Source organism: Rhizobium sp. 01L410, from assembly GCF_056400165.1.
Map to the genome: position 1 here is coordinate 7,501 of NZ_JBFTST010000014.1, position 55,810 is coordinate 63,310.

The window sequence follows — 55,810 nt, forward strand, 5'->3', positions numbered from 1 at the left end:
GGCTGAAATCAACAAGACCTGAGACTCATTCGAACAGGTCAGGATGATCGGCTTCGATCTGTGGCAGGTCTGACAGGATGCCGTTCAGATGCGCTCTCATCGCTGAGGCCGCCGCCTCGGCGTCACGCGTATCGATGGCTTCAATAATGGCCTGGTGTTCGGCAATCAGCCGCATCATCGAATCCGGATGGCGGAGCTGCAGATTGCAGACACGGTCCATATGGGCCTTGATGTCCGAAATCGCGTTCCATGCAAGGCTGCAGCCGGCACCTTCGGCGATCGCGATATGGAACTGTTCATCTTCCCGGCGAAACGCGTTGTGATCCTCGGCTTGCATGGCCGACGTCTGCCTGGCGATAATCGTGTCGATACGCCGCCGCGTCCATGTGTCGAAGCTCTCGCTGGCCCTGCGGGCGACGGCAGTCTCGAGTGCCTCGCGGACAAAGCGCGCTTCCATCATCTGGCGCGCGGAGATGCGCACGACGACGGTGCCGCGGTTCGGACGGATCTCGACAAGCTTTGATTTCCCGAGCGCGATGAGCGCCTCGCGCACCGGCTGGCGCGACACGCCCATGCGGGTGGCGAGATCCTGTTCGGACAGCCGCGTGCCTGGCGCCAATTCCAGCTGGATAATCAATTCGCGTAGGTCGCGCTCGACCTGGGCAGCGGCTGTCTCACCCGTTTCGACTTTCAGGGATTCCACGTTCATATTCTTGGCCGCCGTCATGCGTTGACATCCATCTAAAACCACCATACAGTACCATACAATTCAAACGCAACATAAATCCGGCAATCTCGAAGCCGGGCAAACAGGGAGGGGCCGGCGCCGCGTGTCCGGCCTTTGAAAAGCAGTGCTATCCAATCTGTCCAACTTCATCGCGCCCGACTCCAGCGACCCGCGTCTTCGCATTAAATCCCGCTATCAGATGCTTGTCGATGGCAAGTCGATCGAGGCCTCTTCCGGCAAGACGATAGACCGCGTCAGCCCTGGCCATTCCGGCGTGGTGGTGGGCACCTGGCCGGATGCATCGGCCGATGACGTGAAGGCCGCGATCGCGGCGGCGCGGCGGGCCTTCGATACCGGGCCGTGGCCCCGCATGTCGGGCGCCGAGCGTTCGCGGCTCATGTTCAAGGTCGCCGATCTCATCCTGCAGAAGCAGGAGGAGCTGGCGCTGATCGAAAGCCTCGAGGTCGGCAAGCCGATCGCTCAGGCGCGTGGCGAAATCGGGTTCTGCGCCGATCTCTGGTCCTATGCAGCGGGGCAGGCTCGTGCGCTCGAGGGGCAGTCCCACAACAACATCGGCGACGATCGGCTTGGGCTGGTGCTGCGGGAGCCGGTCGGCGTCGTCGGTATCATCACGCCGTGGAATTTCCCCTTCATCATTGCCTCGGAGCGCGTTCCCTGGGCGATCGGCGCGGGCTGCACCGTGGTGCTCAAGCCTTCGGAATTTACATCGGGCACCTCCATCCGCATGGCCGAACTCGCACGCGAGGCAGGCATCCCGGACGGCGTTTTCAATGTCGTCACCGGTTACGGCGATCCGGCCGGCCAGGTTCTCGCTGAAGACCCCGGTACGGATATGGTCGCATTCACCGGCTCGGTGCGCGTTGGCACGAAGCTCGGAGAAATCGCGGCGCGGAGCGTCAAGCGGGTCGGTCTAGAGCTCGGCGGCAAGGGGCCGCAGATCGTCTTTGCCGATGCCGATCTGGAAGCGGCTGCCGATGGTATCGCCTATGGTGTCTACCACAATGCCGGCCAATGCTGCATTTCCGGCAGCCGCCTGCTTGTGCAGGAGGGTATCCGCGATGCGCTGATGGAGCGGCTCCTCGACATCTCGCGCAAGGTTACGTTTGGCGATCCCTTGAATGAGCGCACCAAGATCGGGGCGATGATCTCCGAGGCTCATGCGCAGAAGGTTCACTCCTATGTCGAAGCGGGCGTCGAGGCGGGTGCAGAACTGCTGCTCGGCGGAACGCGGGCGGGCGAGGGGGCGGGCCTCTACTACGCGCCGACCGTCTTTGCAGGCGTCACGCCCGACATGTCGATCGCTCGCGAGGAGATATTCGGTCCTGTGCTGTCGACGCTGACGTTCAAGACAGCGGATGAGGCGGTGTCGATCGCCAATGCCAGCGAATACGGGCTCTCGGCTTCCGTGTGGTCCACCAATCTGGAGACCGCGCTGCAGAGTATCCGCCGCATTCGCGCCGGACGCTGCTGGATCAATAGCGTCATCGACGGAACACCGGAAATGCCGATCGGCGGCTACAAGAAGAGCGGCCTGGGGCGCGAACTTGGCCGCTACGGCTTCGACGAATATTCGCAATTCAAGGGAATTCACGTGACGCTGGGTCGCCCGGCGCCATGGTTCAGCTAGGCACGTGAACGAAGCCTGACACAGGAGGAGGGCTGCAACACTTGGGGGAAATCCCGGCTGGCGCGATCTTTGGTCGGAGCTCGCCAGCCGGGAATTGGGTCTTTCGACCCGCATTGCACATCCAAAGGGAGGATACGCAAATGAAATTGACCAGACTGAAATCCGCGGCACTTGCCGCGGCATGGGTAGCCTTGTGCTCGACGACTGCACTTGCAGCCGACGTCAAGGCGACGATGATCATCTACCTCGATCCGAGCGTCCAGTTCTTTAACCCGGTGGTGAAGGGTGCACAAGACGCGGCGGCTCAGTTCGGTGTCGATCTCGACGTCCAATATGCCAACAACGACCCGGTACGCCAGAACGATCTGATCGAGAGCGCGACGGCAAGCGGTGTCGATGGGATCGCAGTTGCGATTTCATCGTCGGATGCATTCGACAGCAGCATTTGCTCGGCGGTCAAGGCAGGCATCATCGTCATAGGTTTCAACAACGATGACCTCGAAGGCGCCAAGGGAAATTGCCGCCAGGCCTATGTCGGCATGGATGAATTTGCGTCCGGCTATGAACTCGGCAACCGCATGATCAAGGAGTTTGGTCTGAAGTCGGGCGATGTGGTCTTCAACCCGCGGGAAATCCCGGAAGCCAGCTTTGCGGTGGCCCGTGGGGGCGGCATCGAAAAGGCGATGACCGAGGCAGGCATCAAGGTCGAAACGGTTCGCGCCGGCCTCGACCCGGCCGAAGCCCAGAATATCATCGCCCAGTTCCTGATCGCCAACCCGAACGTCAAGGCATTGTTCGGCACGGGTTCGGTGACCTCCACGGTCGGTGCAGGCGCCATCAAGGATGCAGGGGTCAAGATACCCTTTGGCGGGTTCGACCTTGCGGTTGAGATCGTCAATGCGGTCGAAAGCGGCGCGATGTTCGCCACCATGGATCAGCAGCCCTATCTGCAGGGCTATCACCCGATCGCCCAGATTGCTCTGGCGAAGAAATATGGTCTGACGCCGACGGACATCGACACCGGGCAGGGCGCCTTCCTCGACAAGTCGCGGATTGGATCCGTCAAGCCTCTGATCGGAACCTACCGGTAATCCGATCCGACGAGCCTGCCGGCAGACCGGCAGGCTCCAGCTTTACCAAAAGATCGAGTCAAAAACCGTGACACCTATTATCGCAGACAGTGCCGCGCCACGCTCGCGGACCCAAAAGCAATCCGTTCTCAAGCAGATCATGGCGATGCCGGCGGGAGCGATCCTTCTCGTTTTCGTCGCACTGCAGATCGCCTGCATTCTCGGAGCGCTGCTCTATCCGGATGACTTTCGCTATCTCTCGCCACAGAACCTGACCATCCTGATGAAGGCGGTGCCCGTTCTCGGCTGCCTGGCGCTCGGCGCCGGCGTGCTGATGATCGCCGGGGAATTCGACCTCTCGATCGGTTCGGTCTACACGTTCACCGCAATCCTGATGGCGACATTGGTCGGCGCCGGCGTCAGCGCCTTCATCGCCGCCCCGGCCGGCATTGCCGCCGGCATGATGATCGGGCTCCTCAATGGCCACATCACCTTACGCTTCGGCCTTCCGTCTTTCATCGTCACCCTTGGTGGCCTGCTGTTCTGGCGCGGCGCGGTACTGCTCTACAATGGTGCCGTGCAGGTTCGTTTCGACCCTGACGCGGTCTTTTCCGCACTCTTCTCGGGAACGTTTCTCGGGATCAATGCGGCGTTCATCTGGATCGTGCTGTTCGTTATCGGCTTTCATTTCCTGACGCACCGCCACCGCTTCGGCAACCATGTCTTCGCAACGGGCGGCAATCGTGCAGCAGCCGAGGCCATCGGCATCAACACCAGCCGCGTCAAGCTCATCGCGTTCGCGATTGCCGGCGCCATGGCTGCGATGGCGGGCATCCTAGCCACCGCCCGTGTTGGCAGCGTGCAGCCGGGGCAGGGCGCCGGGCTCGAACTGCAGGCGATTGCCGCCTGCGTCATTGGCGGGCTCTCGTTGCGGGGCGGGCGCGGCTCGATCGCCGGCATTTTCCTCGGCGTCCTGCTGATCCACACGATGACCGACGTGCTGCTGCTTCTGAGAGCCCCGGGTTTCTATCTCGACATGTTCATCGCCACGCTCATCGTACTGGCGGCGATCTTCAATCAACTCATCGAGCGGCGGGCGGGCGTCTGATGTCGAAAGAAAATCTTCTTGAACTCCACAATATCTCGAAAAGCTTCGGTGCGCTGACGGCCTTGAGCAACCTGAGCTTCCATATCGGCGAAGGGGAGGTGGTGGGTCTGCTCGGCGACAACGGCGCCGGAAAATCGACCGCCGTCAATCTGATCTCCGGCATCCACAAGCCGACGGATGGCTATATCAGCGTCGACGGAAAGCGCACGCTGTTCACATGCCGGTCCGATTCTGCGGAGGCGGGTATCGAGACTATCTACCAGCATACGGCACTGGTCGATTCCCTCTCCATCACCCGCAACATCTTCATGGGCCGCGAACTGACCGATCGGTTCGGCTTCCTGCGGCAAGCAGAGATGCGCGACATCGCGATGGAGGTTCTTACGAACGCCGTTCATATTTCGGGTATCGATTCACCCGACACCCTCGTCGGTAATCTTTCCGGTGGACAGAAGCAGGCGGTGGCCATTGCCCGCGCGGTCCATTTCAAGAAGCGCGTCCTGCTGCTCGACGAGCCGACCTCCGCACTTTCAGTGCGGGAAACGGAAGCGCTCCTTAATCAGGTCTTGAAGCTCAAGGCCGAGAACGTTTCCAGCGTGCTCGTCACCCATAATCTCTATCACGCCTTCCAGGTCTGCGACCGGTTCGTGATCATGAGCCATGGCACGAAGGTCTTCGATGTCCCGAAGTCGGAAACAACCGTCGGGCAACTCACCGAATATGTCGTGCTCAATTGAGCGGCGATTGCAACCGAAAGGCAGAAACGTGACCCTAAATGCCAGAGTACGTCAGGTCGTTGGCCCGCAGGATACGGCGCGGCGCAACACGCAGGAGCTCCGGGACGGTTTCGTCATCGATGATCTCTTCCAACCAGGCGCCATCAGCCTCACTTACAGCCACCTCGACAGGATGATCGTCGGCGGAATATCTCCGGTCGCAGGTTCGCTGGTTATCGATCAGGTCGCGGAAACCGGGACCGCCACGTTCCTCGAGCGCCGCGAGGCAGCCATCGTCAATATAGGCGGGCGCGGGACGGTCACCGTTGGCGGCACGCCATATCCGCTGGAGTTTCAGGAAGCGCTTTACGTCGGGATGGGCGAGGGGCCGTTGTCCTTCACGAGCGAGGACGCGGCTCATCCCGCGCTCTTCTACCTCCTGAGCGCGCCTGCCCATCGTGCCTGCGCGACCACACACATTACCCGGGATCTCGCACGCAAGGTGGCAGTCGGCTCGGCCGAGGAATCCAACGCGCGCACGATCAATCAATATGTACATCCGGACGTCTGCGAGAGCTGCCAGCTTCTTGTCGGGCTGACGATGTTCGAGCCGGGATCGGTGTGGAACACCATGCCGGCCCACGTGCACGACAGACGGATGGAAGTCTATCTCTACTTCGGCATGGCCGAACAGACGCGGGTCTTTCACTTCATGGGAGAGCCCGATGAGACGCGGCACGTCGTCCTGAAGAACCACGAGGCGGTCCTGTCCCCTGGATGGTCGATCCATTCCGGCGCCGGCACCGGCCGCTATGCCTTCATCTGGGCGATGGCCGGTGACAACATGAGCTTCACCGACATGGACAAGGTTCCGATGGAAGCGCTGCGGTGACGGCCTTCGATCTCAGCGGCCGTTGTGCCATCATAACCGGCGCGAACACAGGCATTGGCCAGGCGATTGCCGTGGGACTGGCAAGGGCCGGCGCCGATATCGTCGCGGTTGGACGATCATCCATGGCCGAGACCGAGGGAGTTGTCCGCTCGGCGGGACGCGACTGCCTCACAGTCCATGCCGATCTGTCGGCAGCGGGCGCGGCCGCTGAAGTCATGGAAAAATCGGTCGCGCTTGGCGCCAGACCGGATATCCTCGTCAACAATGCCGGCATCATCCGCCGGGCAGACGCTCTCGACTTCTCGGAGGCCGATTGGGACAACGTGCTGGACACGAACCTGAAGTCTGTGTTTTTCCTCTGCCAGTCATTCGCCCGCTCTGCGATCGCCGCAAGCCGCAAGGCAAAGATCATCAACATCGCGTCTCTGCTGTCCTTCCAGGGCGGCATCCGCGTCTCATCCTACACGGCCGCCAAGAGTGGCCTTGCGGGTCTGACGCGGCTGATGGCAAACGAGTGGGCCGCAAAGGGTATCAACGTCAACGCCATTGCGCCGGGCTATGTGGAGACGAACAACACGGAAGCTCTGCGGGCCGACCCCGAACGGAGCGCCGAGCTTCTGAAACGCATTCCGGCTGGCCGCTGGGCCAAGCCGGATGATATGGTCGGGGCGGCGATTTTCCTCGCCGCTTCGGCTTCCGATTACGTGCATGGCACAATCCTGCCGGTGGACGGTGGATGGCTGGCCAGATGAGAGGAACCATGAAGTATTATACGACGCCTGATGACGTATCCTGGACCGAGGTCGCGCCCGGCAACCGCCGCGCCGTTCTCAGCACTCGTCCCGAACTGATGCTGGTTGCCTTCAGCTTCGATGAAGGCGCGGTTGGCGCCTTGCATTCACATCCGCATACCCAGGTAAGCTACATCGCCGAAGGAACCTTCGACGTCACGATTGATGGCGTGACAAACCGATTGGGACAGGGAAGCAGCTTTATCGTCGCGCCCAATCTGGTCCATGGCGTGGTGGCACGCAGCAAGGGCCTGCTGATCGACACATTCACGCCGTGCCGCGAGGACTTTCTATGACCATCGCCGAGCAGTCGTTGCGCGAAATCGCCGATCGCGGTGTCAGGCCGTCTGCACCTTGAGATCGGCCTTGCTGCCTCCGGGCGAAGATACAGACGAACGTTTGACAAGGGAGCATTCGAGCTTCGTGATCTCATGACGCCGCTCGCGCGGCGGGACCGCTGTATCGAGATGCTCGATCGCCCATTCACCCATAGCCATATGGGGGAGAACCGATGTGGTCAGCGGCGGTATGAGGTGGCGGCAGATGTCCTCGTCGTCATAGCCGATGACGGATATGTCCTCGGGAATGCGCAGACGCTTCTCCTTGAGGGCCTCGTAGCAACCGACCGCCGTTCGATCGTTCTGGCAGAAGATTGCTGTCGGGGGCTCGGGAAGGGACAGAAGCCGCATCGTCCCGGAATAACCGGCGCTCGCAGACCAGTCGCCCTCGATGACAAGGTCCGGATCGAACGGAATGTCGGCCGTGGCGAGCGCGCGGCGATAGCCCGTCAGGCGATCCTGGGCCGCTTGCATCCAGGGCTCCCCGGTGATCGTCGCGATGCGATGGTGACCATGCGCGATCAAATGCTTGGTCGCTGTCTGGCCACCGGCGATTTCGCTCGGCACGACGGCGGGAAAAGCATAGTCGGACGTATAGCAGTTGAGCAGGACGATAGGGATGTCGAGGCCGTAGTAATAGGCCGGCATCTCCACTTCCCGCGTGAAGATCGTCATGTAGATAAGGGCTGAAATGCCGCTATCCGTCAGAGCCTTGATCGCTCGCGGCTCCATGGCCGGATCGCCGAGCGTCTGGGCGACGAGAAGCACATTGCCTGCGTTCCAGGATGCCTGACGCGCTCCTTCAATCGCAACGACGGCCTCCGGACTGGTTCCCAGCTGGTCAACGACGAAGCCGATAACGCCATCCAGTTTGGAGAGGGATGCGGATCCCGAAGATACGGAAAATGTCGGCGCCACGTAGCCAAGTTCACGGGCCGCTTCGATCACCCGGTCGCGGGTCTGCTGAGACAGCCGCGTCCCGGCCGTGTTGTTGAGGACGAGAGAGACGGTCGCCTGGGAACATCCCGCCGCTTTGGCTATGTCGGTCATCGTGACCCTGGCACCTTGGCGCCGGCCCCTGCGTTTCGCCGCCTTGTCCGCGGCGGATCGGAGCTGACCATCTGCCGCGCCTGTCCTCTTCATAGCGATGCCTCGATCCCGTTTGCGCAATGTATCGGCACGAGCTTTGAAAATGCAGCTCGCCCACACGCTAATTTTTATTAGCATCAAGCAACGCAACTCGGCAACTGGCGCTTAGAGAATTAGCCCGATTGTGCGATGCAATATAAAATCAGGCTTATTTTGGCTAAAATCGACTGTATCAGTCATGATTGGAAACGCGCATTGCTAATAATTAATGATAATACTATTTACGAACTGGCATTACTCATATACCTTCGCGTCTGTGGTTGGACGGAGCGTTTTCTCACATGCGAGAGGCCCTGGAGGGGGTTGCGCGATGGACTGCTGCGGGTTGGAACCAGGCTCGGAGGTGGGCCAATGGGAGGATTATCATGACATACCTGACACGTGGTGCGGCAGCTTTTGCAGCCGGGCTCATGCTGAGCTCCGTCTTGACGACAGCGGCCTTTGCCGCCGACAAGCCGACACTCGCTTTCGTCGTCAACGGCGCCTCTGACTTCTGGAAGGCTGCCGAAGCGGGCGTCAAGAAGGCGCAGGCCGAGCTTCCCGACTTCAACATGGAGCTGAAATATCCGGAGCAATCCTCCGTCGCAATTCAGCAGCGCCTGATGGAAGATCTGGTGACCGCCGGGGTCAAGGGGATCATGGTCTCCGCCGTCGATCCCAAGACATCGACAGACGGTCTGAACAAGATCGGATCGCAGACGGCCCTCTTTACCACGGACAGTGACGCGCCGAATACAAATCGCGTTGCCTATATCGGCTCATCAAATATCGATGCCGGCAAGCAGGCCGCCGAAATCGCCAAGAAAGCGATGCCGGATGGCGGCAAGTGCATCGGCTTCGTCGGTCTGCTGGGTGCCGATAACGCCAAGGAACGTATCCAGGGCATGAAGGACGGCCTTGCCGGCACGAAGATCGAGCTGACCGACGTGCGTGGTGACGATATCGATCAGACCCGTGCCAAGAAGAACGTCGAGGATGCCCTCGTCGCGAGCCCCGACGTGACCTGCATGGTCGGTTTCTACTCCTACAACACGCCGAGAATTTACGAGGCACTCCGCGAGGCGGGCAAGCTTGGCCAGATCACCGTTGTCGGCTTCGATGATGACCCGATCACGCTCGGCGGTGTGAAGGAAGGAACGATTGCCGGCACGGTCGTGCAGCAACCTTACATCTGGGCCTATCAGGGCATGAAGCTGATGGCCGCCTACGTCAACGGTGACAAGTCGGGCGTTCCCGACAACAAGCTCATCATCGTCCCGACAAAGGTGATCGGCAAGGACGACGTTGACGCCTATGCCGCGAACCTCAAGGCGATGGCCGGTAACTGATGACGATCTGACAGCGGCGCCGGCGCAAGCCGGTGCCGCTGCGTGCCCATTGCCCGCAGCCGGAAAAGGGTAGCGGGCAGTACTGAAGAGCACACAGCCTGTGGATCGACATGAACGATTTGACTGAGACCGCGCCGTCACGCGAAGCGCCGCCATTTTTGAGCTTGCTGGGGATCGGCAAAACCTATCCGGGCGTCGTCGCCCTGGACGGTTTCTCGATGCATGTGAGCCCCGGCGAAGTGATCGGTCTCGTTGGCGAAAACGGTGCCGGCAAATCGACGCTGATGAAAATTCTCGGTGGTGTCGTGAAGCCGGATCGCGGCACGATCCTGATCGACGCGGAGGAAAGGTCTGCCCTTTCTGTCGATAGCAGCCTCGGATCAGGCATCGCCTTCGTTCATCAGGAGCTCAACCTCTTCGATAATCTTGACGTTGCAGCCAATATCTTTCTCGGCCGGGAGCCGCTGCGGGGAGGGCCATTGAAGCTGGTCGACCGGCGGCGTCTGAGAGCAATGGTTGCGCCGCTTTTGAAGCGCGTAGGAGCGAATTTTTCCGCCGATACGCCCGTCGCCTCTCTTTCACTCGCCCAGCAGCAGATGGTGGAGATCGCCAAGGCGCTGTCGATCAACGCACGGCTGGTGATCCTCGACGAGCCAACCTCCAGCCTGCCGCTGGCTGAAACCGAGAAGCTGCTTTCCGTGATATCGGCGCTGAAGGCTGACGGAATCAGCGTCATTTTCATTTCCCATCGCCTGCACGAGGTCGAGCGCGTTGCAGACCGGGTGGTCGTTCTCAGGGATGGGACGCTGGCCGGCACACTCGCCAAAGGCGAGATCAACCACGATCAGATGGTCAAGCTGATGATCGGGCGCGCGCTCACGGCGAGGGACGCCGAACCGCAACGGGCGCCAGGTAAGGTCGCCCTGAAGACTACAGACATTCGTTCTGCCGCCTATCCTGCCAGAACCGTCAATCTCGACATCCGTTATGGCGAGATCCTAGGCCTTGCCGGCCTTGTTGGCTCCGGCCGCACCGAGCTTGCCCGCATTCTCTTCGGGATTGACCGCAGCTACGGCGGCACCACCGAAATGGATGGCCGCGAGATCAGGCTGACCTCAGCCACGAAAGCCGTCGAGGCCGGCATCTTCCTGGTTCCCGAGGATCGCAAGCTGAGCGGGATCCTTCTGGATCTGCCCATTGCGCAGAACATATCGCTGCCTAACCTTCCCGCGTACTCGCAAAACTTCATGGTCTCCTCGAGGCGGGAGACAACGGGCGCGGAAGTCCAGCGCAAGCGTCTCGGAATTAAGGCGCCATCGGTCTCGACCCGGACGGGCACATTGTCTGGAGGCAACCAGCAGAAGGTTGTCCTTGCAAAGTGGCTGGCAATGAATCCCAAGGTGATGATCTTCGACGAGCCGACCCGCGGTATCGACATCGGCGCCAAGAACGAGATTTATATGCTGATGCGCAAGCTGGCCGACGCCGGCGTCGCGATCCTGATGATATCAAGCGACATGGAGGAGGTGATCGGCGTGTCCGATCGCATCGCTGTCATGCATGAGGGCCAGATTTCGGGCATTCTCGAAAAACAAGACTTCACGCAGGAAAATGTCCTTCTGCTGGCTGTCGGCAAAGCGATACACTGATGGCCGCGGCTATCGCCAATAGGGAAACGCGATGATGAGTAAGAAAGATCTGGGGCTGCTTCTGTTGATCGTCGTTGTCGGCATCGTCGTGACGCTGATCAACCCGCGCTTCCTGCTGCCGATCAACCTTGCCAACACGTCGAACCTCATCGGTCTTTTCGGAATCCTGTCGATCGGGCAGGCCTTTGTCATCATCACGGGCGGCATCGAGCTCTCGGTCGGATCGCTGGTTGCGCTGCTTGGCGTGCTGTTTATCGATTTCGTCGCCGTGCAGAACATGCCATGGACGATTGCGCTGCCGCTTATCCTCGTTCTGGGCGGTGTTCTTGGCGCCATCCACGGCTGGCTGATCACCAAGCTTAACCTTCAGCCCTTCGTCGTGACGCTGTGCGGGTTGCTGATCTATCGTGGTGCGGCCCGCTTCTATACCGGAGACGGCACTGCGGGTTTCGGCTTCGGCCAGAACTTCCCGACCCTTGAGTTCCTGACAGCCGGCCGGTTCTACGGCGTTCCGAACACATTCATCGCCCTTGTCGTCATCGCTGTTATCATGTGGGTGGTCCTGCACCGCTCGGTCTTTGGCCGGTATCTCTACGCCATCGGCAAGAACGAGGAAGCCGCCAGATATTCCGGCATCCACACCGGCAGGATGGTGATGATCGCCTATGTCATCTGCGGCGTGCTGACAGCGCTTTCGGCGATCTATTTCGCGATGTACACCCGCTCGATATCGCCGGCGAGCCACGGCCAGTTCTATGAGCTCTATGCGATTGCTGCCGCGGTGCTTGGCGGATTTTCCCTGCGGGGCGGCGAGGGCTCTCTGATCGGGGTCATCCTTGGCACTATTCTGCTCCAGGAGCTGCAGAACCTCGTCAACCTGCTTGGAATACCGTCGTCGCTGAATTTCGCGGTCATGGGCGGCGTCATTCTGATCGGGGTGCTGATCGATCAGCAATGGAGTGCGATCCGCGCGCAAAGACGGCTCGTTTCCGCCGCCCGCCAGGCGGAGACGCGCCAATCGGCACCTGTGACGTGAGTTCCTTTCTGGCGCTGCTTGGTACGGAGCTGGAACACGCTTTGTACCGGCGCCGTTAGGCGAAAGGGTAGGTACGGTATCGCTCAGGGACCTCACCGGCGCACCAGATTTCTGGCCGCCGGGTAGGCGTAAGGCGTAAAGCGTAAGGCTTCAGCTACCCGCTGCCCCGGGAACTGGACAGTCTGCTCAGCTTCCAAGTTTCCTTGCCCAGACCTCAATCTCGTCCCCGCTGCCGAGATCTGGCTGTACCAGGCCGTTGACCATAAAAGTCGGCGAGACATGGATGCCGTTCTGGCGGGCATATTTGGCGTGCCATTTGACCTCGCGGTCGAGATCGGGGATGGCGAATGCTTCCGAAACCCGGATGCCGCTATAGTCTTCGATCCGCCTGATAATGCCGTTCGGCGTGGCGTCCATGTTGGGCCCGCCGGCATGATGTGCGAATTCGAACTCCTCGCGATGATCGCCCACTGCTGCAAGCACCTTTCTCGCGCTTTCCTTTCCGCCCTCAAGTGTCGAGGCAGCCAGGATAGCTCTGACAATGACGCCCGAAAACATATGCCAGGGTTGCGACTGGAGCCGGATCTTGACAGTCAACCGGTCGTGTCCGGCATGCGAAAGAAGCCCGTCCAGTTTACGGAACGCCTTGACGGAATAGGGGCAGGTCGGCTCCAGGAAGACCTCGAAGGTCTGCGGGCCACTGCCCCATTCCAGCGGGTCGGCTTTCCAGTTCGTTATGCTCATGCCCTGAAGTCCTTCGGTTTGAAGTCTGATGATGGGTGGACGGCTGCGATGTCATCGCCGCGGTGTTGCGCCGAGGCGCGCGAGAACGTTGTCCGGAATACCGTAGCGCTGGATAACCTCGCGCGTGTTGCGCAAACCGCAGATATCCCGTTGCACGAAAAGCGCCCAGACCGCCTGCGCAGCCGCATCGACCAACCGCTCGCGCTCAACCGGCTGCACGCCGCCCTCTTCTGCCGTCTTCAAGGCGGAAAGCGCCTGCTCGACCGATCGGCCTTGCCGGCCAAGTGAACTTGCGCGCTCGGCCGCCAGTTCATATTCAAGGGCGCCAAAACCGGTTTCGACCAGGTTCGACGCATTCAAGCTGCGGGGTGGGCGCATAGTCAGCCGGTTCGATAAAACATCATGTTCGTGATCCTACACGATCTGTGGCCAGGTCCGGAACCCCTTCTCGGGGGTGACGGACGCGCGCCGGCGAATTGCTTCAACGGCGCGCCTGATGCAGTTTTGCCGAGCGGTCAGGGCTTCATCTTGCGCAACATGTCGGCGATTGGCCCGCCATGCGGGGGAGGTCCAGGCGGCGGGCGAAGGGCGTCGGTCTTGCCATCCTGATGAACGACGTAGCTCGCATGCAGGAACCCGTCGTCGAAGCGGCCCTGGACACTGATGGGTTCGCCGACAGCAACGAGCTTGCCGTCATCGCCGGCCGGACCGGTCTCGATCAAGGCCTTGCCGGTTTCGTCTTGAACGATGAACTTGTTGCCGTAGATCTCCGTGACCTTGCCTTTGAGCGTCACCATGCCCCAATCGTCCTTAAGGCTGGAGATCGAGGTGGGCGTCAAGGGCGCAAGCTCGATGCCGGGCCGGGTGAATTTCATTGCCGCGGCACCGCCGGCCGCACCGATTGCAAGAACCGCAAAGGCCGCAATTCCGAAAGCCGCCAGATGCGTTGCCGGTCGGCGCGAGCCGCCCCTGCGGGCCGGTCGCTCAGGCGAGGTGTCGGGAGCGTCGTTTTCCATGGACATGATGCTGTCTCCAGTTCGTTGTGACTGGAGGATGATAGGCGTGTCCGGATCGACGCAGGCTGAACGTCGCGGTTCAGTTTCAGTTAAGCAAACGCGCCCTAGTTCTCACGAAGACATCAGAGAAACTGGGTTCACGATGCGCGTATTGCTGGTCGAAGACGACGACGATCTTTCCAGGCGGATTGCCGCCAGCCTGCGGACGGAAAACTTCGTGGTGGATGTCGCCAGGAACGGAGAGGATGCCGAGCACGCTGGCCTGACGGAGATCTTCGACGTCGCCGTTCTTGACCTTGGCCTCCCGAAGATCGACGGCGTTGCGGTTCTCAAATCCTGGCGAAGTGCGGGCAGGTCGCTTCCTGTCCTCGTGCTGACGGCCCGCGACGGCTGGCCCGACAAGGTGGCGGCTTTCAAAGCGGGGGCGGACGATTACCTGACCAAACCCTTCAGGGTGGAGGAGCTCATCCTGCGTCTTCGGGCGCTGGTCCGGCGCTCGACGGGCCATGCTTCGTCGCAGATATCGTGCGGCGATCTTACATTCGACGCGCAGCTCGGTACATTTGATCTGGCTGGTCTTCCGCTGAAGCTGACCGCATTCGAATGGCGGGTCCTGTCCTGCCTGATCCTTCGCAAGGACGCGATCGTCGACAGGCGAGAACTCATCGAACGGGTCTACGAGGGCGATGCCGACGTGGATTCGAATTCCATCGAGGTGATCATCGCCAGGCTCCGGCGCAAAATCGGCAGCGACAGGATCGAAACGGAGAGGGGGCGCGGCTACAGGCTGACGGATATTCGATGAGAGTACCGTTGCTGTCTTCGCGCCGCACGATCGCAGGCCGCCTGATCGCCTTCTCCGTCCTCTACGCCGCCGCAGCACTGCTCATCGCCTCGCTGGTCTTGTGGTTCATCGTTGCCGCCGTGGTCCGGGAGCAGGTTGATCAGCGGCTCGACATGCAGATCGACGCGGTCAAAAGCGCATTATCAGTAAACGCGGATGGAAGTCTTGCTCTGGCAGGTAATCTCGACGGGCCGCCGTTCGATCGCCTGGGTTCGGGATGGTACTGGCAGGCGCGCGTGGGCGAGCACCGCATTGCTTCAAGATCTCTGGCCGATGGCAGCGTCTCGGACCCGCCGCGCCCGTTCGATTGGCGCCGGATCCTGACGGGGGATCCGCAGCCTGCCGAAGGCTCCAGTGACCGGGGTCAGGCTCTGCATTTTCGCGTCGGCCAGGTGTTCGTTGGAGGTGTTTCGGTTGAAGTCCTGGCGGCCGCGCCGCGCCATGCCCTGACCGCGCCCGCGTTGCGCGCGCTGTCCTACCTGATCCCTGCCATGGTGGTTCTCGGCTGTTGCCTGGTCGTGGGGATAGTTCTGCAGGTTCGCTACGGTCTTGCACCCTTGCGCACGTTGTCTGGGCAGCTCTCTGAGATTTCGGCAGGGCGCCGCCGAGACCTTTCGCCTGCAGAAGTCGAGGATCTTGATCCTGTCGTCAACGACATCAATCGATTGCTCGACGACAACAGGGCGCGGTTGCAGGAAACAAGGCTGCAGTTCGCGAACCTGGCACACGGACTGAAGACACCTGTGGCCAGCCTTTACCTCGCACTTGATGACAAGAACGATCCAGGCCGAGAGGCGCGTCAGCTTGTCGAGCGTATCGACCGGAAGATTCGGCATCATCTCGGAAGTGCCAGAGCCGTTGCCGCCGGAGGTGGTTTGGGCTTTGAAACCGAGGTGCGGCCCAGGGTGAATGACCTGCTTCAGGTCATGTCGGCGATCTACGTCGATCGCAAACTCGCGGTCGCCAATGGCGTCATCGACGACGTTGTCGTCAACTGCTCGCCAGAGGACGTCGACGAGGTGATGGGTGCCATCATCGACAATGCCTTCAAATGGGCGGCGACATCCATCGTTGTGAAGGGCGTGCGCGAAGGGAAAATGCTGCTCTTGACTGTCGAGGATGATGGGCCGGGCATCGACGCTGGCCGTCTGGCCGAGGCGGTCTCACCTGGCGTGCGGCTGGATGAGACTGTGCCCGGACACGGTTTCGGCCTCTCGATAGCACAGGAGCTCGTCGGGCTCTTCGGCGGCAAGCTTCATCTCAAGCAGAGAGAAGGTGGAGGACTGGCAGCAACCGTTGCATTCCCGCTGTCGATTACCCTGCCCTAGGCGACCGCTGGCTATGTCGCGCAGACGTTTTAGGATGCATTGGCGCCCCTCCCGGGAGCCATCGGGGCCTGATCAGCCCTTCTGTTCGAAGTGCTCTTCCAAATCTTCCCAGCTGACGTCCATTGGCCAGGCCGCCGAGATCAACGGAATGGCGACGTGACCGTAATAAAATGAAAGTTGGCCCTCGGCCTTGCTTTCGCCTTCGCCAGCGATCCGGCTCGTATAGATCGCGGAGATCAATCCGGTTCGATCGGATCCCGATTGGCAGTGAATCAGGATCGGTTTCGGCGCGGCAGCCATAATTGCCACGATCTCGTCGGCGCGTGTCGGCGCAAGTTTTTTCGAAGCCGACATTCCGAATCGACATGTTCGACGCCGAGTTCCTGGGCTGTTTGGATTTCCGCCTGATACCAGGCCGCGTTCTGCTTCTCTCCACGCAAATTGATAATGGTCTTGATGCCGTGTTCCTTCACATAGGTATCAAGCTGCGAAGGCGTCGGCTGTGCAGAGCGGTAGAGCTGCCCCTCGATGACAGTGTGAAAGTTGCCGACGACCTGGAGGTAGACCGCGTAGCCGCCCAGAGCTCCCGCGACCGAGAAAGCCATCCCGAATGCAATGGAGAGTTTGGTCCGGTTCTTCATTTTTGCCTCGCAAATCGCTCGCTACGAGGCAGATGGAGTGATTTCCTGACGGACACCTGAATGTCGGTTTCATGACTATTTGCAGAAGAACGCAGCGCAATCAGGCTGCCCATGCCGCGGCATCAAAGCAGACGTTGACCGCCAATCCAGGTGCGTCATCTGCGAGGTCTATATGGGCAGAATGCAGATCGGCGATGGCTCTTACGAGGCTGAGACCCAGTCCGTTGCCCGGCGTGGTGCGGCTCTTGGAAGCGCTGTGCTCCGCTTCCGTTATTCGTTTCCTGAAGCGGAGCAAGCGTCGGAAGCGGGATCTACGCCAAAACCGACGAGAGAAACTCCCGCGTGCGCTCTTCGCGTGGCGTGCCGAATATCTCGTCGGGTGCGCCCTGTTCGCAGATACGTCCCTTGTCGAAGAAGCAGACGCGGTCCGAGACTTCCCGGGCGAAGCGCATCTCGTGGGTGACGAGCAGCATGGTCAGGTCATGCTCGTGCGCCAGGCCGCGGATCACCGAAAGCACTTCGCCGACCAGCTGGGGATCGAGCGCCGAGGTCGGCTCATCGAAGAGAAGCACCCGTGGGCGCATCGCCAGCGCACGGGCGATTGCCACGCGCTGCTGCTGGCCGCCGGAGAGCTGGGAGGGATAGAAATCCTTCTTGTCGGCCAGCCCCACCATATCGAGCAGCTTGAGCGCACGCGCCTCGGCCTCGGCCCGCGCGATGCCGAGTACCCGGAGGGGCGCCTCGACGACATTGCGCAGAACGGTCATGTGGGGAAACAGGTTGAAGCTCTGGAACACCATGCCGACATGGTTCCGGATCTGGCGCAGATGGCTTTCTGAGGCCTTGAATGGACCCTTGCCGTGCGGTTCGTGATAGGACAGGCCCTGTAACGTCAGCTTGCCGTCCTGAAAGGGCTCGAGTGTCATGAGGATGCGCAGCACGGTCGATTTGCCCGAACCGGATGGGCCGATCAGTGTCACCTTCTCGCCCTGCATGACGCTGAAGTTGAAGCCGTCGAGGACCGTCAGGGGACCGAAGCGCTTCGCGACATTGGAAAATTCGATGATGGGCGGATTGTTGTTTTCGGTCATCGCAAGGGGATTCCTGCTTTCGGAAGAGCTTTCTGTAATCGGTGGAGACCGGCCGAGCAGATCAGCGTCAGGAGAAGGAAGATCAGGCCGACAAGGGTCAGCGGGACGAGATATTCGAAGGTGCGCTCGCCGATCATGTTGGCGAGGCCCATCATTTCCATAACGGTGACAACAGACAGAACCGGCGTTTCCTTGATCATGGCAACGAGATAGTTGCCCATCGCAGGAACAATGCGCGGGATGGCCTGCGGGATGATGATGTCTCGATAGGCCTGCATGCGCGTCAGATTGAGCGCCGTTGCCGCTTCCCACTGGCCGCGGGGTACAGCCTCGATCCCGCCTCGATAGACCTCCGAGGTATAGGCCGCATATTGCAGACCGAGCGCCAGCGCGCCGGTGAGAAAGGCGGGTAGTACGACGCCGAAATCGGGCAGCACGTAATAGAGAAAGAACAGCTGCACGAGCAGCGGCGTGTCGCGCAGGAACTCGACGATGAAGGCCGTTGTCCAGGAGATCGCCACCACGCGGCTGCGGCGCAGCAGCGCGAAGACGAGACCAAGCACGAGCGCGATGGCAAAGCCGGCGGCCGCCGCCTTCAACGTGACCGTCAGGCCGATCAGGATGATGGGCAGGATCGAGCTCGTAAAGGTGAGCCACGTCGTCGTATCCCATTCATATCCGTACATCATGTGATCAAATCCTCACGGGCGGGGCATCGGCGGGAAGGCATGGCCGCGCCGCACGAAACGCTCGATCACGCGGATCGCCACCATCAACACCAATGACATGGCGAAGTAGCAGACCAGCGTGATCGAATAGATGCTGGCGCTATCCAGCGTGATGTTGCGGATCGATTGTGCCGCGAAGGTGAGATCGGCAATCGAGATCAGCGATACGAGCGAGGAGAGCTTCAGCGTCTCGATCGCCAGATTGCCGAAAGCCGGCATCATCTCGACGATCGCCTGCGGCAGCGAGATGCGAAACAGCGTCTGGAAACGGCTGAAATTCAGGGCGCGGGCGGCCTCCTGCTGTTGCACCGACACGGATGTCAGCGCGCCGCGGACGATCTCGGCACCGTAGCCGCCGGCATGTGCCGCCAGCACTGAAATTCCGGTGGTGATCGGATCGAAGCTCAGCCCGACAAGCGGCAATGCGTAATAGAACCAGAAAAGCTGGACGAAGAGCGAGGTGCCGCGAAAAAGCTCGGTGTAGCAGAGCGCGACGGTCCTCAGCACCGGTCCGCCCTCGACGCGCAGGATGCCGAAAACGAAGGCAAGCACCGCGCCGACGGCGATCGAGGCCAGCGTGATCGTCATCGTGATCATCGCACCGTGCCAGATCATCGGCAGGTAGGCTGTCCAGTTCATGCGGAAGTCTCCTGGTCCTTAGGAGTGGCGCCCGATCAGCGGTGATCGAGCGCCTTTTGCCGTTACTTGCCGGCGCAGAGGTCTTCGACCTTCTTGCCCGCCGCCGCAGCGATGCTCTGTTCGGATACACCGTACTTGGTCAGGATCGCCTTGTACTCATCCGTCTTGCGGAACTCGACAAGAGCGGCGTTGAAGGCATCGCGCAGTTCCTTGTCCTCGGGGCGGAAGGCAAAGCCGCCATAATTGCGGACCGGCGCCTCCTTGACGATCGGATCCTCGAACGGCGCGGCCTGCTCGACCTGTGCCTGGCCCTTTGCCAGTGCCGCGACAGTCAATTCCGTCGCTGCATAGGCGTCGGTGCGGCTTTGAACGGTCGGGATCGCGTCGGCATTGGCCGGAATGAAGACGATCTGCTCATCCTTGACGCCGACGGCGCGCAGGAAGTCGACATTGTTGGCGCCCGAAACGACGGCAACCGTCAGCGACGGGTCTTTGGCGATATCGGCATAGGTCTTCAAGCCCTTTGGATTGCCCTTCTTGACGAGCAGGCCTTCGCCATAGGAGGAGTTCGGCTCGGTGAAGGCAACCTGCTTGCAGCGTTCCGGCGAGATATTCTGCTCGGCGGCGGCAAAATCGAAGCGCTTGGCCTTGAGGCCGGGGATCAGCGTACCGAACGGCGTCACCGTCCAGTTGATCTCGGCAATCCCCATGGATTTCAGCACGGCGCTGGCGACATCCGGGCCGATACCGGCAGAGGTGCCGTCGGGCTGCATGTAGGAATAGGGCACTTCGTTGGCCGTGGCAGCGCGGATATAGCCCTGCTCCTTGACCTCTGCGAGCGTCAGGGCGCTGGCAGATGTTACGCCCAGGATCAGGGCAAGGGCGGAAAGGCCGGCGATCGTCTTGATAGGCATGCGAATTCTCCTCTGGTTAGGGTTTGCGGTCCGTTTTCGGATCTCGCGTCGGTTTCTCTTGGTTATGTCTCTCCCGTGACCGTGGCGATCACGGAAAGGCAGTCGCCGGCCTTTATCAGGCCGGGTACGTGGCGAGCCGCGAGCACGCCATCCATGGCGGCGCGGTACTCGATCGGTGCGAGGCCGGTCTTGCCGGCCGGATAGACGCGGGCAATGACCTCGCCGTTTCTCACGGGATCACCGAGATCTACAGCGAAGGCGATCAGTCCCTCATCCTCGGCAAAGGTGAAGCAATCGCTCGATGGCATATCCAACCAACGAGTGGGCGTGACATTCGGTTCACCCGAAAGGATCCCGGCATGCCGCAAAAGATTGAGGCTGCCCCGGCGCGCAATCCCGATCGAGCGTGCCGTGGCCGTCCCGGCGCCGCCGAGTTCGGTGGTAACGAAGGTCTTGCCCATCTCTTCGACCGTTGTGTCGAGCATGCCGACAGCGTCGATCTCCAGCATCCTCATGGAGAAGGGGGCAGCGAAGGCGGCGACGGCATTAAAGCAGCGCGCCTCCTGATCCTTGTCCGGGAGTTCGTGCGCGGCGGTATAGGGCAGGAAGTCCAATGTCCTGCCGCCCGAGTGGAAATCGAGAACGATATCGGCGAGCGGGAGCAGATGTCGCGTGACGTAATCGGCGATCTTCTCGGTCACCGTGCCATCTGGGCGGCCTGGAAAGCTGCGGTTCAGGTTTCCCCGATCGATGGGCGACGTCCGCGTTCCGGCGCGAAAGGCTGGATAGTTGAGCGCCGGAACGATGATGATGCGACCATTCACTTCGGAAGGATCCAGGGTCTGCGCCAGTTCGAAGAGTGCCGCCGGCCCTTCATACTCGTCGCCATGGTTGGCGCCGGTCAGAAGTGCCGTCGGGCCTTTGCCATTGGCGATGACGCAGATCGGGATCATCACCGAGCCCCAGGCGCTGTCATCACGGCTATAGGGCAGGCGCAGATGTCCGTGCTGCACGCCCTTTGCGTCGAAATCGACGGAGGGCGTAATCGGCGAGGGACGGAGCGCAGCGCTGGTCGGCATCGCCTCAGCCCTTCACGAACAGTTGGCGCGGCACGTTCGACAGGCATTCGACGCCGGTCTCGGTGATCGCTATACTCTCGGTGATCTCAAGCCCCATATCTTCCAGCCAGAGGCCGGTCATGAAATGGAAGGTCATGCCGGACTTCAGCTCGGTGCGGTCGCCGGGGCGCAGGCTCATGGTGCGCTCGCCCCAATCTGGCGGGTAGGAAAGCCCGATCGGATAGCCGGTGCGGTTGTCCTTGATGATCCCGTATTTCTTCAGGACGGCGAAGAAGGCGTTGGCGATATCTTCGCAGGTGTTGCCAGGCTTGGCAGCCGCAAGACCAGCTTCCATGCCTTCCAGCGTCGCCTTCTCGGCATCGAGAAAGGCTTGCGTCGGCTTGCCGAGGAAGACAGTGCGCGACAGCGGGCAGTGATAGCGCCTGTATGCGCCTGCGATTTCGAAGAAGGTGCCTTCGCCTGAGAGCATCGGCTTGTCGTCCCAGGTCAGGTGCGGCGCGGAAGCGTCGGCGCCTGATGGCAGAAGCGGCACGATTGCCGGATAGTCGCCGCCGAACTCCGGCGTTCCCCGGATGCCCGCGTCATAGATTTCGGCAACGAGATCGCATTTGCGCATGCCAGGCTCGACCACCTCGACGATGCGCTTGTGCATAAGTTCGACAATCTTGCCGGCCTTTCGCATGTAGTCGAGTTCGGTCGGGCTCTTGACGGCGCGCTGCCAGTTGACGATGCCTGCGGCATCCTTGAAGCGGGCATTCGGCAGGTTCTTCTGCAGCGAGGCGTAGGCAGCCGCAGAGAAGTAGTAGTTGTCCATTTCTACGCCGACCGTGAGGCCCGACCATTTGCGCTCGTCGATGATCTGCGAGAGCAGATCCATCGGGTGCCGTTCGGTCGACTGCACATAATGATCGGGATAGCCGACGATGTTGTGGTGATGGAGGTAAGCGGTGCGCTTGGCGCCGTTGGCGTCCTGCTTGCGGCCGTACCAGATCGGCTCGCCTGATGGCGGCACGAGAACGCATTGATGCACATAGAAGGACCAGCCGTCGTAGCCGGTGAGCCAGTGCATGTTCGACGGGTCGGTAACGACAAGCATATCGATCCCGGCCTTTTCCATCGCATTACGGGTCTTGGACAGGCGCTCGGCATATTCCGCACGCGTAAAGTTCAGCGTCACACTCACGCGGCATCTCCCATTTCTCTTTTGTTTTCGATTGTCTGGCCGCTATCTGCCGCGACGGCGCGGCTGACGGCCAGATTGGCGATCGCGGTGTCCTGCACGCCGGTCCCCGTCAGGTCGGCGAAGGTTATGCCTTCGGCACTTACGCGGCCCTTTGCCTTGCCGGCGATCACAGCTCCGAGTTCGGCGAATTGCTGTTCCGATGTGGCAAAACCGGCTTTGATGGCGTGGTGCAACTCGCCGAGAATGCATGTCTGCGACAGCCGGTCAGCAATGTAGGTGGTGCGGGCGAAGACGGCCGGATCGATCTCGTTCTTGTGTCCGGAATCCGATCCCATCGCCGTCAGATGCTGGCCGGGTTCGAGCCACTCGGCCATCAGGACGGGCTTCTCGGCGGGCGTCGTGGTGACGATGATGTCGCTGCCGCGTATGGCCTCGCGCGGATCGGCAACGGCGGCAACGTCGATCCCGTATTGCCGTGCGCAGTCTGCGGCCAGCTTCTCTGCTTTTGCGTGATCACGCGCCCAGATGCGCGCCGATCTGATGGGCCGCACCAGCATCAGCGCCGCAAGCTGCAACTGCGCCTGCATGCCGGCGCCGAAGATCGTGGCGACGGAGGCATCGTCTCGCGCCAGATGGCGGGCGGAAACGGCACCGGCCGCCGCGGTGCGCACATCGGTCAGGTAGCCATTGTCGAGAAGAAGTGCTTCCACCAAGCCCGTCTTGGCGCTGAACAGGATCATCAAGCCGTTGAGGCTGGGAAGGCCAAGCTTCGGATTGTCGAAGAAGCCGGGGCTCACCTTGATCGCGAAGCCGTCAAAGCCTGGCACATAGGCCGTCTTGACGTCCACTTCGCCGCGGAACTCGGGAATGTCGAGACGCAGAATCGGCGGCATCGCAACCGGCTGGGTCGCCAGCGCCAGAAACGCCTGCTCGACGCAGTCGACAGCGGAAAGATCGAGGCTGACGACGGCACGCAGGTCTCTTTCCGTCAGGATCCGAATACGGCTCATGCGGCGCCTCCCGCGATGATCTTCTGGTGAACCCCGGCGTCGATATTGCCGCCAGAGATGATCAGGGCCGTGGTGCCGGAGAGCGCGACCTTGCCTGCAAGGATGGCGGCGATGCCAATGGCACCGGCACCCTCGACCGTCTCGCCTTCTTCGCGCGCGGCATGGCGAATGCCCATTGCGATCTCGTCTTCGGTCAGCAGTACGACCTCGTCGAGCAGGTCGCGGCACAGCTGGAAGGTCACGCGGTTCGAGAGGCCGATACCGCCACCCAGCGAATCCGCCAGCGTCTCTTCCTCGCGCACGGCAACAGGTCTGCCGGCGGCGATCGATGCATGCATCGCCGCGCCGCGCTCCATCGAGATGCCGATGATCCGCACCCGAGGCTTCAGCGACTTGACCGCGACAGCAATGCCAGCCGCCAGCCCGCCGCCGGAAAGAGGGATGAGAATGGTCGAGAGATCCGGCAGGTCCTCGACGATCTCGAGGCCGATCGTGCCTTGGCCGGCAACGACGTCGGCATGGTCGAACGGCGGGATCGGCGTCAGTCCATGGCTTGCGATGAGCCGCTCGACCTCGTCCTGCGCATCGTCCTGCGAGACGCCGACAATGCGGATGTCCGCACCCAGCGCCTTTATGGCTTCGACCTTGTTGGCGGGCACCAGCGACGACATGCAGATCGTTGCCGGGATGCCAAGCGCGCGCGCTGCAAAGGCGACTGCCCGGCCGTGATTGCCGGTCGAGGCGGTGACGAGACCACGCTCGCGTGCGGCCAGATCGAGCGAGAGGATGGCGTTCGTCGCGCCGCGCAGCTTGAAGGCGCCGATCGGCTGGCGTGTCTCGAGCTTCAGATGAACGGGTTGCCCGGCATGCCTGGAGAGTGCAGCGGAGTGAACGAGCGGCGTGCGCGTCACGCGGTCCCGGATGCGGGCGGCAGCGCGCTCGATATCAGCCAGGCTAACCGGCAGCGTCTCGTCTTCTGTTGATCTCGGCAGTGTCTCGCTCTTCATGATTGTCATGTTGAGAGCGAAGTAAAATCATGTCAATTATTATATTGTAATGATTCAATGATTGTGCCAAGAGCCGGACGTCAGCCGATGGAACCAACGTCATAGACGGGCGGCAGCTGCTCGAAGGCCTGCCGCACGGTCGCCAGCGCCTTCCTGAGGCTCTTGTGGCTCATTCGTCCGCCAAGGCAGATGCGGATGCCGCCGCCGTGGCCGGGGCCTGCAATGAAAGGCTCCGATGGCGTGACAGCGACCTTCTGGTTGGCGAGGGAGCGCACCAGGCCGTCCTCGGTCCAATGTTCAGGCACTTTCAGCCAGGCGCAGAGTGACAGCGGGTGGCTGGATGCGAAATGGGCGCCGAGGATTTCGGCGGCGATGGTTTGGCGCGCGCGTGCTTCCTCCCGCTGTATTGTCAGCAAATGCTGCGCCGTGCCGTTCTCGACCCAGCGCGTGGCGATTTCGGCGGTCAGGTAGGTGCCGCTCCAGCTCGACACGCGCAGAATGGAGGCCGCGCGGATGGAATAGGCGGGTGGGACGACGAGATATCCGACCCTGAGGCCCGTCAGCACCGTCTTGGTGAAGCTTGTGGCGAAGAAACCGAGGTCAGGCAGCAGCTCGCTGATCGAGGGCAGGTCCTCCTCGATCATCAGCCTGTAGACCTCATCTTCGACGACGAAGACGCCGTAACGCTGGGCGATCTCGGCGATCGCGCGCCTGCGCGCCGCGCCGGCAACGTGGCTGGTCGGATTGTTAAGCGTCGGAATGAGGACCAAGGCCCGTACGCTACCCGCGGCGCAGGCGGCTTCCAGGGCATCGGGCAAAATTCCTTCAGCATCGGTGGGCAATCCCTTCAGGCTGAAGCCGAGGATATTGGACAGGCCGATGATGCCGTGATCGGTGAGATTTTCGCACAGCACGACATCGCCGGAGCGGATGATGCAGCTGAGCGCAAGGAAGATGCTATGCGCCGCTCCGTTGGTCACCAGGATGCGCTCGGCGCCGGCGCTGACGCCCATCGGCCGCAGCCAGAGCTGCGCTGTCTCGCGATGGCGGTCGAGCCCGGCGATCGGACGGCAGGGCCGCATGAAGCTGGCGATATCGCTGTCTGCGAGCTCGCGGAAGATTTCGCGGGAAGCGTCCTCATGCGCGTCTAGATAGACGGCGCGGATGATGGAAAGGTCTAGCACTTCGTTTTCGCTGTGGTCGAGCATCATCCGGCCTGCGCGGTCGGTCACGCGCGGCCTGACGAAGGTGCCACGGCCGATCTCGCCACTGAGATAGCCGAGCCTTTCTGCTTCCTTGTAGGAGAGGCTGACGGTCTGGACCGACAGCCCGATTTCGCGCGCCAGATCGCGATGTGTCGGCATCCGATCCATCGGCTTGAGAAGGCCGGAATCGATATCGGCGATGATACGCTCGGTCAGAGCCGAATGCTTCGTCTCGCCCTTTTGCTTTGCTAGGCTCGGGCGCCAATTGACCGGTTTTGTCGCGGAAATTGGTTTTGTGGCGAGCGGATTGGCTTGGCGGCGCATGAATTGTCTCGTTCTAACGGAAAGCATTTCATGACATTATGCACGTTCCGAACAAAAAGATGAAGCGCTGAGCATAGTGAGCGGCATTCCTCACGACCCTTCGTCCGGTATATTCAGGATTTCGGCGTCGTGATGTCTCCAAACCCCGCCGCCGTCACGGTCACGACGGTGAAGTAGAGCGCATCAACGAAGCCTTCGCCTCCCGCTCTTATCGAAGAACGACTGAATGACGGAGCCTGTCCTGGTAAGGGCTTCGCTATCTAACACGATGGTGCCGCTGAGCGGACCCATGCCCGGATCACCGTCGACCTGGAAGGCACGGCGCGGGCCGGCGGCGGCCTGTTCCTGTCCGCGCGCGACTTCGACCGTCTTGGCGATCTGATCCGCCGCGGCGGCGCACGCGACGGAAAACAGATCATTCCCGCGGACTGGATCCGCGACACCACGACCGGCGGCAGCCGTCATGCCTGGACAACCGGCAACTTCGCCCCCTGGCTCCCCTCCGGCTCCTACCGGAACCAATGGTACCAGACCGGCAACGCCGACGGCGCCTTCTTCGCACTCGGCATCCACGGCCAATGGCTCTTCGTCAACCCGCGCGCAGACCTCGTGATCGTCAAATTCTCGTCACAGCCGAATCCGGTGGATGATGGCCTGAAGCAGATGAATATGGCGCTATTCGATGCGATTGCGGAGATCGCTGGATAGGGCGGTGGTAACGCAGGCGGCGGAAGCTCGCCCGCCGGCGGCGTCAATTGTCCCCGGCGAATTCGACGGATGAGATTTCGACCGACCAATCCAGGTCGCCCGGCGACGGGTTGCCAGGCAGGGTTTGCAGGCCGCGATACGAATTGAGCGCCCAGCACGTGCCGTAGGTCTCATGCGGTCCGATGATCTTGTAGCTGGACAGGTAGTCCGAGTAGGTTTCGATGCTGAAACCTGGACGTTTGGCGATCAGGCGAAAACGCACCGTGTTGATCGCGCGGTCCGATCCGTTGGAAAGTTCGACGAAAACCGGCTTGTCCGCTGTCTCACAGCCGCGCGTTGAACTCTTGCCCACCACGAGCCTTGCCATGTCATCGCGACCGGACTGTTGGGAGTAAAAATATGCGGCAATGCCCCCGCCGGCGACAATGAAGACCGCAAGAGCAAATAATGCAGGCCGGGGAAACAGAAAGAAGAAAACAACAAATACAACGACGGCAACGATCAACAATATCATCTGGCGATGCCCCTTTGATGATGACCTAGTGTCATTGGCCCGGACATGCAAGGCTGGGGCCTGGGATGATCGTTTCATCCGCTAGCTATCGGCGCGTATAGGGCCATGCCATTGTGGCAGGAGAGGTTCGTCCTCGCATTCGGATCTGCGGCTCGATGCCCTCTTGTTTTCGATTGCCAATGCCGTGACGCTGACGGTGCGCCAATCGGATCGATAACGCGGCTCTCTGGAGGGCCAGACAATGCCTGATGTTGCAGACGCCAGTTCGAAGCCCGTGCTCGTGTGGACCGGCTTTCTGGCGATGTGCATAGGCATGTTCATGGCCATCCTCGACGTTCAAGTCGTTGCGACTTCGCTGCCGACAATCCAGTCAGCGTTGGCAATCGACCCGGACCAGATGAGCTGGATACAGACCGCCTACCTGATCGCTGAAGTGGTCGCGATACCCCTGACCGGTTTTCTGACGCGCCTCCTCAGCATGCGGTGGCTGTTCGTCGCCTCCCTGAGCCTCTTTGTTGTCGCGTCGGCCGGCTGCGCCACGAGCGGCAGTTTTGACGGCCTCGTAGCCTGGCGCGTTCTTCAGGGCTTCTCCGGCGGCACATTGATCCCCTCGGTATTCTCGGCGGTCTTCATCCTTTTCCCCGCGGAGCGGCAGACAATTGCGACGACTATTGCCGGCGTCCTCGCGGTTCTCGCGCCGACGGTCGGGCCTATCGTCGGCGGCTGGCTGACAGAGACCTATTCGTGGCACTGGCTGTTTCTGGTCAACGTCATCCCTGGCATCCTCGCGGCACTGGTTGCCGCGCGATCGCTGCCGCGGGAAACCGGCGACATTTCCGAGCTCCGAAACCTTGACATATCAGCGCTTATGCTGATGGCGGCGAGCCTCGCATCACTGGAAATCGCCTTGAAGGAGGCTCCGACCAGCGGCTGGGGGTCGCTCTACGTCATCTCGCTTCTCATCTTGTCGATCGGATCGGGATTTGCCTTCGCCGCGCGGACGTTGCGCCGGTCGCGGCCGCTGGTGAACCTCAACAATTTCCGCGACCGGAACTTCCTGGCGGGATCGATCCTCAGCTTCATCCTCGGCATCGGCCTGTTCGGATCGGTCTATCTGATGCCGGTCTTTCTGGCTTTTGTCCGCGGACATAACGCCCTGGAGATCGGCATGACCATGCTTGTCACCGGGATAACCCAGCTTGCGACGGCACCGATCGCCGTGGCGCTGGAAAAGCGCGTGGATGCCAGGCTGTTATCTGCCTTCGGCTTTGCGCTGTTTGCGGCGGGTATCGCCATGAGTGCCTTCCAGGATCCACGTTCCGATTACGATGCGATGTTCTGGCCGCAGGTTGTCCGCGGCGCCGCGATCATGTTTTGCCTTCTGCCGCCAACGCGCCTGGCGCTCGGAACGCTGCCACCAGACCGGGTCCCGGATGCGAGCGGGCTCTTCAACCTGATGCGCAACCTCGGCGGTGCCATCGGCATCGCCCTAACCGACACGATCATCTATACCCGGTCGGATCCGCTGGGGCAGGCGCTTTTGGTGCGGCTGCAGGCTGGGGATGTAAAGGCCGCGGCATTCGCCGGAATTCCAATGCAAATGATCGCCGATCAAAAAGGACCGCTGAGCGAGGAGACGATGGCGGCGATCGACCCGCTTGTGCAAACCGCGGCAACCGTTCTGGCCCTCAACGAGGCATGGATGGTCATGGCCGTTCTTACGGCGTGCGCGATGCTGTGTCTGCCCTTTGCCCGAAGAGTTGCTTCGGCCGGCTGATGCGGCAAGCTGTGATCAAGCGCGGAATACTTGTCCACCAAAACATTCCACGGTTTAAGGCCTCACTTCTCGGCTTCTTTATGAAATATATTTCATTGCGTGAATTATATTGACAGTACTCATTGCCTCAAGCTAACTGACATTACCGGCGTTCGAGGAGGAAATCCGGTTTCACTAAAAAGGCGCAAGCGCGCCATCGGCTTTTTGGGAGGGGCTTCGGCCTCGAGGAGGAACTTTGCGCAATTTTCTAGGAACGACTGCGATAGCCCTTTTGGCTGCCGCGACATTGAGCACTGCGGCATCGGCAGCGGAAACGGATAACCCGTTTCGTTGCAAGCCGGGCGAAAAATACGTCATGAACGTTATGGTTTCGGGCGTCGAATACTGGTTTCCGGTCTATGAAATGTTCAAGCAGGCAGGTCAGCAGCTTGGTTGCGAGACCGCCTATACCGGCACACCGGAATATGACGTCAACAAGCAGATCGCGACCTTCGATCAGGCTCTGGCTCAGAACCCAGCCGGAATTCTCGTTCACCCGATGAATTCCGACCCCTTCATCGAGCCGATCAACCGGGCGATCGACCAGGGCACGGCCGTTGTCACCTTCGCGGCGGATTCACCGCTTTCCAAGCGCATTTCCTTCATCACCTCGGACAACACGCGCGAAGGCACCTATGCCGCCGATGCGATTGCCGAGAAACTGGGTGGCAAGGGCGAGTATGCGGTTCTCGAAAATCCCGGGCAGGACAACCACGACAAGCGCATTGCCGCCTTCATCGCCCGCATGGATGAAAAATATCCGGACATGAAGCTCGTCGGCCGGGCTGCTTCGAACCAGGATCCGAACAAGGCCTACCAGGGCCTGATGAGCCTGGTTCAGGCACATCCGAACCTCAACGCCGTCTTCATGCCGGAAGCGAACTCTGCAATCGGTGCGGCTCAGGCCAACAAGGAAAGCGGCGGCAAGATCCTGGTGATGTGCGCCGACGTCAACGCCAATATTCTCGACATGATCAAGGCAGGCGAAGTGTTCGGTTCGATCAATCCGAACCAGGGCATGCAGGGCTACATGGGCTTCATGATGCTTTGGCTTGCCAAGCATCCCGAACTGATCGATCCGATGAACGATGCCAAGCGTTCGGGCTTCAACCCGATGAGCATTCCCTTCGTCGACAACGGCCTGTCGATCGTGACGGCTGCCAATGCCGATGATTTCTATTGGGACAAGTATCTGAAGCGCCGTGGTACCAAGGGTATCGAGGAATAAGCTTTCAGCAAGGCTGCCCGGGATGAGGAGATTCCGGGCAGCCACGCAAAGCAGGAAGGAGGGAGATTGTCATGGTTCACGCGCCGGTCTTGGAGATACGCAATGTCAGCAAACGCTTTGGCGTGATCAAGGCCCTGACAGAGGTGACGTTTTCCCTTGAAAAGGGCGAGGTTCATGCTCTCTGCGGTGAGAATGGCGCGGGAAAATCGACGTTGATGAACATCATCGCCGGCGTATTGCAGCCGAATGAGGGAGAAATCCTTGTCGATGGCGCAGCGGTCAAGATCGCTTCCCCTGCCTTTGCCCAGTCGCTGGGTATCGGCCTCGTTCACCAGGAAATCGCGCTCTGCCCGGATGCGACGGTTGCCGAGAACATGTTCATGGCGGCAACCAACCGCCGCCGCTCGCCCTTCATGAATTTCGCCAGGCTGGAGCGCGAGGCGCAGGCGGTGATGAACCGCCTTGCTCCGATCGACGTCCGCCAGAAGGTCTGCGATCTGCCGATCTCGAGCCAGCAGCTGGTCGAGATCGCCAAGGCGCTGACGCTCGACTGCCGCGTCCTGATCTTCGACGAGCCGACGGCGGCGTTGACCGAGGCTGAAGCGCAAGTATTGTTTGGCATCATCAACGATCTGAAAGCCCAGGGCATATCGATCGTCTATATCAGCCATCGCATGGCCGAGATCTTCAGTGTCTGCGACCGGGTCACCGTCTTTCGCGACGGACGTTATGTTTCGACGGAGAACGTGTCCGAAATCACGTCGGAAGACATTGTACGCCGTATGGTCGGCCGCGAAATCACGCAGCTCTATCCCGAAAAGCAGCCTGTTTCCGAGCGCGGGGGAGAGCCCATTTTGTCCATCCGCGATCTCGGCGACGGCAAGCGCTTCCATGATGTCAGCTTCGAGCTGCGGAAGGGGGAAATCCTGGGGATCGGCGGTCTGATCGGCTCCGGCCGGACGGAGATCGCGGAAGGAATCTGTGGCCTGCGCACAGTAACCGAAGGCGACGTCAAGCTGGAAGGCAAGGCATTGCGGACGGCATCCTATGCAGATGCGGTTCGGGCGGGCGTGGTCTATCTGTCGGAGGATCGCAAGGGTTCTGGCGTCTTCCTCGATCTGTCGATCGCGCAGAATATCGCCGCTCTCGATCTGAAATCGCTGACCGGGCGGTTCGGGCTCCTGAACACGAAGGCGGAGGCAGAACGGGCAACGGATCTCGCGCGCCGCCTGGGCGTCCGCATGGGTGGCATCGACATGCCGGTCTCATCGCTTTCCGGCGGCAACCAGCAGAAGGTGGCGATCGCCAAGCAGCTGGCAGTCGATCCGAAAGTTATCCTCATGGATGAGCCGACCCGCGGTATCGACGTCGGCGCCAAGTCCGAGATTCACCGGCTGCTTCGCGATCTCGCGCGGTCCGGGATCGGCATCGTCGTCATCACCTCGGAGCTGCCCGAGCTGCTCGGTCTTTGCGACCGGGCGGTCGTCATCCACGAAGGCCGGGTTGCCGGCGAACTCGAAGGCGAGGCGATGACCGAAGAGGCGATCATGCGGCTGGCCTCCGGTGTCGGCACGCGGCAACACTTCACAACAAGGGCATCAGAGCATGCCGTCTGAAGAAAAAGCAGGGGCAGGAGACCAAACAATGACAGATCACGCATTGGCGGCGGCGAAGGAGCGGCCCTCTTCCTGGAAGAGATTCGGAACGATGCGGGAGGCGGGGCTGATCGCCATCATTCTCGCACTGTGCGTACTCATGAGTTTCGCCTCTCCACACTTTCTGACGCTCGGCAATTTCAGGGCCATGCTGATGTCCTTCTCGGTGGAAGGCATCGTTGTGGTCGGCATGACCATCCTTCTGATCGTCGGCGGTATCGATCTTTCCGTCGGGTCCGTCGTCTGTTTCTCGATGGTGCTGTCGGGCTCATTGTTTCTCATGGGCCTCGATCCGTGGAGCGCGTCGCTGATCGGAATTCTCGCGAGCGCGCTGATCGGTTGCGCGATGGGTTTCTTTGTCACGATCATCGGGCTCAACCATTTCATCACATCACTCGCGGCGATGGTCATCGTGCGTGGGGTCTGCCTGATCATCACAAAGGGAACGCCGCTCTCGCTGTTCACGCTGCCACCGTCGTTCAAGGCGGTCGGGCAGGGAACCTTCTACGGGGTGCCTTACGTCATCCTGATCTTCGTGGCGGTCGTTGCCATCTTCGATTTTCTGCTGCGCCGGGCGACCGCCTTCCGCAAGGTTTTCTATACCGGCAGCAATGAAAAGGCAGCGCTCTATTCCGGGATCAAGACAGACCAGGTGAAGTTCTGGGTGACGGTTCTCTGCGCCACGCTGTCAGGTGTCGCCGGCGTCATCTACATGTCGCGCTTTGGTGCGGCCACCCCGACCTTCGGCGTCGGCATGGAGCTTAACATCATCGCGGCAGCTGTTATCGGCGGTGCATCTCTCAGCGGCGGTTCCGGGACGATCCTGGGCGCTATCCTCGGCATTGCGCTTCTTTCGGTCGTCACCAGCTCGCTGATCCTGCTCGATGTCTCGGTTTACTGGCAGGACATGATCAAGGGCTGCATTCTGCTGGCGGCGGTTTCCATCGACCATTTCCTTCACAAGCGGAAGGCTATCTGACATGCGGATTGCAAAACCGAAATCTCCCGCCGCACCGCGCGAAGAAATCGTCATTGCGCGGCAGATGCATCAAGCTCTTGTGCTGCACTTTCTTGAAGGACTGACGCAGGCGCAAATCGCCGACCGGCTTGGCATCTCGCATGCCACCGTCAACCGGCTGATCAAGCGCGGGCGCCAGCTCGGCCTCGTTGAAATCAAGATCAAATCGCCGGTCGAGCCGTTGGTCGACATGGAAGAACAGCTTCTGGCGCTCGGCGGCATCAGCCGTGCCATCGTGGTGCCGACCGTCTCCGACAATCCGCAGACGGCTTTGCAGGCGGTTGGCGAGGCGGCAGCACGTCTGCTTCTGGAGCAGATTGCCGACGGGGACACGATATGCATCACCGGTGGCAAGGGCGTCAGCGCTGTCGTTGCCGGTCTTCAGGCGCCGCGCCGTTTCGACGTCGAAGTCGTTCCGGCAACGGGATGTGTGCAGGGCAAGCACTATACCGATGTGAACCACGTCTCGACGATGATGGCGGATAGGCTGGGTGGCCGGTCATACCAGATCCACGCGCCTCTCTTTGCCGATAGCGCAGCCGAGCGCGGCATGCTGATCAACATGCGTTCGGTTGCCGATGTCTTCAAAAGGGCGCGTGAGGCCAAGGTGGCGATCGTCGGCATCGGCTCGATCCTCTCCGACGACTCCAGCTATTACGATCTCCATCCGTCTTCCAGCACCGACCGCGCCGCGATCGAGCGCTCGGGTGCCTCATGCGAACTGCTTGCTCACTTGCTCGATGACGCAGGCGATATCTGCGACTACAGCCTCAACCGTTCTCTCGTGTCGCTGACGCTGCCGGAATTCGCGTCGATCCCGACGAAGATCGGCGTGGCAAGCGGGCCGAACAAGGCGGGTCCTATCCTCAGCGTCATGCGCGGCCACCATCTCGATACGCTGGTCACCGACGAGGCAACCGGTGCACGCGTTCTGGCGCTTGCAAGCTCGGAAGGACGACGCGCATGAGCGGGCAGCAATTGATACGCGAAATCGGATCTTCGGGCGTCGCCGCCTCGGCGGTCGGCCTTGGCACCTGGGCTATCGGTGGCTGGATGTGGGGCGGCACGGACGAGGCGGAATCGATCTCCGCGATCCAGGCCTCGCTCGACGCCGGTGTGACCTTGATTGACACGGCGCCGGCCTATGGTCTCGGCCGGTCGGAAGAAATCGTTGGCAAGGCGCTCGCCGGCCGCCGCGACAAGGCGGTCATCGCAACGAAGTGCGGCCTGGTCTGGCATACGGACAAGGGAAAGCATTTCTTCGATCAGGACGGCAAGCCTGTTCACCGCTATCTCGGCCGGGATGCGATTTTCCATGAAGTCGAAGAGAGCCTGCGCCGCCTCGGCACCAACTATATCGACCTCTACATCACCCATTGGCAGGACCCGACGACGCCGATCGAAGAAACGATGCGGGCGCTCGAAGACCTGAAAACATCGGGCAAGATCCGCGCGATCGGCGCCAGCAACGTCAGCGCCGACGAACTCAAGGCTTACATCTCCGCCGGTGGCCTGGATGCCATCCAGGAGCGTTTCAGCATCATCGACAGGGAGATCGAGGCCGATCTGTTGCCGCTGACCGGCGCAAACGGCATCGCGACGCTGAGCTATTCTTCTCTGGCGCTTGGCCTACTGTCCGGCGCGATTGGGCCTGAGCGGGTCTTTTCCGGGGATGACCAACGGCGGGACAATCCGCGTTTCTCTGTGGCTAACCGCGAGAAGGCGCTGGCTTTTGCCACGGCCATCCGGCCGGTCGCCGACAAGCACAGGGCCAGCATCGCGCAGACGGTCATCGCCTGGACGCTTGCCCAGCCCGGCGTCACTTTCGCGCTTTGCGGCGCCCGCAATCCGGCACAGGCGATCGACAATGCCCGGGCCGGAACCATACGGCTGGACGCGGAAGATCAGTCGGCCATCGACGCAGCCATCTCAGCGAAACTGACCGATATGGACAGGTAACGGATCGCCATCATGAATCGTGAAGAGACGTTGGACGGGCTTCGCCAAAGCCCGAAAGTGGACGTGTGTGTCATTGGCGGCGGTATCAACGGCATCAGCGTCTTCCGGGAGTTGGCGCTGCAGGGCGTCAATGTGCTTCTCGTCGAGAGGCACGACTACTGCTCGGGTGCGAGCGCGGCGTTGTCACGCATGGTGCATGGCGGCCTTCGCTACCTGGAGAATGGCGAATTCAAGCTGGTGCAGGAATCGCTGATGGAGCGTGACCGGCTGCTGCGCAACGCCCCGCACTATGTTGCCCCTCTGCCGACGACCGTGCCGGTTTTCGATATCTTCTCGGGGCTCGGCAACGGCATCGTCCGCTTCCTGGGATTGACCCGCCGGCCAAGCCGCCGCGGCGCTGTTGCGATCAAGGCGGGGCTCAGCATCTATGACTTCCTGATCCGCGAGCGGGCCATGATGCCGTTCCACCAGTTTCGCAGCCGGCGGGCCACTCTCGCCCGGTGGCCGGCGCTCAATCCTGATATCCGAAGCTCCGCAACTTACTACGACGCCTGGGTGAGCCACCCGGAGCGGCTTGGCATCGAACTGCTGGAAGACGGATTGTCGGCGCAACCACAGGCGCGTGCATTGAACTACGCGGAGATCACCGGGAAAGACGGCGGCTATGCCCTCCGCGACAGTATCGACGGCAGGTCGGTGGCGATCGAGCCGTCACTCATCATCAACGCAACGGGCGGATGGATCGACATTACCAACAACACGCTCCTTACGCCGGATGCCCGCCCGGCACCTCTGATGGGAGGAACCAAGGGCTCGCATCTCATCATCGACAATACGGCTCTCTACGATGCGCTTGCCGGCCACATGATCTACTACGAAAACGAGGATGGCCGGATTTGCATCCTGTTTCCCTATCTGGGCAAGGTGCTGGTCGGCTCCACTGATATTCGCGTCGAAGACCCGGAACCGGTGCGCTGCGAGGCCGACGAGCGCGACTATATCCTCCAGTCGCTTGCCTTCGTCCTGCCGGGGATCGAGATCCGGCTGGAAGAGATCAGCTTTCAGTTCTCCGGCGTGCGGCCGCTGCCGGCGAGCACGGACAGTTTCACCGGCCGAATCCCACGCGATCATTTCTGCACGGTCATCGACGCCGATGACGGTGGTGCGGCGGTGGTGTGCATGATCGGCGGCAAATGGACGACGTTCCGGTCCTTCGGCGAACTGGCAGCAGACATCGCGCTGGAACGGCTGGGCAGGCAGCGGCAGATCTCGACCGCTGACCGGGCAATCGGCGGCGGGCGGAGATTTCCACTCGATCGTGCAGCCTGGATCGCTGAAGCCGCGGCGGGAAAAGGGCTCCCCGCGGCGCGCATGGCAGCGCTTTTTTCTCGCTACGGCACAGAGGCGGAGGCGATCGCGAGCTTCATCGCAGCCGCACCCGATGCAAGCATGCCGCATGCAGACTACTCGGCGCGCGAACTGCTTTTCCTTATCCGCAACGAAGCGGTCGAACGGCTGGACGATGTGCTTCTCAGGCGAACGACGCTTGCCATAAGCGGCAACCTGTCCCTGCAAATGGTGGATGCCGTGCTCGATCTTCTTGCAACCGAGAGATCCTGGACACCGGCGCAGCGCGAGGCCGAACGCGCCCGCTTTCTCACCCTCTTGCGCGAACGTCACGGCGTTGCCGAAAGCACACTTTTCGAACGGAATGAACAAAGGAGCATGGAATGCGAAACAACAGCAAAGTCCGGATGAACAGACTGTTCGGTGGTGGCCGTTGCCTGGACGTGGCGATCGATCATGGAGTGTGCAACGAGCCGTCGTTTCTGAGCGGCTTGGAAGACATGCAAACGGTGGTCAAGGCTCTGGTCGATGCGGCACCCGATGCAATCCAGATGAATTACGGCCAGGCCGACCTGCTGCAGGATGTTGCGGGCAAGGACAAGCCGGCGCTGGTCATGCGCGTCGATATGGGCAATCCGTACAACAGCACGCGCCACCGCCACATGTGGGCCGTGCTGCAGAACGAGGCGGAACCTCTGATCGGCGCCATCGAGATGGACGCGGCCTGTGTCGTCGTCAATCTGTTCATGCTGCCGGATGAGCCGGATCTGTTCCGCCAATGTGTCCAGAACATCGCCCGCATCCGTGCGGATTGCGACAAATACGGCATGCCGCTGATGATCGAACCGCTGGTGATGCAGCCGGTCGACAAGGCCGGCGGCTATATGGTGGACGGTGACGCCGACAAGATCGTCACCCTGACCCGCCTTGCCCGTGAGATGGGAGCCGATATCGTCAAGGCAGACCCGACGACCAATGCCGAGGATTTTCACCGGGTTGTCGAGGCGGCGCGGTGCCCGGTGCTGGTGCGTGGCGGCGGCAAGGAAGACCTTCGTGCCGTCTTTGGCAAATCGGCGGCCTTGATGCGGCAGGGCGCGGTCGGCATGGTCTATGGGCGCAACATCTATCAGCACGCCAACCCCAGCGCGGTTGTTCGAGGATTGATGGCGATCGTGCATGACGATGCTGGCGGCGAAGATGCCTTCGAGCTTTATCAGCGCGGCTAAGAGTGAACAAGAACCTTGGGAGGGGTTCCGCATGGCACGTTATCTACTGGGGCTGGACGCCGGCAACACGGTCATCAAGGCCGTGATTTTCGACACGGAGGGCAATGAAATTGCCGCCGCATCCGCGGAGGGACACAGCCGCATGCCCCATCCCGGCCACGTAGAGCGTGGGCTCGACGAACTCTGGTCGAATGCCCGCAAGGTCATTCGCCGCTGCATTGAGCAGGCCGCCATCGAACCCGGGGATATTGCCGGCGTCGGCTGTGCCGGTCATGGAAACGGCCTCTATGCACTGGATCGGGGCGGAGAGCCGCTGCTCGGCATCCAATCGCTCGATACGCGAGCCGCTGCTCTAGTGGAGGAATGGCAGTCGCAAGGCGTCGGCGATCGGACACATCCGATCGCCCGGCAGCGTCCCTGGCCATCGCAGACGCCAACCTTGCTGGCCTGGCTGAAGCGTCACCGGCCGGACCTGTTCAATCGTATCGGCACGGTTTTCCTCTCCAAGGATTTCGTCGTCAACCGGCTGACCGGCCGTCGTGTCAGCGATGTGTCCGATATGTCCGGAGCTGGCCTGCTCAATCTTGCCGAGCGTCGCTATGACGCCGCACTAATGGAGGCCTACGGTCTTGGTGACCACATGGATCTCCTGCCGCCGCTGATCGAAAGTGCGGATATCGCCGGTACGGTGACTGAAGAAGTCTCCCGGCAAACGGGACTTGCCACGGGCACGCCTGTGGTCGGCGGGCTGTTCGATGTGGTCGCGTCGGCCCTCGGTTCTGGCGTGTCGCGCACCGGCAGTGCGTCGATCATCGCAGGTACCTGGAGTATCAATCAGGTTATCATTGGCGGTCCTGACCTCGACGGGCCGGTCTTCATGTCATCGACCTTCGATCGCACCCGCTACATGGCGATGGAGAACAGTGCTACCTCAGCTGCCAATCTCGAATGGCTGGTCAAGGAGTTCTTCGAGGGCGATCACTCAGCGGCCAGTTCGCCATTTGACGCATGCTGCGCGCTGGCTGGGGCGATCGATCCGGCCGCAGACGATCCGCTCTACCACCCCTATCTCTATGGTGCTCAGCAGGACGGCCATGCGCGCGCCGGATTCTACGGCATTGCGGGTTGGCATAGCAAAGGCCATCTGGTGCGCGCCGTGCTCGAAGGTGTCGCGTTCGGTCACCGTCAGCATATCGAGACGATCCGGAAGGCAGGCGCAGTCTTCAACGAAGCGGTGCTGTCAGGGGGTGGATCGCGAAGCCTCATCTGGCCACAGATCTTCGCCGATGTGCTTGGCGTTCCCGTCACCGTTGCCCGCTCGCGTGAGACCGGCGCACTTGGCGCTGCGATCGCGGCCGGCACCGGCGTCGGTCTTTTCGCAGACTTTGAAGCAGGTGCCGAAGTAATGGTCCGCGTTGAGCGGCACTACCGGCCGGACACCACGCTGGAAGCGCATTATGCACGACGCTACGCGCTCTACACCGACATCGCCGAGGCGATGGCGCCCCTTTGGCGGCGGCTGACGGCAGTCCCTCCTGCTTCGGCGGAGGCCGCGGCTTGACCATGCACAGAGATGAGACGCCGGTTGATGCAGGAACCTATGACTTCATAATTGTTGGCGCTGGATCGGCAGGGTGTGTCTTGGCAAACCGGCTGTCGGCCAATCCAAACAATCGCGTTCTGCTTCTGGAAGCGGGCGGAAGTGACCGTTACCACTGGGTCCATATTCCGATCGGATACCTCTTCTGCATGGGTAATCCGCGGACGGATTGGATGATGACGACGATGCCGGAGACTGGCCTCAACGGGCGTTCGCTTCCCTATCCGCGCGGCAAGCTTCTCGGCGGCTGCTCCTCGATCAACGGAATGATCTACATGCGCGGCCAGGCCGCCGACTATGATGGGTGGCGTCAGGCGGGCAATGCCGGTTGGGGCTGGGACGACGTCCTTCCATATTTCCGCAAGTCGGAAGACAACTACCGGGGAAGTTCCGAAATCCACGGCGCGGGCGGTGAATGGCGGGTGGAGCGTCAGCGCCTCTCATGGCCCGTTCTCGATGCCTTTCGGGATGCGGCCGAGGAACTCGGCATTCCAAAGACGGATGATTTCAATGGGGGCGACAACGAGGGCTCCGGTTATTTCGAGGTCAACCAGCGGGGTGGGATGCGCTGGAACACCACAAAGGCCTTCCTCCGGCCCGCCATGAGACGCCCCAATCTCCGCGTCCTGACCGCGGCGGAAACGGAAAAACTCCAGTTCGACGGCCGGCGGGTCACCGGCGTCCGCTTCCGGTCGAACGGTAAAATGCATCATGCGCAAGCTTGCCGCGAGGTCATCCTTTCCGCCGGCGCGATCAACTCGCCGAAGATATTGGAGCTCTCCGGGATCGGCAGACCCGATGTTCTTCAATCGGCCGGAATCGATGTGGTTCACCCGCTTGATGGCGTCGGCGAAAACCTGCAGGACCACCTGCAAATCCGCACGGTCTTCCGTATCGAAGGCGCAAGAACGCTGAACCAGCTCTATCACAACCTTCTTTCCCGCGCGGGAATGGGGTTGGAATATGCACTGCGCCGCTCCGGCCCTCTTTCCATGGCCCCGAGCCAGCTCGGCATCTTCGCAAAAAGCGATCCGTCGCTGGCAACCGCGGATCTTGAGTATCACGTTCAGCCGCTCAGCACCGACAGGCTCGGCGAGCCGCTGCATCGCTTCCCTGCCGTCACGGTCTCTGTGTGTAACCTCCGCCCCGAAAGCCGCGGCACGGTCCATATCTCAAGGCCAGACACGTCGGCAGTTCCGGATATAAGGCCAAACTATCTCTCGACCGCCGGCGACCGTATCGTTGCGGCGAGATCGATCCGTCATGCCCGCAGTCTGATGCAGGCCAAGGCAGTGTCGCGCTTCGCGCCCAAGGAGATGCTGCCGGGCGCAGAGTTTCAGAGTGACGAAGACCTGATCCAGAGAGCGGGCGATATAGCGACGACGATTTTTCATCCGGTTGGAACGTGCAGGATGGGAAGCGATGAGCATGCAGTCGTGGATCAGGAATTGCGTGTCAGAGGGATTGTGGGGCTGAGGGTCGTTGATGCGTCTGTCATGCCGACGATTGTGTCGGGCAATACCAATTCACCTGTCATTATGATCGCCGAGAAGGCCGCCGACATGATTGCCAATTAGCCGGGCTGGCGTGTTTCGGCACCGCCCGAGACATTGAGCCACGCCAGGCAAACATCACGCGTGCTTCTTGCCATCAACGATGGTTTGCCGAATGTATCGGACATCGCCCTGGAGCCTGAATTGATCGTCCGAGGCAGCACCCGATAGAGATAGCTTCGGGAGAACTGCGCCTTCCGCGAAGCTATTCGGCTCGCCGCCTTTACCGATATGTCCGGCAAATTAGAAAAATAATTTAGCGGGTGGGAAGGCGAAGGAATTAATAGCCTATCAAATTTCTAGATTTCATCGAATTTTATGTCGCGTTCCGATGCTTCCGACGGCCGATCCTTAGCCATCGCAAATGGAACCGAGGAGGAATTCGGTGGCACGACAGATCAGATTGGGCGCGTTTCTACCTGGCGGTGGCCAGCATATTGCTTCGTGGCGGCACCCGGATCAGCCGGTCGATGGCGCAACCAACCTCCAGTTTCATATCAAGCTCGCGCAAGAAGCCGAGCGCGGTCTGTTCGATGCCTATTTCCTGGCTGACGGGCTCGCGGTTGCCTTTGGCGGCGGCATCGAAGGCGGAAACGCAAGGGTCGTCGGATTTGAACCCGTGACACTTTTCTCCGCTCTTGCGCCGTTTACCAAGCATCTGGGCTTCATCGCCACGGCTTCGACGACCTATGAAGAGCCATATTCGGTGGCCCGCAAGTTCGCCTCGCTTGATCTGATTTCCGGCGGACGAGCGGGATGGAACGTCGTCACGACAGCGACGGAAGCAGCAGCCCGGAATTTCAACCGGGACCAGCAGCTTCCCCATGCCGCACGCTACCGCCGCGCAGCCGAGCACGTGAGTGTCGTCAAGAAGCTCTGGGAAAGCTTCGAGGACGATGCCTTCATCCGCGATCGCGAAAGCGGTGTCTATTTCGACGTGAACAAGGTGCATCGCACAGATCACCGCGGCGAGCATTTCAAGGTCGAGGGACCGCTGAATGTCAGCCGCTCCCCGCAGGGTCACCCGGTCATCGTTCAGGCGGGCCAGTCCGACGACGGCCGCGACCTTGCCGCGGCTACCGCCGAGGTGATTTTCACCGCCCACCAGAAGCTCGATACCGCGCAAGAGTTCTATCGCGACATCAAGGCCCGTGCCCGGGCGCATGGACGCAATCCAGCTCATGTTCTGGTCATGCCGGGCGTCTCGCCATTTGTCGGCCGGACGGAAGCCGAAGCGCGCGAAAAATACGAACGTCTGACGAGCTTGATCATCGAGGAAGACGGTCTTGCGCTCATCAACGCCTTGAGTGGCGGCGAGCTTGATCTTGCCGGCGCCGATCTCGATGGCCCACTCCCGCCAGCGCCGCCGACGGAAGGGATGAAAAGCCGCCAGGACTTGATCCGCCGCATCGCCGACGAAAACAACTTCTCGATCCGGCAACTTTACCAGTGGATCGCCTCGGCAAGGGGACACTACACGATCGTCGGCTCGGCCGTGCAGATTGCCGACACGCTTCAGGAATGGTTCGAAAATGAAGGCGCGGACGGCTTCAACATCCTGCCGCCGTGGCTGCCCACTGGCCTGACAGACTTCGTCGATCTGGTGATCCCGGAGCTGCAGCGCAGAGGCCTGTTCCGCACCGCCTACGAGGGAAACACGCTCCGCGGCAATCTTGGCCTTCCTTTCCCGCATACCCGCTGGGCAAGCGCAGCGTCTGAAGCCGCAGAATAGCAAAAAGCCAACAAGGAGATATGCAGATGGCAATCAATGATGACCAGCCAGCCGTATTGCAGGGCTTTCAGGCCGGAGCTTTCTGGCGGGAAGGGGCAGGCAGAGAGTTTCTGTCTTTCACCGGAAACATCTTCTCACGCTGGGGGCTTCTCATCGCATTCGCCGTCTTCTGGCAGATCGCACCGTCAATGGGCTGGACCAACAAGGCCGTCCTGCCGCCGCTCAGCATCATTGTCCAGGCGCTCTGGAACGGAATTGCCGCTGGTACCTTCTCGAATGATATCCTGATCAGCCTGCAACGGGCCGGTATCGCCTTCGGAGCGGCGGCTGCCGTCGGTATCCCGCTCGGGCTGTTCATGGGGCAGATCCGCGTCATCGAGCGCGCTCTCGACCCGATCCTCCAGCTTTTTCGCCAGACCTCTGCGCTTGCGCTCTATCCTGTCTTCATTCTGCTGCTCGGGCTTGGCGAAGCGTCGAAGATCTTCGTCATTTTCTGGGCGACGCTGTTCCCGATCCTCCTGTCGACGATCGGCGGGGTGAAGCAGGTTGATCCCAAGCTCCTCGAAATGGCACGCGTTTATGGCGCCGGCCGGTTGACCATCTTCCGCCGCGTCGTGCTGCCGGCTGCATTGCCCCAGATTTTCGTCGGGCTGCGCCTTTCCGCCACGACGGCCCTCCTGCTCTTGATTGCTGCGGAGATGATCGGCGCGAATTCCGGCGTCGGTTTCCAGGTCATGAATGCGCAATACAACTTCCAGATCCCGATGATGTTTGCCGCGATCCTGCTTCTGGCACTGCTCGGGCTATCCGCGAACTTCGTCCTCGAACGCCTGCAGGCCCGGCTTTGCCGTTGGACCAGGGTCAAGAACTGAAACGCATGCTTCTCAGCCCGACAAAGCGCTGATCCACCAAAACTCAGGAGATTGTAATGCACATTCTGCGCCGTTCCGGCGGTCACGCCCTCGCGCTCACCGCCGGCCTCTTTCTTGCCGCTTCCACCAGTTTCGCTGCTGCTGCCGAACCGGAGCAGGTGACGATCCGGTTCCTTGCCAGCCAGGGTGGCCTTGCTGCCCACGAGCTGGCGGATGCGCTGGGCTACTTCAACGGCACCGGCATCACGCTCAAGAATGTCGGTTACGCGCAGGGCGGTCCGGCATCGCTCTTTGCACTCGCCTCCGGCGATGTCGAGCTCGGCAGCGCTGCGACGGCAGCCGTTTTGAATTCGGTCGCCAGCGGCAATGATTTCATCGCGGCCTATGCTTCGAACGGCATCAACAAGACGACGGAAAGCATTTTCTACACGCTTGAGGGAAGCCCGATCCATTCGATCAAGGATCTTGCCGGCAAGACGATCGCCGTCAACACGCTTGGTGCGCATCTGGACTACACGGTCCGTGAGGCGCTCCATTCGGTCGGCCTTCCCGAGAATGCCGCAAAGCTCGTCGTCGTGCCGGGCCCGCAGCTCGAGCAGGTCCTTCGCTCGAAGCAGGTTGATATCTCCGCGTTCGGCTATTGGCAGAAGACCTTCGAAGGCGCTGCCCTGAAGAATGGCCCGCTGCAGAAGGTCTTCGGGGATACCGACGTTCTCGGCGAAATCGCCGGCGGCTTCGTCGTTCTGCGCCGCGATTGGATCAAGGAGCATCCGCAGGCTGCCAAGGTCTTCGTCGAAAAATCCGAAGCGGCCCTCGAATATGCGCGCCTGCATCCCGAAGAGACGAAAGCCGTCATCGCAAAGGTGCTCGCTTCGCGCGGTGAGAATGCCGATATCGCCCGGTATTTCACCGGCTACGGTGTGCGCGAAGGTGGCAAGGCGGTGACCCGCGATCTGCAGTTCTGGATCGACATCCTGGCACGCGGCGGCGTTCTTCAGCCGGGCCAGCTCAAGGCCGGGGATATTCTCTACAATCCTGCCAACTTCGCAGTCGCGAACTGAGGAGATAAGCGATGAGCATCGCCGAACCGGCAGTCCGTGGCGAAGTCACGATCCGAAACCTCTCGAAATCCTATTCGATCAAGGGCCGTCGTCTCGACGTGCTTCAGGGCGTCAGCAATCACATTCGCGCTGGGGAAAGTCTTGCGATCGTCGGTGCATCAGGGTCGGGCAAGACAACGCTGCTTCGGGTGCTTGCGGGGCTTGAGGATGCCGATCGCGGCGAGGTTCTGATAGACAGGCAGCCGGTTCGCGGTGTTGGCCGCGACCGGGCGGTTATCTTTCAGGAACCGCGGCTGCTGCCTTGGCTGAGCGTGCTCGACAATGTCGCCTTTCCGCTGGAAAATCGTGGGCTAGGCAAGTCGGAAGCCCGTGCAAGCGCCAGGCATTACATCAAGCTCGTCGGCCTCAGCGACTTTGCCGATGCCCTGCCATCGCAGCTTTCGGGCGGCATGGCGCAACGCGTCGGCATCGCGCGGGCGCTTGCCGTCAAGCCCGAGATCCTGCTGCTGGACGAGCCGTTCGGAGCGCTCGATGCGATGACGAAAATCACCATGCAGGAGGAGCTGGCGCGCATCTGGCGCGAAGAGCGGGTGACGATGATCCTCGTTACGCATGATCTCGAGGAAGCCGTCTATTTGGCCGACAGGGTGCTGATCCTGCCCAAGGACAAAGGCGGGCGGACGCGCGAGATCGAGGTCGATCTTCCAAGGCCGCGAAACCGCAGCGAGCCGCGCTTCGTGCGGCTGCGCGAACAATTGCTGAATGAATTTGGCCTGCATTGATGGCGCGCCGCAAGCGCGTTTGAAGGGAGACTTTTATGCCTAGACGTGACCGCCAAATGAGCCTCGGTGCTTTCCTGCTGTATACGGGACATCATGTTGCCGCATGGCGCCATCCAGGCGCATCCGACAGCACCCGCTTCCGGGACTTTGCGCAATTCGCACGCATCGCCGAAGATGCCAAGTTCGATGCTGTCTTCCTTGCAGATGGCGTCAGCGCCCGTATCAACGATGCGGCGGCCGCGAGCCGCAAGGCTCATTCCGGGTTCTATCCCTTCGAACCCGTCACGTTGCTATCGGCCTTGTCGGCGGTCACGAGCCGGATCGGCTTGGTGGCGACGGCATCCACCTCTTTCTCCGATCCCTACAACCTTGCGCGGCAGTTTGCGTCGCTCGATCATCTTTCGGATGGCCGGGCAGGGTGGAACCTCGTCACCTCTGCGGATCAGGGCGCCGCCTTCAACTTCAGCCGCGACGCCATCATTGCACATGCCGATCGTTATCGGCGAGCTGAAGAGTTCGTCGATGTCGTGACCGGCCTGTGGGATAGTACCGATGATGACGCCTTCAGCCGCGACCGGGAGAACGGGATCTATTTCGATCCCGGCAAAGTCCGCGCGCTTGACCACCGCGGCACCTTCTTCCAGGTGCGCGGACCGCTGAATATTCCCCGACCTCCTCAGGGACGGCCTGTCGTCATCCAGGCGGGCTCCTCCGAGCCGGGCAAAGAGCTTGCGGCACGAACGGCAGAAGCGGTTTTTACAGCACAGCAGACATTGGCGGGCTCGGTTGCCTTCTATAGCGATCTGAAGGGGCGTCTCTCGAAATACGGGCGCTCCGCGGATGACCTCAAGATTCTGCCCGGAGTTTTCCCCGTCGTCGGAAAGACCAGGCAGGAAGCGAGCGACAAGTTCGAGCAGTTGCAAAGCCTTCTTGAGCCGTCTGTCGGGCTGGACATGCTCGCCGATCTTGCGGGCGTGGAGGACATAAGGACGATGCCGGTCGATCTGTTGATATCGGATCTGCCGGAGACCGAGGGCGGGAAGAGCCGGAGGGCGCTTTTCCTCGAGCTTGCGGCTCGCGAGAACCTGACGCTTCGTCAGCTTTACGAGCGCGTGGCGGGCGCCCGCGGCCACTGGCAGATTGTCGGTTCCGCCAAGGAAATCGCCGACGAATTGGAGGAGCGTTTCGTCAACCATGGGGCCGACGGTTTCAATATCATGTCACCGGCGCTGCCCTGGGGCCTGTCGGACTTCGTGGGGCTCGTCGTCCCGGAACTGCGCCGCCGCGGCCTCTTCAGGCAGGAATATCAGGGGCATACGTTGAGGGATCATCTCGGTCTTTCCCGGCCAGGCTTGCAGCAGGGCGCACTTCCGAAGGTGGCGGCCGAGTGATGTGAGGGCCCGCGCGCTACGGCGATCGCTTCGGATGCCGTGCGGGAAACGCGGCGCCCGTTCTCAGTGAATGGACGTATCGTGCTCGGAACGCCGGCCGTAACGGCGCAGAGCTTGGCCTAAAAGCTCCACCATTTCCATTTCGCCGCATTGCCGCGCCAGATCATGCGCCTGCAGGCAATGCCAGAAGAGCCTCTCCGATGGCATCGGCTGGCCGATTGACGGGTAGACAATGCCCGCATAGTGCGAGGGCGTGCCGTTCGCGTCTCGAAAGCATCGCCCGAATGCCGAGACGCCGACCTCCGTGGCATCCGGCCGCACGATCCGGTAGTCGCGCTGGTAAGCTTCGCCCGTGACGATCGCTTCGTGAATGGCCTTGGCAACATCTGGTCTGTCGTCCTCGCGGATGCGGTCGAGAAACCGGACGATCGGCAGACCACGCTCGGCTTCGCGCGAATCCAGCCCAAAGAGATCGGCCAACGCGGCATCTGCATAGACAGTGTCGTCGCTCAGCTGCCACATGAATATCCCGGCATCGGCGGACCGCGCTGCAGTGTCTTCGGTCATATAGTCGTTCATCCGGCCGCCGCCCCAAACTGAAACATTTTACGGTCCTTTAATCTCATCTGCGGAATCGTTTTGCTATCCCGAGAAATCGGGATGCGGGCAAATATTTCAAAGCGTTAGCTTTCTAACATTGATCGGCATTGCGACGCCTGTTCGGAGTTCGGCCTTCACACAATTGGTGCATTAAACTGCACATTGTCGGCGTCCTCCGGCGTTCGGGATACGGTTTCCGGTCAAAAGGGGCGTTCTTCCACATCAGGGCAGCCGCCACGCAGCAGAGATGCCACTGATCTGGTACAGCTTCGGAACGGCTCCTGCAGCCGAGACCGTGCGAAAGCGCGGCTATGCAACAGATCTGCAGGAGCTAGAGAACGGCGTCTGCTGTGTTGCGGCTCCCATTCGCGGCCGGTCAGGCGATGTCGCCGGCGCGATTTCCGCCTCGGCGGTGGAACTGCGGATGACGCCCGAGCGCATCGCGTTTCTTGGGCCGGAGCTTTCCAAGGTTGCAACCGATATTTCCCATCGGCTGGGCTGGCGCTCTCCCGATCAGGGCAATCGCGGCCATTCCGAATTCAACGACGTTTTCAGCGACTGAGGGCAGCTCGCCCCGTTCTCGATCTCATGGTCAGATCCGCGCGACGGCACGCAGCTCTTCGGCGGTCGTGACGGGAAAGCCGAAGAATTCGAGATAGGCCGGAATCTGCTCGAAGAGCATGTCGGTGCCGACCTGGAATTTGCAGCCTCTGTCGCGCGCGGCGTCAAGGAACGGCGTGATCTCGGCTTTCATCACGACTTCGCCGACGAAGGTTTCCGGCGATAGACGCGAGACATCGACGGGCAGCGGATCGCCCTTGCGCATGCCAAGCGGCGTCGCGTTGACGACGATGTCGAAACCATCGGGATCATTCGATCCTGACGTTACCGCCGTTTGCGGATAGTGTGCGTTCAACCGGGCCTTCAATCCATTCAACGCTGTCTCGCTGGCGTCGTGAAGCGCAATGTGCTTTACACCCGCGGCGGCAAGGGACGCGGCAATCGCCGATCCGACGCCGCCGGTACCGACGATCAGGACGCTTGTGCCTTTGACCCGCTGGCCCTTGCGGACCAATCCACGGACGAAACCTTCACCATCGAACATGTCGCCGATCAGCTGGCCGTCAGCGCCGAGCTTCACCGCATTGCAGGATCCGGCCACCTTCGCATTTGTCGAGATCTCGTCGAGCAGGCCCATCGTCGTGGTCTTGTGCGGCATGGTGACGAGGGCGCCATGGATATTGGAGAGGCGGAAGACCAGCTTCAGAAAATCGGGATAGTCCTGCGCCTTGCAGCCCATCGGCACGACGACGGCATCGATGCCGTGCTTGTCGAAATAAGGATTGTAAATCAGCGGCGCCTTGAAGGTTTCCGTGGGGTAGCCGAGATGGGCAATCAATCGGGTCGTGCCGCTGATCATGACAACCGTTCCTTCTCGCGCCGTGCATCGGCCTTGAGGTGAACGGTCATCCCTGAACGCGCCGATGCCTTGATCGCTTCGATGACGCGCAGTGTCTCCAGACCTTCCCGTCCGCTGACGAGTGGATTGGCGTTGCCACAGATGACGTCGCAGAAGTGATTGAGCTGAGCGGCAAGTGGCTCGACGGCATCGAAGGGCAGGCGCTCCTTGACGAGGCGTTCCAGCCAGTTCGCGGCCCCGGCGTTTGTCCAGAGCGTCATTTGCGGAATGGAGAGCGAGCCGGCGGTGCCGCCGATCTGATAGCATATCTGATCCTGCCGGGGATAAGACGGGTTCTCACCCGCCGTCATTTCCCAACTCCAGGGTGATGCTGCAGCGTCCGACACGTTGAACGTGGCGAGGACGCCGCTTTCGAAGCGCATCACCACGACAGCCGTGTCTTCGACCGGATACCCACGTGCCGAACTTGACTGCATGGCGTGTACACTTTCGACATTCCCGAAGAAGTACCGGAAGAGATCGACGTCATGGATCATGTTGATGAGGATCGGGCCGCCGCCTTCTTCGCGCCGCCACTGAACGGTGAAGTAGTCTTCCGGCTTGGCAACCCAGAAGGTGCCCTGCGCCGTCAGCACCTTGCCGAGCCGTCCCGTCTCCAGAGCGGCTTTGACGGCTTGAACCATGGGGTTATGGCGGCGGTGATGACCGACGAGGATCGGCACACCTGCGGCCTCCGCCGAGGTAACGATGATTTCGGCGCCAGCGGCATCGTCGGCGATAGGCTTTTCGATGAGCGCCGGCAGTCCTGCTCGAACCGCTTCAAGGGTATTTTCGACATGCAACTGGTTCGGTGTCGCGATAACAACGCCGTCGAGCGAGCCGCCTGCGAGCGCTGCGGCAAGCGAAGGAAACCATGGCGCCTTCTTCCCTGCCGCATATTCGCGGGCCGCGTCCGTTGGATCGATGATCGCGGCAAGTGCCGTGCGCCGTTCGGCGCCGATCGCCTCGATATGGCGCTTGCCGATCAGGCCCGCGCCCATGACCGCGATTTTCAGGGATGCCGTCTGCTGGTGGGTCGCCATTGCACTCGAACCTAGTTACGCAGGATTTCGCCAAGAAACTGGCGGGTGCGCTCGTGGCGCGGATTGGTGAAGAACTCGGCCGGGTGCGCCTCCTCGACGATCGCGCCGCTGGCCATGAAGATGACCCGGTCGGCGACCTGCCGCGCGAAGCCCATTTCATGGGTCACGCAGATCATCGTCATGCCCTCTTCGGCGAGACTGATCATCGTATCGAGCACTTCCTTGACCATTTCCGGGTCAAGCGCCGAGGTTGGCTCGTCGAACAGCATCACCTTCGGGCGCATGCACAGCGCCCGGGCGATCGCCACACGCTGCTGCTGGCCGCCGGAAAGCTGGACCGGATATTTGTTGGCCTGCTCGAGGATCTTCACTCTGGCGAGCAGCGAGCGGGCGCGTTCCTCGGCTTCGGCCTTTCCTGCGCCAAGCGCCCGCATCGGTGCCAGCATGCAGTTTTCGAGCACCGTCAGATGCGGGAAGAGATTGAACTGCTGGAAAACCATGCCGACTTCGCGGCGGATCGCATCGATCGCCTTGGCCTGGTTGCCAAGCAGGATGCCGCCAACGCGGATCTCGCCTTTTTCGTAGCTCTCCAGATGGTTGATGCAGCGGATCAAGGTCGATTTGCCGCTACCCGAGGGGCCGCAGAGCACGATCCGCTCGCCGGTGCGTACCGACATGTTGATGTCGTGCAGCGCCTGAAATGCGCCGTACCATTTCTCCACGTGGCTCATGGTGATCATGGTTTCGGTCGATGATGTGGAAAGGCTGGTCATGGTCTGGTTCCCATCGCGGCGGTCAGCGGGCGGCAGAGGCGGCGAAGCGCCTTTCAAGCCGCGCACCAAGGATCGTCAGTGGGCAGCACATCAGGAAATACAGCGCGCCGACGATGCCGAAGACGGTCAGCGGCTCAAAGATCTGGTTGGAGATCATGTTGCCGGCGCGGGTGAGCTCGGTGAAACCGACGATCGAGGCGAGCGACGTTCCCTTGATCAGCTGTACGAGGAAGCCGACGGTGGCGGGGAGCGAGATACGGATCGCCTGCGGCAGGATCACGTCCTTCATCCGCGACATATATTTGAGGCTGAGGGCCTTTGCCGCCTCGGTCTGGCCGCGCGGTACGGCATCGATGGAGCCGCGCCAGATTTCGCCGAGATAAGCACTGGCATGGAGCGTCAGGCCGATGGCGACCGCCAGCCAGGCGTCGAGCTTCAGCCCGATAAGGGCGAGGCCGTAATAGACGACGAAAAGCTGCATCAGCAGGGGGGTGCCCTGGAAAACGGCGATATAACCGGCCGTCGCCCGTTCCAGCAGCGGGATCTGCGACGTGCGCGCCAGCGCCACGCCGAGCCCGGCGATGCCGCCGCAGACGAAGCCGATGGCCGAAAGAAGAACGGTCCATTTCAGGCCGATCAGGAGGAAGACGAATTCTTCTCTGCCCATGGTTGCCTCCTACTTGACCGGATAGGTGAAATAGCGGGCCGAAAACAGCGCGAAGAGGCGCATCATCAGCCAGGAGATGACGAGGTAGAAAAGCGTCACCGTGAAATAGACCTCGAAGCTTCGGAAGCTGTCCGACTCGATGCGCTGGGCGACGGATGTCAGTTCATAGGCCGAGATCGCCGAAACGATGCTGGTCGAGAGCGTCAGTAGCACGAACTGGCTGGTCAGCGACGGGAAAATCGCCCGCAATGCCGGCTTCAGGATGATAAGACGGAAGACCTGTGCCTTATGCAGGCCAAGCGCCAGCCCGGCCTCCATCTGGCCCTTGGGCACCGATTGCACGCCGCCCCTGATGATCTCGATCGCGTAGGCGCCGCCATTGATGCCGAGCGCAATGATCGCCGTCGGCGTCGGATCGAGCCGGATGCCGGCAAGCGGCAGGGCGAAATAGAGGAAGAAGATCTGCACCAGAAACGGCGTGTTGCGGATCAGCTCGACAAAACCAATGATCAGCCAGCGGACCGGTTTCAGCGGGGAATCCCTCAGTGCCACGCCGCCAATGCCGATGACGATTGCGAGCAGCATGCCGCAGATCGCCAGGAGAAACGTGCCGAGGCAGCCAAGCAGGAGGCTCGGAAGTCCATCGATGACAGGCGTAAAATCCAGCTGGTAGTTCATGTTTTCGCCGCTCCCACCATACCTGCCATAGCATCGATGGCGAGTTCATAGCCGCGGGCGCCGAAACCGATCATGATGGCGGTGGCGATGCGCGACACGAGGGACTTGTGGTAGATTTCCTCGCGGGCATGGACATTGGAAATATGCAGCTCGATCTTCGGCGGATCGAAGGTTTTCAAGGCGTCGAGAAGTGCGATCGAGGTGAATGTATAGGCCGCCGGATTGATAATGATACCGCAGGCTTCCTTGCGGGCCTGATGGATGCTTTCCACCAGTTCCCCTTCGAAATTGGTCTGGCGGAAATCGACCTCGAAACCCAGGCTCGTTGCCTTGGAGAGGCACATCTGCCGGATATCGGCGAGCGTTGTTGAGCCGTAAATGCTGGGCTCGCGTTCACCGAGCAGGTTCAAGTTCGGTCCGTTGAGGACGAAGATGGTCTTGGTCATGTCGCGAATCTCAAACGGGATAGATTTCGGGCGCAGGGCCGGATTGGCGGGCATCGCGATGCCCGCCTTGGGTTTGGATAGTTGCGAGCTTTTGGCTCAGTTGACGGCGAACGGAATGCCTTCGAGCTTCTCCGGGAATTCCGGTACCGGCACCTTCATCCACTTGTCGTAGATTTTCTTCAGCTCGCCATTGGCCTTGATCTTGTCGACGAAGGCGTTGATCGAGGCGTTGATTTCCTTCTCGCCAAGGCGGGTGCAGGCGCCGTTGTAGAGCTTCTGGAATTCAAGCTTGTTCTCGAATTCGCCCGGGCGGGCCTTCTCGACGCGATCCATGTAGAAGATGTTGCCGCCGAGGGCCTGCACCTGGCCGGAGACCAGCGCCTGGACGCTCGGTGCATCGCCATCGAAGCGGCGGATGGTTGCCGTCGTCGGGGCGTTCTTGGTCACCTGCGTGTCCTGTGCAGCGCCTTTGGCTACGCCGATCGTCAGGTTTGCCATGTCGTCGTTGGTTTTGATCGACATCGTTTTCGGCGCGATCAGAACGATGGCATTGGCGACATAGGGCTTGGAGAACTGGACGGCCTTGGCGCGGTCCGGCAGCATTGCCATGGTGGCGAACAGCACGTCCACGCGGCCGGTCGTCAGGGCCGGAATGCGGTTATTGACCTCGAGCGGCACGAATTCGACCTCGACGCCGAGTTCCTTGGCATAGAGCGCGGCGATGTCGGCGTCGAGACCATCCTGCTTGCCGGCGCTGGTGACGAAGCCCCAGGGCGGATTGTCGCCCTGAATGCCGACGATCAGCTTTCCGCGCGCCTTGATTTCGTCCGGTGTGATGGCGGCTGCCGGGTTCGCGAGCCCGATCGCGGTCACGAGAGCCGCTGCTCCCAGCATCGCATTACGGCGTGTCAGCATCGATTTGAACATGTGTTTCCTCCTCCGTTAGCCGGCCGTCCGACTGCAGCAGTCATCCTCTCCCCGACCGTATGCCGCCATAATTGCCAGAGGCGCGATTTCAAATCAACCTATTTTTCATAAAACCTATGATGATTCATAATTCACCAACTGAATTGAAATCCTCACGACATTCTGCATAATGCCTATAGCCGATTTCCGCGGATACCTGCGTAGCCGCCCATCCGGCGGCACAGCATGAAAGGATTCCAGATATGAAGACCTCGATTGCCACCGTGAGCATCAGCGGCGAGTTGCCCGAAAAGCTCGAGGCCATCGCCAAGGCTGGTTTCGACGGCGTGGAGATTTTTGAGAACGACTTTCTGGCCTATGACAGCAGCCCTGCCGAGGTCGGCCGCATGGCGAGAGACCTCGGTCTGGAGATCACGCTGTTTCAGCCTTTCCGCGACTTCGAGGGCATGCCGGAGCCACTGCGCGGCCGGACATTCGATCGCGCCGAGCGCAAGTTCGATGTGATGCAGGAACTCGGAACAGACCTCGTGCTCGTCTGCTCCAATGTGTCGTCCGTAGCCCTTGGCGGCATCGACCGTGCCGCCGCCGATTTCCATGAGCTCGGAGAGCGCGCGGCGCGAAGAGGGCTGAAGGTCGGCTACGAAGCACTTGCCTGGGGCCGCTTCATCAACGACCATCGCGACGCCTGGGAAATCGTGCGCCGCGCCAATCATCCCAATATCGGGTTGATCCTGGACAGCTTCCACTCGCTGTCGCGCAAGATCGATGTCAATTCGATCCGTTCCATCCCGCCGGAAAAGATATTCATCGTCCAGCTCGCCGATGCACCGCTGATCGACATGGATCTGCTCTATTGGAGCCGTCATTTCCGCAACATGCCGGGAGAGGGCGATCTGCCGGTCTCGGCCTTTGCCGAGGCGGTCGCCGCAACCGGCTATGATGGCTATTTTTCGCTGGAGATCTTCAACGACCAGTTCCGTGGCGGTTCGACGCGCGAAATCGCGGCCGATGGCCACCGCTCGCTGATCTATCTCGGTGACCAGGTCAGCCGGAGCACCAAGACAGCAATCGGGGCCTCCATGCCGCCGCGTGCCCCCGCCGAAGGGATCGGTTTCATCGAGTTCGCGACCGACGAGGACGAGGCCGGCGAACTCGAGGACCTGCTCAAGGCGCTTGGTTTCCGCAAGGCGGGCGTGCATCGCTCCAAGAGGGTAAGCCTTTACCAGCAGGGCGCGATCCGCATTCTCGTGAATGTCGATCCGGCCGGTTTCGCCAACGCCGCCTATGCTGTGCATGGCACTTTTGCTTACGCAATGGCACTGGTTGTCGATGATGCCGACGCGGCCTACAGGCGGGCGCTGGCGCTGGATGCCGAGCCTTTCCGCCAGACCGTTGCCGAAGGCGAGCTGGAAATCCCAGCCATTCGCGGTGTCGGTGGGGGGCTGATCTATCTGATCGACGGCAAGAGTCCGCTCGGCCATTTTTCCGAAATCGATTTCGAACCGGTGGAGGACGATTGCAATGCGGATGCAGGGCTTCTCGATGTCGATCACATTGCGCAGACCGTTTCCTACGACGAGATGCTGACCTGGATGCTGTTCTACACCTCGATCTTCGAGACCCGGAAAACGCCGATGGTCGATATCATCGATCCCGGCGGCGTGGTGCGCAGCCAGGTCATCGAAAATGCCAGCGGATCGCTTCGCATCACTATGAACGGCGCTGAAAATCGCAGAACGCTTGCCGGTCACTTCATCGCGGAGAAATTCGGCTCAGGCATCCAGCATCTGGCCTTCTCGACAGCCGATATCTTCGCCACCGCCAAAGCCCTGCGTGAAAAGGGCTTCAAAGCCTTGCACATCTCGCCCAACTACTACGATGACGTCGAGGCCCGCTTCGGGCTCGATCCCGATCTCAGCGAACGGCTGAAGGCAGAAAACATCCTTTATGATCGCGACGACGAGGGTGAGTATTTCCAGCTCTACAGCGGGACCTACGGGGAGGGGTTCTTCTTCGAGATCGTCGAGCGCCGTGGCTATCGCGGCTACGGCGCGCCGAACGCGATCTTCCGGATTGCGGCGCTGAAGAAGCAGATGCGGCCGGACGGCATCCCGAAGGACGCCTTCTGACTGCCATCGCTAGGCGATGCGGCCGCTTTTCACCACATGTTCAACGCCGCTCAATATGTGGCGGCGGATAACGGCGCGGGCGCCCTCGACGTCCCGCTTCAGCGCGAGTTCGAAGAGGAGCCTGTGATCGTCGACAACCGCTTTGCCGCGAAAACTCTGAGCCAGCATATGATAGCGCAGGAAACGGTCGAAGACGGAGGACAGCGTCTCCATCAGCGTCGCCGAATTACAGGCGGAGACGATCGCCTGATGAAACTCCCAATCGTAGCGGACCCAGTCGATCGTGCGCGAGGCGTCGCCGGCAAGCAGCCTCTTTTCGGCGGCCGCAAGCTTGTGGTGCGCGGCGACGATGCGCCCTTCCCATTCGAGATTCCCCGCGGCAAATGACAGGCCGATGGCATGGGTCTCCAGCACAGTGCGA

Annotated in this window: 57 protein-coding genes and 2 pseudogenes (1 of these 59 cut by a window edge); 30 read left to right on the plus strand and 29 right to left on the minus strand. The window is 61.0% G+C overall.

Annotation, left to right across the window (positions count from 1 at the left end; genetic code table 11):
• Window positions 1-25: 25 nt before the first annotated feature.
• Window positions 26-727: a GntR family transcriptional regulator gene (locus AC1DV9_RS24690; RefSeq protein ID WP_162698762.1), complete on the minus strand. Its 702-nt coding sequence runs from the start codon at window positions 725-727 to the stop codon at window positions 26-28.
• A 199-nt stretch (window positions 728-926) separates the two neighbouring features.
• On the opposite strand from AC1DV9_RS24690, the gene AC1DV9_RS24695 reads away from it, so the two are divergent.
• From AC1DV9_RS24695 to AC1DV9_RS24725, 7 genes are all read left to right on the plus strand, one after another.
• Window positions 927-2,375 carry an aldehyde dehydrogenase family protein gene (locus AC1DV9_RS24695; protein WP_477950466.1) on the plus strand — a complete coding sequence of 483 codons (1,449 nt, stop codon included), beginning with the start codon at window positions 927-929 and terminating at the stop codon, window positions 2,373-2,375.
• A 140-nt stretch (window positions 2,376-2,515) separates the two neighbouring features.
• Window positions 2,516-3,466, plus strand: a complete 951-nt coding sequence (locus tag AC1DV9_RS24700) for a sugar ABC transporter substrate-binding protein (protein WP_112390077.1) — start codon at window positions 2,516-2,518, stop codon at window positions 3,464-3,466.
• Window positions 3,467-3,533: 67 nt separating this feature from the next.
• Window positions 3,534-4,553 (plus strand): ABC transporter permease, encoded by a 1,020-nt coding sequence (locus AC1DV9_RS24705; protein WP_310301216.1) that lies wholly within the window; start codon window positions 3,534-3,536, stop codon window positions 4,551-4,553.
• Window positions 4,553-5,290, plus strand: a complete 738-nt coding sequence (locus AC1DV9_RS24710) for an ATP-binding cassette domain-containing protein (RefSeq protein ID WP_112390075.1) — start codon at window positions 4,553-4,555, stop codon at window positions 5,288-5,290. Before AC1DV9_RS24705 ends, AC1DV9_RS24710 begins: the two co-directional genes overlap by 1 nt.
• Window positions 5,274-6,161 (plus strand): 5-dehydro-4-deoxy-D-glucuronate isomerase, encoded by an 888-nt coding sequence (gene kduI / locus AC1DV9_RS24715; protein ID WP_477950376.1) that lies wholly within the window; start codon window positions 5,274-5,276, stop codon window positions 6,159-6,161. The genes AC1DV9_RS24710 and kduI overlap by 17 nt, the downstream gene beginning before the upstream one ends.
• A complete protein-coding gene (gene kduD / locus AC1DV9_RS24720; protein ID WP_112390073.1) occupies window positions 6,158-6,913 on the plus strand; it encodes a 2-dehydro-3-deoxy-D-gluconate 5-dehydrogenase KduD in 756 nt (251 codons plus the stop codon). Before kduI ends, kduD begins: the two co-directional genes overlap by 4 nt.
• 8 nt (window positions 6,914-6,921) lie before the next feature.
• Window positions 6,922-7,248: a cupin domain-containing protein gene (locus AC1DV9_RS24725; protein ID WP_112390072.1), complete on the plus strand. Its 327-nt coding sequence runs from the start codon at window positions 6,922-6,924 to the stop codon at window positions 7,246-7,248.
• Window positions 7,249-7,290: 42 nt separating this feature from the next.
• On the opposite strand, the gene AC1DV9_RS24730 is transcribed toward AC1DV9_RS24725, so the two are convergent.
• Window positions 7,291-8,340 carry a LacI family DNA-binding transcriptional regulator gene (locus AC1DV9_RS24730; protein WP_477831559.1) on the minus strand — a complete coding sequence of 350 codons (1,050 nt, stop codon included), beginning with the start codon at window positions 8,338-8,340 and terminating at the stop codon, window positions 7,291-7,293.
• A 464-nt stretch (window positions 8,341-8,804) separates the two neighbouring features.
• Between AC1DV9_RS24730 and AC1DV9_RS24735 the strand changes: the two genes are divergently transcribed.
• From AC1DV9_RS24735 to AC1DV9_RS24745, 3 genes are all read left to right on the plus strand, one after another.
• Window positions 8,805-9,767 carry a sugar-binding protein gene (locus AC1DV9_RS24735; protein ID WP_112390070.1) on the plus strand — a complete coding sequence of 321 codons (963 nt, stop codon included), beginning with the start codon at window positions 8,805-8,807 and terminating at the stop codon, window positions 9,765-9,767.
• 110 nt (window positions 9,768-9,877) lie between these two features.
• Complete coding sequence (locus AC1DV9_RS24740; protein WP_112390069.1) at window positions 9,878-11,416, plus strand: sugar ABC transporter ATP-binding protein; 1,539 nt, start codon at window positions 9,878-9,880, stop codon at window positions 11,414-11,416.
• Between the two features lie 34 nt (window positions 11,417-11,450).
• On the plus strand, window positions 11,451-12,452 hold the full coding sequence (locus AC1DV9_RS24745; protein ID WP_112390093.1) for an ABC transporter permease: 1,002 nt from the start codon (window positions 11,451-11,453) through the stop codon (window positions 12,450-12,452).
• 186 nt (window positions 12,453-12,638) lie between these two features.
• Here AC1DV9_RS24745 and AC1DV9_RS24750 read toward each other — a convergent pair whose 3' ends face one another.
• From AC1DV9_RS24750 to AC1DV9_RS24760, 3 genes are all read right to left on the minus strand, one after another.
• Window positions 12,639-13,196 carry a DsbA family protein gene (locus tag AC1DV9_RS24750; RefSeq protein ID WP_112390068.1) on the minus strand — a complete coding sequence of 186 codons (558 nt, stop codon included), beginning with the start codon at window positions 13,194-13,196 and terminating at the stop codon, window positions 12,639-12,641.
• 51 nt (window positions 13,197-13,247) lie between these two features.
• Window positions 13,248-13,580 carry a DUF6665 family protein gene (locus tag AC1DV9_RS24755; protein WP_112390067.1) on the minus strand — a complete coding sequence of 111 codons (333 nt, stop codon included), beginning with the start codon at window positions 13,578-13,580 and terminating at the stop codon, window positions 13,248-13,250.
• A 131-nt stretch (window positions 13,581-13,711) separates the two neighbouring features.
• Window positions 13,712-14,212 carry a hypothetical protein gene (locus tag AC1DV9_RS24760; protein WP_477950467.1) on the minus strand — a complete coding sequence of 167 codons (501 nt, stop codon included), beginning with the start codon at window positions 14,210-14,212 and terminating at the stop codon, window positions 13,712-13,714.
• Between the two features lie 142 nt (window positions 14,213-14,354).
• Here AC1DV9_RS24760 and AC1DV9_RS24765 point away from each other — a divergent pair, with 142 nt between their 5' ends.
• Together AC1DV9_RS24765 and AC1DV9_RS24770 are read left to right on the plus strand one after the other, a co-directional pair.
• Window positions 14,355-15,017: a response regulator gene (locus tag AC1DV9_RS24765; protein WP_112390065.1), complete on the plus strand. Its 663-nt coding sequence runs from the start codon at window positions 14,355-14,357 to the stop codon at window positions 15,015-15,017.
• Window positions 15,014-16,384, plus strand: coding sequence for a sensor histidine kinase (locus AC1DV9_RS24770; RefSeq protein WP_112390064.1), 1,371 nt, complete (start codon window positions 15,014-15,016; stop codon window positions 16,382-16,384). The genes AC1DV9_RS24765 and AC1DV9_RS24770 overlap by 4 nt, the downstream gene beginning before the upstream one ends.
• Window positions 16,385-16,456: 72 nt before the next feature.
• On the opposite strand, the gene AC1DV9_RS24775 is transcribed toward AC1DV9_RS24770, so the two are convergent.
• From AC1DV9_RS24775 to AC1DV9_RS24840, 14 genes and pseudogenes are all read right to left on the minus strand, one after another.
• Complete coding sequence (locus AC1DV9_RS24775) at window positions 16,457-16,684, minus strand: tyrosine-protein phosphatase (RefSeq protein WP_477950377.1); 228 nt, start codon at window positions 16,682-16,684, stop codon at window positions 16,457-16,459.
• Window positions 16,657-17,025 carry a protein-tyrosine phosphatase family protein gene (locus AC1DV9_RS24780; RefSeq protein WP_477950378.1) on the minus strand — a complete coding sequence of 123 codons (369 nt, stop codon included), beginning with the start codon at window positions 17,023-17,025 and terminating at the stop codon, window positions 16,657-16,659. The genes AC1DV9_RS24775 and AC1DV9_RS24780 overlap by 28 nt, the downstream gene beginning before the upstream one ends.
• A gap of 100 nt (window positions 17,026-17,125) precedes the next feature.
• Window positions 17,126-17,275 (minus strand): annotated as a pseudogene (locus tag AC1DV9_RS24785) (two-component sensor histidine kinase); the annotation flags it as partial.
• Window positions 17,276-17,336: 61 nt separating this feature from the next.
• The gene (ehuA, locus tag AC1DV9_RS24790) at window positions 17,337-18,116 is read right to left on the minus strand and encodes an ectoine/hydroxyectoine ABC transporter ATP-binding protein EhuA (RefSeq protein ID WP_112390062.1); all 780 of its coding nucleotides are present in this window, start codon (window positions 18,114-18,116) and stop codon (window positions 17,337-17,339) included.
• On the minus strand, window positions 18,113-18,805 hold the full coding sequence (ehuD, locus tag AC1DV9_RS24795) for an ectoine/hydroxyectoine ABC transporter permease subunit EhuD (RefSeq protein WP_112390061.1): 693 nt from the start codon (window positions 18,803-18,805) through the stop codon (window positions 18,113-18,115). The genes ehuA and ehuD overlap by 4 nt, the downstream gene beginning before the upstream one ends.
• A gap of 12 nt (window positions 18,806-18,817) precedes the next feature.
• Entirely contained in the window at window positions 18,818-19,483 is a 666-nt protein-coding gene (gene ehuC / locus AC1DV9_RS24800) for an ectoine/hydroxyectoine ABC transporter permease subunit EhuC (protein WP_477950379.1), read from the minus strand.
• A 62-nt stretch (window positions 19,484-19,545) separates the two neighbouring features.
• Window positions 19,546-20,397 (minus strand): ectoine/hydroxyectoine ABC transporter substrate-binding protein EhuB, encoded by an 852-nt coding sequence (gene ehuB, locus AC1DV9_RS24805; protein WP_112390059.1) that lies wholly within the window; start codon window positions 20,395-20,397, stop codon window positions 19,546-19,548.
• Window positions 20,398-20,459: 62 nt separating this feature from the next.
• The gene (gene doeB, locus AC1DV9_RS24810) at window positions 20,460-21,476 is read right to left on the minus strand and encodes a N(2)-acetyl-L-2,4-diaminobutanoate deacetylase DoeB (protein ID WP_112390058.1); all 1,017 of its coding nucleotides are present in this window, start codon (window positions 21,474-21,476) and stop codon (window positions 20,460-20,462) included.
• A gap of 4 nt (window positions 21,477-21,480) precedes the next feature.
• Window positions 21,481-22,659 (minus strand): ectoine hydrolase DoeA, encoded by a 1,179-nt coding sequence (gene doeA / locus AC1DV9_RS24815; protein ID WP_112390057.1) that lies wholly within the window; start codon window positions 22,657-22,659, stop codon window positions 21,481-21,483.
• The gene (gene eutC / locus AC1DV9_RS24820; protein WP_112390056.1) at window positions 22,656-23,669 is read right to left on the minus strand and encodes an ectoine utilization protein EutC; all 1,014 of its coding nucleotides are present in this window, start codon (window positions 23,667-23,669) and stop codon (window positions 22,656-22,658) included. Before eutC ends, doeA begins: the two co-directional genes overlap by 4 nt.
• Entirely contained in the window at window positions 23,666-24,685 is a 1,020-nt protein-coding gene (gene eutB / locus AC1DV9_RS24825) for a hydroxyectoine utilization dehydratase EutB (protein WP_477950380.1), read from the minus strand. The genes eutC and eutB overlap by 4 nt, the downstream gene beginning before the upstream one ends.
• 71 nt (window positions 24,686-24,756) lie before the next feature.
• Window positions 24,757-26,205, minus strand: a complete 1,449-nt coding sequence (ehuR, locus tag AC1DV9_RS24830; protein WP_112390054.1) for a MocR-like ectoine utilization transcription factor EhuR — start codon at window positions 26,203-26,205, stop codon at window positions 24,757-24,759.
• Window positions 26,206-26,327: 122 nt separating this feature from the next.
• Window positions 26,328-26,414: pseudogene (locus AC1DV9_RS24835) on the minus strand (ion channel); the annotation flags it as partial.
• Window positions 26,389-26,670: a hypothetical protein gene (locus AC1DV9_RS24840; RefSeq protein WP_477950381.1), complete on the minus strand. Its 282-nt coding sequence runs from the start codon at window positions 26,668-26,670 to the stop codon at window positions 26,389-26,391. The pseudogene AC1DV9_RS24835 and the gene AC1DV9_RS24840, both read right to left, overlap by 26 nt.
• Between AC1DV9_RS24840 and AC1DV9_RS24845 the strand changes: the two genes are divergently transcribed.
• Window positions 26,551-26,913, plus strand: a complete 363-nt coding sequence (locus tag AC1DV9_RS24845; RefSeq protein WP_477950469.1) for a hypothetical protein — start codon at window positions 26,551-26,553, stop codon at window positions 26,911-26,913. The two genes, AC1DV9_RS24840 and AC1DV9_RS24845, sit on opposite strands and share 120 nt — an antisense overlap.
• A 43-nt stretch (window positions 26,914-26,956) precedes the next feature.
• Here AC1DV9_RS24845 and AC1DV9_RS24850 read toward each other — a convergent pair whose 3' ends face one another.
• Window positions 26,957-27,427, minus strand: a complete 471-nt coding sequence (locus AC1DV9_RS24850; RefSeq protein ID WP_112390052.1) for a hypothetical protein — start codon at window positions 27,425-27,427, stop codon at window positions 26,957-26,959.
• A 241-nt stretch (window positions 27,428-27,668) separates the two neighbouring features.
• Here AC1DV9_RS24850 and AC1DV9_RS24855 point away from each other — a divergent pair, with 241 nt between their 5' ends.
• The 15 genes from AC1DV9_RS24855 to AC1DV9_RS24925 all read left to right on the plus strand — a co-directional run bounded on the left by AC1DV9_RS24855 (window position 27,669) and on the right by AC1DV9_RS24925 (window position 46,667).
• Complete coding sequence (locus AC1DV9_RS24855) at window positions 27,669-29,204, plus strand: DHA2 family efflux MFS transporter permease subunit (RefSeq protein ID WP_477950382.1); 1,536 nt, start codon at window positions 27,669-27,671, stop codon at window positions 29,202-29,204.
• A gap of 235 nt (window positions 29,205-29,439) precedes the next feature.
• Window positions 29,440-30,471 carry a substrate-binding domain-containing protein gene (locus AC1DV9_RS24860; RefSeq protein WP_112390050.1) on the plus strand — a complete coding sequence of 344 codons (1,032 nt, stop codon included), beginning with the start codon at window positions 29,440-29,442 and terminating at the stop codon, window positions 30,469-30,471.
• 71 nt (window positions 30,472-30,542) lie between these two features.
• Window positions 30,543-32,087: a sugar ABC transporter ATP-binding protein gene (locus AC1DV9_RS24865; protein WP_477950383.1), complete on the plus strand. Its 1,545-nt coding sequence runs from the start codon at window positions 30,543-30,545 to the stop codon at window positions 32,085-32,087.
• Window positions 32,088-32,115: 28 nt separating this feature from the next.
• Window positions 32,116-33,105, plus strand: a complete 990-nt coding sequence (locus AC1DV9_RS24870) for an ABC transporter permease (RefSeq protein WP_477950384.1) — start codon at window positions 32,116-32,118, stop codon at window positions 33,103-33,105.
• 1 nt (window position 33,106) lies between these two features.
• A complete protein-coding gene (locus AC1DV9_RS24875) occupies window positions 33,107-34,111 on the plus strand; it encodes a sugar-binding transcriptional regulator (RefSeq protein ID WP_477950385.1) in 1,005 nt (334 codons plus the stop codon).
• The gene (locus AC1DV9_RS24880; protein WP_112390046.1) at window positions 34,108-35,103 is read left to right on the plus strand and encodes an aldo/keto reductase; all 996 of its coding nucleotides are present in this window, start codon (window positions 34,108-34,110) and stop codon (window positions 35,101-35,103) included. Before AC1DV9_RS24875 ends, AC1DV9_RS24880 begins: the two co-directional genes overlap by 4 nt.
• A gap of 12 nt (window positions 35,104-35,115) precedes the next feature.
• Window positions 35,116-36,861 (plus strand): glycerol-3-phosphate dehydrogenase/oxidase, encoded by a 1,746-nt coding sequence (locus AC1DV9_RS24885; RefSeq protein ID WP_112390045.1) that lies wholly within the window; start codon window positions 35,116-35,118, stop codon window positions 36,859-36,861.
• On the plus strand, window positions 36,834-37,676 hold the full coding sequence (locus AC1DV9_RS24890; protein ID WP_477950386.1) for a class I fructose-bisphosphate aldolase: 843 nt from the start codon (window positions 36,834-36,836) through the stop codon (window positions 37,674-37,676). Before AC1DV9_RS24885 ends, AC1DV9_RS24890 begins: the two co-directional genes overlap by 28 nt.
• 31 nt (window positions 37,677-37,707) lie before the next feature.
• A complete protein-coding gene (locus AC1DV9_RS24895; protein WP_112390043.1) occupies window positions 37,708-39,237 on the plus strand; it encodes an FGGY-family carbohydrate kinase in 1,530 nt (509 codons plus the stop codon).
• Between the two features lie 2 nt (window positions 39,238-39,239).
• Window positions 39,240-40,853: a GMC family oxidoreductase gene (locus AC1DV9_RS24900; RefSeq protein ID WP_477950470.1), complete on the plus strand. Its 1,614-nt coding sequence runs from the start codon at window positions 39,240-39,242 to the stop codon at window positions 40,851-40,853.
• A 361-nt stretch (window positions 40,854-41,214) separates the two neighbouring features.
• Entirely contained in the window at window positions 41,215-42,561 is a 1,347-nt protein-coding gene (locus AC1DV9_RS24905) for an LLM class flavin-dependent oxidoreductase (RefSeq protein WP_477950387.1), read from the plus strand.
• 26 nt (window positions 42,562-42,587) lie between these two features.
• Window positions 42,588-43,433 (plus strand): ABC transporter permease, encoded by an 846-nt coding sequence (locus AC1DV9_RS24910; RefSeq protein WP_112390040.1) that lies wholly within the window; start codon window positions 42,588-42,590, stop codon window positions 43,431-43,433.
• 56 nt (window positions 43,434-43,489) lie between these two features.
• Window positions 43,490-44,494: an ABC transporter substrate-binding protein gene (locus AC1DV9_RS24915; protein ID WP_477950388.1), complete on the plus strand. Its 1,005-nt coding sequence runs from the start codon at window positions 43,490-43,492 to the stop codon at window positions 44,492-44,494.
• An 11-nt stretch (window positions 44,495-44,505) separates the two neighbouring features.
• A complete protein-coding gene (locus AC1DV9_RS24920; RefSeq protein WP_112390038.1) occupies window positions 44,506-45,276 on the plus strand; it encodes an ABC transporter ATP-binding protein in 771 nt (256 codons plus the stop codon).
• Between the two features lie 35 nt (window positions 45,277-45,311).
• Complete coding sequence (locus tag AC1DV9_RS24925; RefSeq protein ID WP_112390037.1) at window positions 45,312-46,667, plus strand: LLM class flavin-dependent oxidoreductase; 1,356 nt, start codon at window positions 45,312-45,314, stop codon at window positions 46,665-46,667.
• A 63-nt stretch (window positions 46,668-46,730) separates the two neighbouring features.
• Here AC1DV9_RS24925 and AC1DV9_RS24930 read toward each other — a convergent pair whose 3' ends face one another.
• Complete coding sequence (locus AC1DV9_RS24930; protein ID WP_112390036.1) at window positions 46,731-47,246, minus strand: PAS domain-containing protein; 516 nt, start codon at window positions 47,244-47,246, stop codon at window positions 46,731-46,733.
• 268 nt (window positions 47,247-47,514) lie between these two features.
• Between AC1DV9_RS24930 and AC1DV9_RS24935 the strand changes: the two genes are divergently transcribed.
• Window positions 47,515-47,829, plus strand: a complete 315-nt coding sequence (locus tag AC1DV9_RS24935; protein WP_112390035.1) for an IclR family transcriptional regulator domain-containing protein — start codon at window positions 47,515-47,517, stop codon at window positions 47,827-47,829.
• Between the two features lie 30 nt (window positions 47,830-47,859).
• On the opposite strand, the gene AC1DV9_RS24940 is transcribed toward AC1DV9_RS24935, so the two are convergent.
• The 7 genes from AC1DV9_RS24940 to AC1DV9_RS24970 form a co-directional block, all read right to left on the minus strand.
• Window positions 47,860-48,687 carry a shikimate dehydrogenase family protein gene (locus AC1DV9_RS24940; protein WP_112390034.1) on the minus strand — a complete coding sequence of 276 codons (828 nt, stop codon included), beginning with the start codon at window positions 48,685-48,687 and terminating at the stop codon, window positions 47,860-47,862.
• A complete protein-coding gene (locus AC1DV9_RS24945; protein WP_310301265.1) occupies window positions 48,684-49,769 on the minus strand; it encodes a Gfo/Idh/MocA family protein in 1,086 nt (361 codons plus the stop codon). The genes AC1DV9_RS24940 and AC1DV9_RS24945 overlap by 4 nt, the downstream gene beginning before the upstream one ends.
• An 11-nt stretch (window positions 49,770-49,780) precedes the next feature.
• Window positions 49,781-50,509 (minus strand): amino acid ABC transporter ATP-binding protein, encoded by a 729-nt coding sequence (locus AC1DV9_RS24950; protein ID WP_112390091.1) that lies wholly within the window; start codon window positions 50,507-50,509, stop codon window positions 49,781-49,783.
• Between the two features lie 55 nt (window positions 50,510-50,564).
• Window positions 50,565-51,209, minus strand: coding sequence for an amino acid ABC transporter permease (locus AC1DV9_RS24955; RefSeq protein WP_112390033.1), 645 nt, complete (start codon window positions 51,207-51,209; stop codon window positions 50,565-50,567).
• A gap of 9 nt (window positions 51,210-51,218) precedes the next feature.
• On the minus strand, window positions 51,219-51,887 hold the full coding sequence (locus AC1DV9_RS24960; protein WP_112390032.1) for an amino acid ABC transporter permease: 669 nt from the start codon (window positions 51,885-51,887) through the stop codon (window positions 51,219-51,221).
• A complete protein-coding gene (gene aroQ / locus AC1DV9_RS24965; RefSeq protein WP_112390090.1) occupies window positions 51,884-52,333 on the minus strand; it encodes a type II 3-dehydroquinate dehydratase in 450 nt (149 codons plus the stop codon). Before aroQ ends, AC1DV9_RS24960 begins: the two co-directional genes overlap by 4 nt.
• Before the next feature lie 96 nt (window positions 52,334-52,429).
• On the minus strand, window positions 52,430-53,260 hold the full coding sequence (locus AC1DV9_RS24970) for a transporter substrate-binding domain-containing protein (RefSeq protein WP_112390031.1): 831 nt from the start codon (window positions 53,258-53,260) through the stop codon (window positions 52,430-52,432).
• A 242-nt stretch (window positions 53,261-53,502) separates the two neighbouring features.
• Between AC1DV9_RS24970 and AC1DV9_RS24975 the strand changes: the two genes are divergently transcribed.
• Complete coding sequence (locus AC1DV9_RS24975) at window positions 53,503-55,389, plus strand: bifunctional sugar phosphate isomerase/epimerase/4-hydroxyphenylpyruvate dioxygenase family protein (RefSeq protein ID WP_477950389.1); 1,887 nt, start codon at window positions 53,503-53,505, stop codon at window positions 55,387-55,389.
• 9 nt (window positions 55,390-55,398) lie between these two features.
• Here AC1DV9_RS24975 and AC1DV9_RS24980 read toward each other — a convergent pair whose 3' ends face one another.
• Window positions 55,399-55,810, minus strand: the 3' portion of a protein-coding gene (locus AC1DV9_RS24980) for a GntR family transcriptional regulator (RefSeq protein ID WP_112390029.1). 263 nt of this gene lie beyond the right edge of the window; the window shows 412 of its 675 coding nt (coding positions 264-675); its start codon lies off the right edge, out of view — the gene reads right to left on this strand; the stop codon is at window positions 55,399-55,401.

Coding starts and splice junctions, on each gene's coding strand:
- AC1DV9_RS24690 (WP_162698762.1), bottom strand. CDS start 727: ATGACGGCGGCCAAGAATATGAACGTGGAATCCCTGAAAGTCGAAACG.
- AC1DV9_RS24695 (WP_477950466.1), top strand. CDS start 927: ATGCTTGTCGATGGCAAGTCGATCGAGGCCTCTTCCGGCAAGACGATA.
- AC1DV9_RS24700 (WP_112390077.1), top strand. CDS start 2,516: ATGAAATTGACCAGACTGAAATCCGCGGCACTTGCCGCGGCATGGGTA.
- AC1DV9_RS24710 (WP_112390075.1), top strand. CDS start 4,553: ATGTCGAAAGAAAATCTTCTTGAACTCCACAATATCTCGAAAAGCTTC.
- kduI (WP_477950376.1), top strand. CDS start 5,274: ATGTCGTGCTCAATTGAGCGGCGATTGCAACCGAAAGGCAGAAACGTG.
- AC1DV9_RS24725 (WP_112390072.1), top strand. CDS start 6,922: ATGAAGTATTATACGACGCCTGATGACGTATCCTGGACCGAGGTCGCG.
- AC1DV9_RS24730 (WP_477831559.1), bottom strand. CDS start 8,340: ATGACCGACATAGCCAAAGCGGCGGGATGTTCCCAGGCGACCGTCTCT.
- AC1DV9_RS24735 (WP_112390070.1), top strand. CDS start 8,805: ATGACATACCTGACACGTGGTGCGGCAGCTTTTGCAGCCGGGCTCATG.
- AC1DV9_RS24740 (WP_112390069.1), top strand. CDS start 9,878: ATGAACGATTTGACTGAGACCGCGCCGTCACGCGAAGCGCCGCCATTT.
- AC1DV9_RS24745 (WP_112390093.1), top strand. CDS start 11,451: ATGAGTAAGAAAGATCTGGGGCTGCTTCTGTTGATCGTCGTTGTCGGC.
- AC1DV9_RS24750 (WP_112390068.1), bottom strand. CDS start 13,196: ATGAGCATAACGAACTGGAAAGCCGACCCGCTGGAATGGGGCAGTGGC.
- AC1DV9_RS24760 (WP_477950467.1), bottom strand. CDS start 14,212: ATGGAAAACGACGCTCCCGACACCTCGCCTGAGCGACCGGCCCGCAGG.
- AC1DV9_RS24765 (WP_112390065.1), top strand. CDS start 14,355: ATGCGCGTATTGCTGGTCGAAGACGACGACGATCTTTCCAGGCGGATT.
- AC1DV9_RS24770 (WP_112390064.1), top strand. CDS start 15,014: ATGAGAGTACCGTTGCTGTCTTCGCGCCGCACGATCGCAGGCCGCCTG.
- AC1DV9_RS24775 (WP_477950377.1), bottom strand. CDS start 16,684: ATGGCTGCCGCGCCGAAACCGATCCTGATTCACTGCCAATCGGGATCC.
- AC1DV9_RS24780 (WP_477950378.1), bottom strand. CDS start 17,025: ATGAAGAACCGGACCAAACTCTCCATTGCATTCGGGATGGCTTTCTCG.
- ehuA (WP_112390062.1), bottom strand. CDS start 18,116: ATGACCGAAAACAACAATCCGCCCATCATCGAATTTTCCAATGTCGCG.
- ehuD (WP_112390061.1), bottom strand. CDS start 18,805: ATGATGTACGGATATGAATGGGATACGACGACGTGGCTCACCTTTACG.
- ehuC (WP_477950379.1), bottom strand. CDS start 19,483: ATGAACTGGACAGCCTACCTGCCGATGATCTGGCACGGTGCGATGATC.
- ehuB (WP_112390059.1), bottom strand. CDS start 20,397: ATGCCTATCAAGACGATCGCCGGCCTTTCCGCCCTTGCCCTGATCCTG.
- doeB (WP_112390058.1), bottom strand. CDS start 21,476: ATGCCGACCAGCGCTGCGCTCCGTCCCTCGCCGATTACGCCCTCCGTC.
- eutC (WP_112390056.1), bottom strand. CDS start 23,669: ATGAGCCGTATTCGGATCCTGACGGAAAGAGACCTGCGTGCCGTCGTC.
- eutB (WP_477950380.1), bottom strand. CDS start 24,685: ATGACAATCATGAAGAGCGAGACACTGCCGAGATCAACAGAAGACGAG.
- ehuR (WP_112390054.1), bottom strand. CDS start 26,205: ATGCGCCGCCAAGCCAATCCGCTCGCCACAAAACCAATTTCCGCGACA.
- AC1DV9_RS24840 (WP_477950381.1), bottom strand. CDS start 26,670: ATGACGGCTGCCGCCGGTCGTGGTGTCGCGGATCCAGTCCGCGGGAAT.
- AC1DV9_RS24850 (WP_112390052.1), bottom strand. CDS start 27,427: ATGATATTGTTGATCGTTGCCGTCGTTGTATTTGTTGTTTTCTTCTTT.
- AC1DV9_RS24855 (WP_477950382.1), top strand. CDS start 27,669: ATGCCTGATGTTGCAGACGCCAGTTCGAAGCCCGTGCTCGTGTGGACC.
- AC1DV9_RS24865 (WP_477950383.1), top strand. CDS start 30,543: ATGGTTCACGCGCCGGTCTTGGAGATACGCAATGTCAGCAAACGCTTT.
- AC1DV9_RS24870 (WP_477950384.1), top strand. CDS start 32,116: ATGACAGATCACGCATTGGCGGCGGCGAAGGAGCGGCCCTCTTCCTGG.
- AC1DV9_RS24875 (WP_477950385.1), top strand. CDS start 33,107: ATGCGGATTGCAAAACCGAAATCTCCCGCCGCACCGCGCGAAGAAATC.
- AC1DV9_RS24880 (WP_112390046.1), top strand. CDS start 34,108: ATGAGCGGGCAGCAATTGATACGCGAAATCGGATCTTCGGGCGTCGCC.
- AC1DV9_RS24885 (WP_112390045.1), top strand. CDS start 35,116: ATGAATCGTGAAGAGACGTTGGACGGGCTTCGCCAAAGCCCGAAAGTG.
- AC1DV9_RS24890 (WP_477950386.1), top strand. CDS start 36,834: ATGCGAAACAACAGCAAAGTCCGGATGAACAGACTGTTCGGTGGTGGC.
- AC1DV9_RS24895 (WP_112390043.1), top strand. CDS start 37,708: ATGGCACGTTATCTACTGGGGCTGGACGCCGGCAACACGGTCATCAAG.
- AC1DV9_RS24900 (WP_477950470.1), top strand. CDS start 39,240: ATGCACAGAGATGAGACGCCGGTTGATGCAGGAACCTATGACTTCATA.
- AC1DV9_RS24910 (WP_112390040.1), top strand. CDS start 42,588: ATGGCAATCAATGATGACCAGCCAGCCGTATTGCAGGGCTTTCAGGCC.
- AC1DV9_RS24915 (WP_477950388.1), top strand. CDS start 43,490: ATGCACATTCTGCGCCGTTCCGGCGGTCACGCCCTCGCGCTCACCGCC.
- AC1DV9_RS24920 (WP_112390038.1), top strand. CDS start 44,506: ATGAGCATCGCCGAACCGGCAGTCCGTGGCGAAGTCACGATCCGAAAC.
- AC1DV9_RS24925 (WP_112390037.1), top strand. CDS start 45,312: ATGCCTAGACGTGACCGCCAAATGAGCCTCGGTGCTTTCCTGCTGTAT.
- AC1DV9_RS24930 (WP_112390036.1), bottom strand. CDS start 47,246: ATGAACGACTATATGACCGAAGACACTGCAGCGCGGTCCGCCGATGCC.
- AC1DV9_RS24935 (WP_112390035.1), top strand. CDS start 47,515: ATGCCACTGATCTGGTACAGCTTCGGAACGGCTCCTGCAGCCGAGACC.
- AC1DV9_RS24940 (WP_112390034.1), bottom strand. CDS start 48,687: ATGATCAGCGGCACGACCCGATTGATTGCCCATCTCGGCTACCCCACG.
- AC1DV9_RS24945 (WP_310301265.1), bottom strand. CDS start 49,769: ATGGCGACCCACCAGCAGACGGCATCCCTGAAAATCGCGGTCATGGGC.
- AC1DV9_RS24950 (WP_112390091.1), bottom strand. CDS start 50,509: ATGATCACCATGAGCCACGTGGAGAAATGGTACGGCGCATTTCAGGCG.
- AC1DV9_RS24955 (WP_112390033.1), bottom strand. CDS start 51,209: ATGGGCAGAGAAGAATTCGTCTTCCTCCTGATCGGCCTGAAATGGACC.
- AC1DV9_RS24960 (WP_112390032.1), bottom strand. CDS start 51,887: ATGAACTACCAGCTGGATTTTACGCCTGTCATCGATGGACTTCCGAGC.
- aroQ (WP_112390090.1), bottom strand. CDS start 52,333: ATGACCAAGACCATCTTCGTCCTCAACGGACCGAACTTGAACCTGCTC.
- AC1DV9_RS24970 (WP_112390031.1), bottom strand. CDS start 53,260: ATGTTCAAATCGATGCTGACACGCCGTAATGCGATGCTGGGAGCAGCG.
- AC1DV9_RS24975 (WP_477950389.1), top strand. CDS start 53,503: ATGAAGACCTCGATTGCCACCGTGAGCATCAGCGGCGAGTTGCCCGAA.